At 47.4% G+C, this 57,671-nt stretch carries 48 protein-coding genes (1 of these 48 running past the window's edge); 21 read left to right on the top strand and 27 right to left on the bottom strand.

What is annotated here, in order from left to right:
* From gmd to AC23NW_RS03665, 6 genes are all read left to right on the top strand, one after another.
* A protein-coding gene (gmd, locus tag AC23NW_RS03690; RefSeq protein WP_487447795.1) for a GDP-mannose 4,6-dehydratase crosses the window boundary here: on the top strand, window positions 1–19 show its final stretch. 1,094 nt of this gene lie to the left of the window's left edge; 19 of the gene's 1,113 nt are visible here — the last part of the coding sequence; its start codon lies off the left edge, out of view; it ends in the stop codon at window positions 17–19.
* 377 nt (window positions 20–396) lie between these two features.
* On the top strand, window positions 397–1,491 hold the full coding sequence (locus AC23NW_RS03685) for an acyloxyacyl hydrolase (protein WP_487447794.1): 1,095 nt from the start codon (window positions 397–399) through the stop codon (window positions 1,489–1,491).
* Between the two features lie 36 nt (window positions 1,492–1,527).
* Entirely contained in the window at window positions 1,528–2,301 is a 774-nt protein-coding gene (locus tag AC23NW_RS03680) for a WecB/TagA/CpsF family glycosyltransferase (protein WP_487447792.1), read from the top strand.
* Window positions 2,298–3,233: a glycosyltransferase family protein gene (locus AC23NW_RS03675; RefSeq protein WP_487447791.1), complete on the top strand. Its 936-nt coding sequence runs from the start codon at window positions 2,298–2,300 to the stop codon at window positions 3,231–3,233. The genes AC23NW_RS03680 and AC23NW_RS03675 overlap by 4 nt, the downstream gene beginning before the upstream one ends.
* 35 nt (window positions 3,234–3,268) lie before the next feature.
* A complete protein-coding gene (locus AC23NW_RS03670) occupies window positions 3,269–4,168 on the top strand; it encodes a glycosyltransferase family protein (protein WP_487447790.1) in 900 nt (299 codons plus the stop codon).
* Window positions 4,152–5,657, top strand: a complete 1,506-nt coding sequence (locus AC23NW_RS03665) for a capsule assembly Wzi family protein (RefSeq protein ID WP_487447789.1) — start codon at window positions 4,152–4,154, stop codon at window positions 5,655–5,657. Before AC23NW_RS03670 ends, AC23NW_RS03665 begins: the two co-directional genes overlap by 17 nt.
* Here AC23NW_RS03665 and AC23NW_RS03660 read toward each other — a convergent pair.
* From AC23NW_RS03660 to AC23NW_RS03590, 15 genes are all read right to left on the bottom strand, one after another.
* Window positions 5,647–6,813, bottom strand: coding sequence for a glycosyltransferase (locus tag AC23NW_RS03660; RefSeq protein ID WP_487447788.1), 1,167 nt, complete (start codon window positions 6,811–6,813; stop codon window positions 5,647–5,649). The two genes, AC23NW_RS03665 and AC23NW_RS03660, sit on opposite strands and share 11 nt — an antisense overlap.
* Window positions 6,814–6,991: 178 nt before the next feature.
* Window positions 6,992–8,356: an SDR family NAD(P)-dependent oxidoreductase gene (locus AC23NW_RS03655; protein ID WP_487447786.1), complete on the bottom strand. Its 1,365-nt coding sequence runs from the start codon at window positions 8,354–8,356 to the stop codon at window positions 6,992–6,994.
* Window positions 8,353–9,180: a LicD family protein gene (locus tag AC23NW_RS03650; protein WP_487447784.1), complete on the bottom strand. Its 828-nt coding sequence runs from the start codon at window positions 9,178–9,180 to the stop codon at window positions 8,353–8,355. The genes AC23NW_RS03655 and AC23NW_RS03650 overlap by 4 nt, the downstream gene beginning before the upstream one ends.
* 287 nt (window positions 9,181–9,467) lie before the next feature.
* On the bottom strand, window positions 9,468–10,583 hold the full coding sequence (locus AC23NW_RS03645) for a glycosyltransferase (RefSeq protein WP_487447783.1): 1,116 nt from the start codon (window positions 10,581–10,583) through the stop codon (window positions 9,468–9,470).
* Complete coding sequence (locus AC23NW_RS03640; protein WP_487447782.1) at window positions 10,580–11,413, bottom strand: glycosyltransferase family 2 protein; 834 nt, start codon at window positions 11,411–11,413, stop codon at window positions 10,580–10,582. The genes AC23NW_RS03645 and AC23NW_RS03640 overlap by 4 nt, the downstream gene beginning before the upstream one ends.
* Window positions 11,410–12,084, bottom strand: coding sequence for an acyltransferase (locus tag AC23NW_RS03635; protein ID WP_487447781.1), 675 nt, complete (start codon window positions 12,082–12,084; stop codon window positions 11,410–11,412). Before AC23NW_RS03635 ends, AC23NW_RS03640 begins: the two co-directional genes overlap by 4 nt.
* Before the next feature lie 51 nt (window positions 12,085–12,135).
* Window positions 12,136–13,386, bottom strand: a complete 1,251-nt coding sequence (locus AC23NW_RS03630; RefSeq protein WP_487447780.1) for a glycosyltransferase family 4 protein — start codon at window positions 13,384–13,386, stop codon at window positions 12,136–12,138.
* Complete coding sequence (locus tag AC23NW_RS03625; protein WP_487447779.1) at window positions 13,364–14,533, bottom strand: hypothetical protein; 1,170 nt, start codon at window positions 14,531–14,533, stop codon at window positions 13,364–13,366. The genes AC23NW_RS03630 and AC23NW_RS03625 overlap by 23 nt, the downstream gene beginning before the upstream one ends.
* Window positions 14,534–14,616: 83 nt before the next feature.
* Window positions 14,617–15,585, bottom strand: a complete 969-nt coding sequence (locus tag AC23NW_RS03620) for a hypothetical protein (RefSeq protein ID WP_487447778.1) — start codon at window positions 15,583–15,585, stop codon at window positions 14,617–14,619.
* Window positions 15,582–16,415 (bottom strand): hypothetical protein, encoded by an 834-nt coding sequence (locus tag AC23NW_RS03615; RefSeq protein WP_487447777.1) that lies wholly within the window; start codon window positions 16,413–16,415, stop codon window positions 15,582–15,584. Before AC23NW_RS03615 ends, AC23NW_RS03620 begins: the two co-directional genes overlap by 4 nt.
* Window positions 16,412–17,290 (bottom strand): hypothetical protein, encoded by an 879-nt coding sequence (locus tag AC23NW_RS03610; protein ID WP_487447776.1) that lies wholly within the window; start codon window positions 17,288–17,290, stop codon window positions 16,412–16,414. The genes AC23NW_RS03615 and AC23NW_RS03610 overlap by 4 nt, the downstream gene beginning before the upstream one ends.
* Window positions 17,287–18,828, bottom strand: coding sequence for an MATE family efflux transporter (locus tag AC23NW_RS03605; protein ID WP_487447774.1), 1,542 nt, complete (start codon window positions 18,826–18,828; stop codon window positions 17,287–17,289). Before AC23NW_RS03605 ends, AC23NW_RS03610 begins: the two co-directional genes overlap by 4 nt.
* Before the next feature lie 51 nt (window positions 18,829–18,879).
* Window positions 18,880–19,551 carry a sugar transferase gene (locus AC23NW_RS03600; RefSeq protein WP_487447772.1) on the bottom strand — a complete coding sequence of 224 codons (672 nt, stop codon included), beginning with the start codon at window positions 19,549–19,551 and terminating at the stop codon, window positions 18,880–18,882.
* Window positions 19,552–20,193: 642 nt separating this feature from the next.
* On the bottom strand, window positions 20,194–22,518 hold the full coding sequence (locus AC23NW_RS03595) for a GumC family protein (protein ID WP_487447770.1): 2,325 nt from the start codon (window positions 22,516–22,518) through the stop codon (window positions 20,194–20,196).
* Between the two features lie 12 nt (window positions 22,519–22,530).
* Window positions 22,531–23,331: a polysaccharide biosynthesis/export family protein gene (locus AC23NW_RS03590; protein ID WP_487447769.1), complete on the bottom strand. Its 801-nt coding sequence runs from the start codon at window positions 23,329–23,331 to the stop codon at window positions 22,531–22,533.
* A 902-nt stretch (window positions 23,332–24,233) separates the two neighbouring features.
* On the opposite strand from AC23NW_RS03590, the gene AC23NW_RS03585 reads away from it, so the two are divergent.
* The 3 genes from AC23NW_RS03585 to AC23NW_RS03575 all read left to right on the top strand — a co-directional run bounded on the left by AC23NW_RS03585 (window position 24,234) and on the right by AC23NW_RS03575 (window position 28,873).
* Window positions 24,234–25,910, top strand: a complete 1,677-nt coding sequence (locus AC23NW_RS03585) for a glycosyl transferase (RefSeq protein ID WP_487447767.1) — start codon at window positions 24,234–24,236, stop codon at window positions 25,908–25,910.
* Between the two features lie 121 nt (window positions 25,911–26,031).
* Window positions 26,032–26,982, top strand: coding sequence for a glycosyltransferase family 2 protein (locus tag AC23NW_RS03580; RefSeq protein WP_487447766.1), 951 nt, complete (start codon window positions 26,032–26,034; stop codon window positions 26,980–26,982).
* Between the two features lie 229 nt (window positions 26,983–27,211).
* On the top strand, window positions 27,212–28,873 hold the full coding sequence (locus tag AC23NW_RS03575; protein ID WP_487447765.1) for a right-handed parallel beta-helix repeat-containing protein: 1,662 nt from the start codon (window positions 27,212–27,214) through the stop codon (window positions 28,871–28,873).
* 86 nt (window positions 28,874–28,959) lie between these two features.
* Here the strand turns inward: AC23NW_RS03575 and AC23NW_RS03570 are convergent, their stop codons facing one another.
* Both AC23NW_RS03570 and AC23NW_RS03565 read right to left on the bottom strand, forming a co-directional pair.
* The gene (locus AC23NW_RS03570; protein ID WP_487447763.1) at window positions 28,960–29,199 is read right to left on the bottom strand and encodes a CBU_0592 family membrane protein; all 240 of its coding nucleotides are present in this window, start codon (window positions 29,197–29,199) and stop codon (window positions 28,960–28,962) included.
* Between the two features lie 6 nt (window positions 29,200–29,205).
* On the bottom strand, window positions 29,206–30,414 hold the full coding sequence (locus AC23NW_RS03565) for an AGE family epimerase/isomerase (protein WP_487447762.1): 1,209 nt from the start codon (window positions 30,412–30,414) through the stop codon (window positions 29,206–29,208).
* A 99-nt stretch (window positions 30,415–30,513) separates the two neighbouring features.
* Between AC23NW_RS03565 and AC23NW_RS03560 the strand changes: the two genes are divergently transcribed.
* The 4 genes from AC23NW_RS03560 to AC23NW_RS03545 all read left to right on the top strand — a co-directional run bounded on the left by AC23NW_RS03560 (window position 30,514) and on the right by AC23NW_RS03545 (window position 35,759).
* Complete coding sequence (locus AC23NW_RS03560) at window positions 30,514–31,848, top strand: T9SS type A sorting domain-containing protein (protein WP_487447760.1); 1,335 nt, start codon at window positions 30,514–30,516, stop codon at window positions 31,846–31,848.
* Window positions 31,849–31,883: 35 nt separating this feature from the next.
* Entirely contained in the window at window positions 31,884–32,975 is a 1,092-nt protein-coding gene (gcvT, locus tag AC23NW_RS03555; RefSeq protein WP_487447758.1) for a glycine cleavage system aminomethyltransferase GcvT, read from the top strand.
* A gap of 127 nt (window positions 32,976–33,102) precedes the next feature.
* Window positions 33,103–34,212 (top strand): hypothetical protein, encoded by a 1,110-nt coding sequence (locus tag AC23NW_RS03550; protein WP_487447757.1) that lies wholly within the window; start codon window positions 33,103–33,105, stop codon window positions 34,210–34,212.
* Between the two features lie 152 nt (window positions 34,213–34,364).
* Window positions 34,365–35,759, top strand: coding sequence for an OmpA family protein (locus tag AC23NW_RS03545; protein ID WP_487447756.1), 1,395 nt, complete (start codon window positions 34,365–34,367; stop codon window positions 35,757–35,759).
* Between the two features lie 88 nt (window positions 35,760–35,847).
* On the opposite strand, the gene AC23NW_RS03540 is transcribed toward AC23NW_RS03545, so the two are convergent.
* The 3 genes from AC23NW_RS03540 to yidD all read right to left on the bottom strand — a co-directional run bounded on the left by AC23NW_RS03540 (window position 35,848) and on the right by yidD (window position 37,023).
* Window positions 35,848–36,231 (bottom strand): DUF4174 domain-containing protein, encoded by a 384-nt coding sequence (locus tag AC23NW_RS03540; protein ID WP_487447755.1) that lies wholly within the window; start codon window positions 36,229–36,231, stop codon window positions 35,848–35,850.
* 105 nt (window positions 36,232–36,336) lie between these two features.
* On the bottom strand, window positions 36,337–36,714 hold the full coding sequence (locus AC23NW_RS03535; RefSeq protein ID WP_293834748.1) for a co-chaperone GroES: 378 nt from the start codon (window positions 36,712–36,714) through the stop codon (window positions 36,337–36,339).
* Between the two features lie 99 nt (window positions 36,715–36,813).
* The gene (gene yidD, locus AC23NW_RS03530) at window positions 36,814–37,023 is read right to left on the bottom strand and encodes a membrane protein insertion efficiency factor YidD (protein ID WP_293834750.1); all 210 of its coding nucleotides are present in this window, start codon (window positions 37,021–37,023) and stop codon (window positions 36,814–36,816) included.
* Window positions 37,024–37,102: 79 nt separating this feature from the next.
* Here yidD and lgt point away from each other — a divergent pair, with 79 nt between their 5' ends.
* Window positions 37,103–37,921: a prolipoprotein diacylglyceryl transferase gene (lgt, locus tag AC23NW_RS03525; protein WP_487447753.1), complete on the top strand. Its 819-nt coding sequence runs from the start codon at window positions 37,103–37,105 to the stop codon at window positions 37,919–37,921.
* 101 nt (window positions 37,922–38,022) lie between these two features.
* Here the strand turns inward: lgt and AC23NW_RS03520 are convergent, their stop codons facing one another.
* On the bottom strand, window positions 38,023–39,417 hold the full coding sequence (locus AC23NW_RS03520; RefSeq protein ID WP_487447752.1) for a vanadium-dependent haloperoxidase: 1,395 nt from the start codon (window positions 39,415–39,417) through the stop codon (window positions 38,023–38,025).
* Window positions 39,418–39,676: 259 nt separating this feature from the next.
* On the opposite strand from AC23NW_RS03520, the gene dnaG reads away from it, so the two are divergent.
* Window positions 39,677–41,785: a DNA primase gene (dnaG, locus tag AC23NW_RS03515; protein WP_487447751.1), complete on the top strand. Its 2,109-nt coding sequence runs from the start codon at window positions 39,677–39,679 to the stop codon at window positions 41,783–41,785.
* A gap of 1 nt (window position 41,786) precedes the next feature.
* On the opposite strand, the gene AC23NW_RS03510 is transcribed toward dnaG, so the two are convergent.
* Together AC23NW_RS03510 and AC23NW_RS03505 are read right to left on the bottom strand one after the other, a co-directional pair.
* Entirely contained in the window at window positions 41,787–42,554 is a 768-nt protein-coding gene (locus AC23NW_RS03510; RefSeq protein WP_487447750.1) for a LytR/AlgR family response regulator transcription factor, read from the bottom strand.
* Complete coding sequence (locus AC23NW_RS03505) at window positions 42,547–44,622, bottom strand: histidine kinase (protein WP_487447749.1); 2,076 nt, start codon at window positions 44,620–44,622, stop codon at window positions 42,547–42,549. The genes AC23NW_RS03510 and AC23NW_RS03505 overlap by 8 nt, the downstream gene beginning before the upstream one ends.
* Before the next feature lie 251 nt (window positions 44,623–44,873).
* Between AC23NW_RS03505 and AC23NW_RS03500 the strand changes: the two genes are divergently transcribed.
* Window positions 44,874–46,217 carry an OmpA family protein gene (locus tag AC23NW_RS03500; protein WP_487447748.1) on the top strand — a complete coding sequence of 448 codons (1,344 nt, stop codon included), beginning with the start codon at window positions 44,874–44,876 and terminating at the stop codon, window positions 46,215–46,217.
* 74 nt (window positions 46,218–46,291) lie between these two features.
* Complete coding sequence (locus AC23NW_RS03495; RefSeq protein ID WP_487447745.1) at window positions 46,292–47,017, top strand: hypothetical protein; 726 nt, start codon at window positions 46,292–46,294, stop codon at window positions 47,015–47,017.
* Between the two features lie 139 nt (window positions 47,018–47,156).
* On the opposite strand, the gene AC23NW_RS03490 is transcribed toward AC23NW_RS03495, so the two are convergent.
* The 3 genes from AC23NW_RS03490 to AC23NW_RS03480 all read right to left on the bottom strand — a co-directional run bounded on the left by AC23NW_RS03490 (window position 47,157) and on the right by AC23NW_RS03480 (window position 50,360).
* Entirely contained in the window at window positions 47,157–48,725 is a 1,569-nt protein-coding gene (locus tag AC23NW_RS03490) for an Rne/Rng family ribonuclease (RefSeq protein WP_293843337.1), read from the bottom strand.
* Between the two features lie 400 nt (window positions 48,726–49,125).
* Window positions 49,126–49,971, bottom strand: coding sequence for a tetratricopeptide repeat protein (locus AC23NW_RS03485; protein ID WP_293843339.1), 846 nt, complete (start codon window positions 49,969–49,971; stop codon window positions 49,126–49,128).
* Window positions 49,972–50,057: 86 nt separating this feature from the next.
* On the bottom strand, window positions 50,058–50,360 hold the full coding sequence (locus AC23NW_RS03480) for an HU family DNA-binding protein (RefSeq protein ID WP_071503273.1): 303 nt from the start codon (window positions 50,358–50,360) through the stop codon (window positions 50,058–50,060).
* Between the two features lie 141 nt (window positions 50,361–50,501).
* On the opposite strand from AC23NW_RS03480, the gene mutY reads away from it, so the two are divergent.
* From mutY to AC23NW_RS03460, 4 genes are all read left to right on the top strand, one after another.
* Window positions 50,502–51,617 (top strand): A/G-specific adenine glycosylase, encoded by a 1,116-nt coding sequence (mutY, locus tag AC23NW_RS03475; protein WP_487447742.1) that lies wholly within the window; start codon window positions 50,502–50,504, stop codon window positions 51,615–51,617.
* Between the two features lie 74 nt (window positions 51,618–51,691).
* Window positions 51,692–52,204, top strand: a complete 513-nt coding sequence (locus AC23NW_RS03470) for a single-stranded DNA-binding protein (protein WP_293843344.1) — start codon at window positions 51,692–51,694, stop codon at window positions 52,202–52,204.
* A gap of 104 nt (window positions 52,205–52,308) precedes the next feature.
* Window positions 52,309–53,676, top strand: a complete 1,368-nt coding sequence (gene gldE / locus AC23NW_RS03465; RefSeq protein ID WP_487447740.1) for a gliding motility-associated protein GldE — start codon at window positions 52,309–52,311, stop codon at window positions 53,674–53,676.
* Between the two features lie 112 nt (window positions 53,677–53,788).
* Window positions 53,789–54,814, top strand: coding sequence for a phytanoyl-CoA dioxygenase family protein (locus AC23NW_RS03460; RefSeq protein WP_487447738.1), 1,026 nt, complete (start codon window positions 53,789–53,791; stop codon window positions 54,812–54,814).
* 76 nt (window positions 54,815–54,890) lie between these two features.
* Here the strand turns inward: AC23NW_RS03460 and AC23NW_RS03455 are convergent.
* On the bottom strand, window positions 54,891–57,671 hold a 2,781-nt coding region (locus AC23NW_RS03455), incomplete at its 5' end, for a DUF7507 domain-containing protein (RefSeq protein ID WP_487447736.1).

Genomic DNA, 57,671 nt, shown 5'->3' with positions numbered 1-57,671 from the left:
GCTGAATTATTTTGAGTAAAACCCCACCCCAACCCCTCCCCTTGAAGTAAGGGGAGGGGCTATAAAGCCCGAAAATACCCCCTCTCCTGTTTTTCAGGCCGGGCCGACGATTCGGGAGGGGGGAATAAAGAACGCTTAAGCACTCTTTGCGAAAGAGTCCTCCCCCAACCCCCTCCAGAGGGGGAGAGCTGCCCGTTCTCCCCCTCTGGAGGGGGTTGGGGGGAGGAAAATCAACATATCACCTACCACACAAAGTAAACCTTTGCATTATGTGGCTATGTGGTAAAAGAATAAACGGCTCCCAACCCGAAAGGGTAAAGGAGGTTACGAAACAGTACGAATATGCCGCCGCGACTCGTTAGTTTACTTTGTCTTATTCTGTTAAGTCATTGGCTCATGGGCCAAAGCCCCTCCGATACCGCTGTGGCCAACACACGGCTGATCGGGGCAAAGGTGTTTATGGGCGTATCGGTACCGGACCGGGTAACCCCCGCCTCTACCACCCCGCCCGCCGGTGTTGAAATGAGTTACAGCTGGGTAGGCACCTCCCGCAACTCCTGGGAAACCTGCAACTGCTTTGCCAAAACCGGAGTTTACGCCAACTATTACACCTTCCATAACCCCGTGGCCCTCGGCCGCACCGCCGGAGCCGGTCTGTTTTTTGAACCCCTGATCCGCTACCGCCACCGGACCTATTTCTCCGTACGGACCTCGGCTGGGCTAACCTACCTGACACGGGTATACAACGCCGAAACCAACCCGACCAACGAATATTTCAGCCTGCCGCTCAGCGCCATGATTGGCGTAGCGGCCAACGCTCATTATAAACTAACAAACCAATGGCACGCCAATCTGGCGTTTCACTACAACCACATTTCCAACGCCGGGACAAAAAAACCAAACGTAGGGCTTAATGTACCAGTCGTAGGTTTGGGCGTTAGCTATGCGCCGCAGCCCACGACTGTACCCGCCACCCGCGACTGGGAACATCCGGCCTTAACACGGCGGTGGTTTGCCCGGGTCGATTTAATGGGTTCTGTACGAGTATTATCGCCTACAGACCCATACGTAAACCCAAAGACATTTAAACAACTGCACGACGGGAAAGACTATGTAGTTTGTCCTATGTGGGGGGCCGACATTATGGGTGGGTACAGAGTAACGACACAACATGCCTTTTCTATTGGTGCGCAGTATATCGATGATAGATACATTAAAAATCAGGCAATAGGAGCTAAAAATTTCCAGTATAAACAGTTTGGCCTATTGGCGGGCTATGAATTCTGGTATGGTCAGTTTGCCTTTACGGCGCATTGGGTCTGGAACCTGATTCAGCCGAGCTATGGTGTTTATATCCGGCATTACACCTCCTTTCAGCGCTACTCTTTACGCTATCAACTGCGTAACGGCCTTACCGTTGGCGTTGGCGTTAAAGCGGACCAGGATGTGACCAAAGGATTTCACGCCCTGATCGGCTATACCTTATACTAATGATTGTACAGACAACCTTCCTTAAATAGTACTACCATGATCGCAGAACTTCCTCCACGTGCCAAAGTCATTGAGCTGGATATTTCCCTGGACAGCTACCAGCGGTTTATGCAGTGTATCATGGCCCTGGCCCACAAACGGACTTCCTGCACGGTTTGCTTTGCCAATGTACACATGGCGATTGAAGTAAAACAGGATCAGCAGATTGCCCGTGCGGTAAACGGCGCCGACTACGTGCTGCCCGATGGGATGCCGCTTGTCTGGGGCTTGCGGAGCCTGTATGGGCTGAAACAACAACGCACCACCGGCATGGATATGTTGCCCGACCTGATCCGGAAAGCAGAAGAGCAAAACGTACCGGTGTTTTTTTACGGCTCAACCCCGGAGGTACTGAAACGGGTAGCGCAAAACTGCGCCATCCACTATCCGGGACTGATCATTGCGGGGGCTATCTCGCCGCCGTTCCGGCCGCTGAGCGCCGCCGAAGAAGCCCAAACCATCGACACCATCAACCGCTCCGGTGCCGGGCTGGTGTTTGTAGCCCTCGGTTGCCCGAAACAGGAACTCTGGATGAACCGCATGCGCGGACAGATCAATGCCGTGATGCTGGGGATTGGCGGTGCCCTGCCCGTCCTGGCCGGTGAAGTAAACCGTGCACCCGAATGGATGCAAAACGCCGGGATGGAGTGGTTTTTTCGCCTTGTTCAAGAACCCCGCCGGTTATTCCGACGCTATGCCATAACAAATAGTCTGTATGTTTGGTATCTTGCCAAACAATGGATGACCCAAAAATTGACGCAACGTTTATGAAGCAATCCACGCAGTCAGTAGCACCCATTGTTCTCTTTGCGTATAAACGACCCAACGAGTTTGCGAAGACCGTTCGGTGTTTACAGCAAAACGAGCTGGCCCCCGAAAGTGAGCTATACATTTTCGTGGATGGCCCTAAACGGCCGGACGATGTACGCAAAGTTGAGGAGACGAAAGCCATTGCCGAAGCCGTTACCGGCTTCAAACAGATAAATCGCATGTATGCCACCCGGAATCAGGGCTTAGCGAACTCCGTCATCAGCGGGGTAACGCAGGTGATCCGGCAACATGGCTCTGTTATCGTACTGGAAGATGATCTGCTGACCAGCCGCAATTTTCTTTCCTTTATGAATCAGTGCCTGACGGCCTATGCGCAGCAGAAACAGATTTTTTCGGTTACCGGCTTCAGCTTTCCGTTTGACAAACCGGACGGCTATACCGATGATATTTATCTCTTTCCCCGGACAGGCTCCTGGGGATGGGCAACCTGGCAGGACCGCTGGGATACGGCCGACTGGAGCATCAGCGACTACGATGCCTTTATGCAGGATAAAGACCGCAAAGCGCAGTTCAGCAGCGGGGGCAGCGACCGCGTACGCATGCTGCGCCGGTGGAAACAGCAGGAAATTGATTCCTGGGCCATCCGGTGGTGTTATGCCCAGGCACGGGTAAATGGCCTGACTGTGTATCCGACACAGTCAAAAATTCAGAATATCGGCTTTTCAGCCGACTCCACCCACACGAATGTCTACAACCGCTTCCGGACAATTCTGGATACGGGTGATCAACAGGTTTTCCGTTTACCTGAGCACCCTGTCGTATCCGACTATTACCTGGAGCAGTTGAAATGGCAGTTTAGTATCCCCGTACGTGTGCTGAATAGTCTCAGGACGCAGGCTGTGAACCTCGAAACGGCTATAAGGTACGGGTAACCGCGTGTTAACCACTCTAATCATATCTTATCTTAATGAACGCGCCTATAGCACTTTTTGCCTACAAACGTCCGTATGAGCTTGAACAAACCTTAAACGCACTTAAAAACAATTACCTGGCCGCCGAAAGCGACTTATACGTGTTTGTGGATGGTCCCAAACGACCCGAAGACCGGCCCAAGGTGGCTCAGGTATGCGACCTGGTCAGGGACATTACCGGCTTCAGACGGGTTAGTTTACACGTTCAGGAAGAAAACCAGGGATGCGCCAATTCGGTCATCCGTGGGGTCACCTATGTGCTTAGCCGGCACCCTTCGGTGATTGTTGTGGAGGATGATATTGTGACAGCACCCAACTTCCTCGATTACATGAATCAGTGCCTGGCGACTTATGCCGACCAACAGGACGTGTTTTCAATTGGCGGCTACAGCTTTCCGTTTGACAAACCGGCCGGTTATCCGGACGACGTGTATTTCATTGGCCGCACCTGTGCGTGGGGCTGGGCCATCTGGGCCGACCGCTGGCAACAGGCCGACTGGAACGTGACGGATTTTGCGGCCTTCATGCATGATCCGGCACAACGGACTGCCTTTAACGTGAACGGCAGTGACCGCGTACGCATGTTACGGCGGACGATGCAGGGCGAACTGGATGCCTGGGACATCCGCTTGTGTTACACGCAGTTTAAACTCGGTAGCCTGACAACATACCCGACCACCTCAAAAGTGCAGAACATCGGCTTTTATGGCAACGACGGGGTCAATACAAACGTCTATAACCGCTACCGGACGATTCTGGATGAGGGTAAGCGGCGTACGTTTTGCTTACCCGACAAGGCACGGGAACACCCCTATTACACCAAACGCTTCCGGCAAAAATACAGCCTGGGTGTACGGCTCTTAAATCGATTGAAAACCTATGCAGGATTACGCTAAGACTATTATACTCGTTTGCGGACTATTTACTGTACAAAGCATCACCCCCCGTAATTGCTATGGACAAGGGTATGGGCTGACGGACACTCTGAGCGCAAAAGCAATAGGGTATGCCGAGCTCGGGGCGCTGGCCTCTACGGCTGACCGTACGCCCTTCTGGCTGCGGGCTAATCAGTACGGGACAGTGCCGTTAAGCGGGCCGGCGGGTCTGATCAGGCTGGGCGGTCACCTGCGGATGGGCGATTGGCAAAACCCGGAGAAAGTACACCTGCAGGTTGCCGCCGAAGGAGTCGCTAATCTTGGGAGAAACACGAAGCTGCTGTTACCGGTCGCCAACATCACGGCACGCTATCGGTTTGCAGAGCTTTATCTGGGTCGCCGCCGCGAAGTGTTCGGGCTTGTCGATACCCTGCTATCGTCAGGTTCCTATGCCTGGTCGGGTAACGCCTTGCCCATTCCTAAAATTCAGCTGGGGACGCCGGGATTTGTTCCGCTGCGGTTTACGCGCAATGCCGTGGCCATAAATGCCCTGTACGCACACGGATGGTTTGCCAACACAGATTCCATCCAGAATTCATTTCTGCACCAGAAAGCCCTGTTTCTGCGTTTCGGGAAACCGGAAAGCAGGCTTCAGTTTTTGATGGGCGTTACGCACTATGTACAATGGGGAGGCTACTCAGCAACACTATCTAAAACACTGGCCCCGACCGGACATTTGCCCTCTTCGTTTAATGATTATCTCTATGTCATCACTGCCCGTCAGTATCCGGACGATGGAACCGGAGTCTACAGTCACTTTGATTTAATGAACCGACTGGGCAATCATTTGGGTAGCATGGATATCGCTGTCAACTGGACCGGAAAAGCTTCGAATCTGTTTGCATATATCCAGCACCCTTATGAGGATAAATCAGGTGTCGCCATGCGAAACCTGCCGGATGGTCTATATGGCATCCGGTGGCGGAACAACAGGAGTAGTGCATCAGCAAAAGTACTCCAAATTACCGCTGAATTTCTGACAACCCTGAATCAGGGGGGCTTCAATATTAAGAACGGGAGTCGGTTGTACGACGGAGCCGATGATTATTTCGTGAACTACCAATACCGCGATGGCTGGACGCATCGGCAGCGGGTAATTGGTACGCCTTTTATTACCCGATGGAATGATACAAAACCTGAATTATATAACTTGAAAGGAGGCTATGGAAAAACCATGGTGAGCAATAACCGGGTACAGGTTATTCACCTGGCAATTCTGGCAAATCTTAATCAAAACTTGTTTATAACAGGCAAACTATCAGGTAGTAGAAACTACGGAAGGCCAATAACAGGAGACCCCCGCTTGCCAGTAAATCAGCTATCAGCATATATACAGGTATTGAAAAAAATAAGGAAAGGGACTTTACAAGTAGCAATTGCCTGGGATAAAGGTAAACTAATAACAAATAGTCTGGGAGGACAACTCAGCTATCATTATATTATTTTTTAGCCTTATTAATAACATCAGTAAAAATATCAGTAAGCATCTGTAAATTTTTTTCGGGAGTATAGTTAGCCTCATAGGTAGTAAGGGCATTCTCATTATATTGCAACTTCAGGACAACTGGCAATTCAAACCAGTTATTTATTATTCTCCTTAAGTCTTCAGCATTATTTGGCTCAAAATGCATTCCATTATAGCCATCTGTAATCATTGTACTCATAGCACCAAGTTTACTTGCAATAACAGGAGTTCCTACCGAGAAGGCTTCAATAATTGTCATCGGCATGCCTTCATACCAAATTGATGGAAATACTAACGCTGAAGCATGGGCCATCAGGTCTTTTACATAGTTAGAAGACTGTTGTCCTAGAAAAGAAATGTTTTTATTAAAAGAAGCTCTTTCTGTTACATAATCACATAGAGGACCTGAACCAATAATTTTTAGTGGATAGTTACACTTTTCGAAAGTGTTTAATAAGACTTTAATACCTTTATCTTCTGTTAAGCGTCCTACAAAAAGGAAATAATTATTTTTAGTTTTAAAGTCTATTTCAACTGGACGATCAGTAGAATTAGGCTTAATACTGTAATTAGTGAAAAAAGGCTTAAAAGATGAGTTCAAAAATAAATTTGCGGCAAACTCCGTTAAAACAATGAAGCGATCTACTGTAGACCAAGTACCTATTTGCTTATGAAACCATCCAATAAATACCAACCAAAAAGTTTGAAAAAATGAGTTTCGATAAACTTTATTTATAATTGCTTTAAAAGGAAAAGTACTATTTAAACTATCAGTATAAATTTTGCTATTATAAAACATGTTAGCAGATGGGCATAATATTCTATAATTGTGAAGGGTAATTACAATAGGTACAGATATTATTTTAGAGATCCAAAAAATAATTGGGCCTAAAGCATAATGATAGTTGTGTACATGGATTATATCAGGAGGATAACGTTTAATAGCTCTATAAATTTTGTAAAAAGAAACTATATTAAATATTGAAAATATAAATTGCAAAGCACCATAAATACCATGTTTATTATAAAATGATATCTTCTGAACAGTATATTTTGATGCAAGTAAAGTGGATTCCATTTCAAAAACAGCATCTTCGCCGCCACGTTGCTGATAATAAGTATGAATAAGTAAAATCCTCATAAGGCAATAATAATAATATATATTTATTAGGACTCAATAGCACAAATATTAATTTAAATGATAAAACCATGTAAATGAAAATACAAGGAGTGAATATAATTGTGGGTCAAATAATATTCGAATAATAATATAGTAAAATAAGTCAAATAAAAATAGATAAATCAACTGTCAAATAAGCTTATTTTCGAACGTCAATAATCTCACCAGTTAATTTAGTCACAAGTGAATTGATAGATGCAATTGCCACACATTTAGAAGACAATAATGATGATTCATCTTCTATACCAAAGTTTTTAATTCGCATTGGGGTTTTTGTACGTTCTGGATTAATACAGTTAACTCTAATGCCTGTATCTAGCCACTCTTCACTTAAGGCTTGGGAAAGATTAACAATGGCGGCTTTAGTTGAAGAATATATACTATATAACATCCGTCCTTTAGTGTAACTACTACTAGTAAAAAATAATAATGAACCTTTAGTTTGTTTTAAGAATGGAAAAGCCTCTTTTGCTACATTAATAGCACCGAAATAATTAATATGAATACTTTCATTTATTTGTTTGTAATTAAGATTAAATAAGGGTTCTTTAATGAGTATGCCAGCAGTACAAATAACAAAATCAATTCGTCCATTTTTATTAAATATAGAATTTAAAACAGCACTGACAGATTCACTATTAGCAATATCAATATTATTCTGACTTCTGCTAAAAGAATAAACAATAGCGCCTAAATCACGACCAATATCAACAATTTCTTTTCCAATACCATAACTTCCGCCAAAAACAACAATTACTTTATTTGGTAAGTTTTTAATAGCCTCATCGGATAAATTGGAATGATTACCTTGAATTGATTTAAGCTGAAACAATTTATCTAAAAGGAACATATCTTCCTGATAGGTAAGCTTCATATTAAATTGCTCACCTTTTACAACAAATATTGATGTATCAGGTAAATATTTATGAACTACACCACAATCATCAGTAGTCTTGAAGCTGGGGTCGTTCAATGCTAGTTCATAAGCTTTATTTATTAATCCGCGCTTAAAGCATTGTGGTGTTTGTCCGTTTCTCAAAGATGGACGATTAGGTATTTGTTCAATATGATTATAGTTATCGACCTGAATCACAGTATCAGTTGTAGCAACAGCCACATCAACAGCATCATGTAACTTAAGAGCGTCAATACAATCATTAATAATTCTGTCATTAACTAAAGGACGAACAGCATCGTGAAAAATAAGATTGTCATCATCATTTACATATGCCTTAATAGCAGATAAACTGGACTGGTATCTTTCAGAGCCGCCGTTTAGAATTTTTTTAACCTTTTTATACTGATTATCAATAAGTATCTTTTCAACAAGACTGATATAGTCAGAGTGAGTAACTATTGCTATTTCATCGATGAATTCATTATTTTCAAAAACATTAATAGTATGTTCAATAACTCTTTTTCCAGCTACTTTTAAAAATTGTTTAGGCATGCCTCCACCTAAACGGATACCGGAACCCCCTGCAAGAATAACAGCTATGTTCATAACCAGTAACAATTAGATGTGTGATGTGAGACTTGTAAAGTAATTGGTGGTAATTTCATGTAATCACCATATAGATTAGATAAGTAACTATGATAAGAAACAGGCGCACGATATAGCTTATTCTCGAACTCTACAAGAACAAAAGATTCATAACCACCTTTATCATTCATTTCCTTCATACCATAATGAGAAATTGCAGTTATACCAACCTTGTTAGCACGGTAATAATCATATTTTTTTGAAAATGCATCGAAAGAATTTATAAGCCTCGAAAGTGAAGTAACATTAATTAACATTAAAAATCTAAAAATAAAAATCCCAAAATTTTTTAAAATAGACGTTAAAAATGATTTACCAACACCAAAACGATATGTGGCAGATTGTAATAAAAACCCAAAAAATTGAATCTTCTTATAATACAACTTCACATCATTATCTTCATGAGGAAGGCCATCAATAGGAAAGATATCAATATTTACACCTAAAGAAGAACTAAATCTAGAAATAAGTTTTTTCTCATTCTTTTGAGTCCTAATATCATTCAATGTTGCAAAAACAAAAGGATAATCTGATTCTAACTTATTAGTCTTTAGTTTATAGTATTCATGCTCCGGAATACAAGATATTAAACGATCATAGTCAGGGCGAGGTAACATAATATCAATATCATCATCCCAAGGAATAAAACCTTTGTGACGTATAGCACCCAATAAGGTTCCACCACACAAAAAATAGCTTATAGATTCTTTTTCACAATAATCTACAATAAAGTCAAGTATTTCTAGTTGCAATGATTTAAGCTCATTTGCAGTTATTGGCTTCATGAAATATAGTAATTAAGACAACCACATGTCAAGGTTACCAAAATGTTAAATAACTAACCTAAAATTAATAAAAATATATTAAACTTTAAACACATTTTAAAATGAAAGTCATTATTTTTATAAAAAAGTTCTTTACATTAACTCTAACACATAAAATGTATGACTATATAGAGCATGTTCAGAAAAAAAATTAAAGCAGTTTATATTTTATTCACAAAAATATAAACTGTTAATAAACTTAACTATCAACAACAAGTATACATTAAATAAATATCAACATTTACACATTATGAATTTAAACTTTGAATAAAATCATTAAAAATTAAATTATAAGAAGTTGGCATTTTATTATCCCGCAATTCTGTAGATGCAGTAAAATGAGTTAACAATAGAGCTTTATCTAATTTCAGAATTAAGTCATTTATATCATAGGCATCAAACAAAAAACCATTAATATTTTCACTAATTAAAGTAGCAGCCCCAGCATACTTAGAACAGAGGGTAAAATTACCTGCAATTAAGGCTTCATTGATAACAGCGCCAAAAGGTTCAAAAAGGCTCGGCAGAACAAAAATATTAGCAATGAAATACCAAGCTAGTAAATCCTCCTTTTCTTTTCTACCAGTAAAAATTATAAATTCTTCCAGTGAATGTTTATTAACTAACGCTCTTAAATTAGGGCCTTCAGGGCCTTCACCAACAATTATTAATCTTATATCGCAATGTTTTTTTGAAATTGTTGAGATAGCGTCAATAAGCATTGAAATATTTTTAACAGTTACCAAGCGGCCGACAAAAAGTAGTACTCGTTTTTGCTGTAAATTATATGATTCAATTAACGATTCAGCAACCGGCAAAGCATTTTGAAGTTGCAATCTAAACTTCACGTCATCGTATACAATTGGAAAAAGAATAGCATTGGTATCCAATCCTAAGTTATTAATATACCACTCAGCTGTTTCAGCATTTGTAAAAATTACCCCATCTATTCTTTTTATAATAAAATTACGAGCAAATTTACGAAGTCCACTACATTTCTTCGCTATATATATATTATCATCACAAATAGTATACAACTTATATTTAGAATCAAAAATTAATTTAAAAAAACATACAAGCATAGTTATCGGATTATACTCACTTGTAAATACATAATCTGGCTTATGTTTAATCAGGGCTGATACTATGCCAAAGCGAATAATTTTATTAAATACAGTAAAGCCTCTGGTCAAAAAATAGAAATGAAATACAGCTTTTGATTGTAAATATTCTTGATCAAACTTTTGAGATTTCAAATTAAGATTTGAAAAATAAATATGCGTTTCAAAACAATTTGATAAAGAATTAAAAAAGTCTAATCGATAAGGTGGAAGTGCTGGATGAAAAATAAGAAGCTTTTTCACGTGGATTTGTTTATCCATATTTGCGGAATAAATACCCGAAGGTGGTTGGTAAAATAATGAAATATTGCAATTAGTAAACCATTATGTCTTCGTTCAAAGATAAAGTATTCTTCAGGATTATGACCTAAAGGCTTACGAAAGGCTTTCCAACGAGTAAGAATGTTTATTTTGGGATTACACCAAGTAGGTAGACTGTCATGTTCGTCGCATATACCTAGTACTCTTGGTGCAATATATGATTCAATTCCCATTTTTTTCGCACGTAATCCATAATCAAAATCACCTAATGCATGACGGAAAATATAATCATTTGGTCCTAAACAATTAAATACAAACCGAGGAATTAATACAATATTTCCATTAAAGTAGTCACAGCGCAAGATCTCACCAGTTGGTATTAAGAGGCCGTTTTGAAAATTACGTCCACCATATGTAATTTTACTATTATGCTTTGAACTACAAGTTGTACCAACAATGATAGCACAATTGAACTTATTAATTGAACAAGTAATTAGCTCTTGCAGCGCAAAGTTAAATAAAGTAGTATCATCATTTAGCCAAAGGAAATAATCATATTTATTACATTTATTTGCAAACATCCAAGCCTCATATACTCCTCGGTTCCAGTATAATTGACCATCACCATGAATAAAGTTTACATGAGGATATAATGTTGAAACCGCTAAAACAGTACCGTCAGTGCAACCATCATTTGTAATATATATATCAAAAGCATAACTAGAAGAAATATCCTGTTTGTGCAATTCATATAAACATTCTAAAGTCTTGTCTTTTCGATTATGTACAGTTAAAATTATAGCTATTTTCATAGAAGCTTCTTTCGGTCCCAATCAATACTATCTTTAACCTTTTTACAAGGTATCCCTGAATATAATCCATATTCCTCCTCAAATGCACTATTAACAACACTACTATTGCCAATTATAGAATTTGAAGGAATTTTAGAACCTTTTAATATTCTAACATGCGCTGCTATCCAAACACGATTTCCTATAGTAACATTTTTGGCATAATTAGTTCTAATAGATGTTTTTCTATCTATAATACTATGGCTATCACCATTTCTAATCTCAATATCATTTGAAAACATACAGTCATTACCTATTACAATTTTCATTCCTTCAGTTGATGCAATATGTCCACTTTCAATAGTAAAATTATTACCAATAACTATTTGGCTATTATCATCTTGACACCAAAAATGTGTATCAGAAACGATTGTATTACCTGCTCCAATTATTATTTTACAATTATTGCCAATTATCGTAAATCTACAATTTTTAAATCTAGACATACTACCTAAATAAATTTCATTATTCTTACCCTTTATTCTAAATACATTTTTTTTTAAGAAAGCCCCATTCTTATTTACTTTGTTATAAAAATAAAAAATAAAATTCCCGTACATTAATGAATAAATAAAAGCTACAATATTCATCAATGAAGGATATTTTTTTAATATTACTTTTATATTTTTCATTGAATTAAATAAACTTAAAAAACAAATTTCAAATATACAATCCTATCATTATCAATCTCCATTTTGAACTTCGTTATATATTTGAATCTGTCTTTCAATCACATCTTGCCTATTATTTTCTTTAATTTTCCTATTTCTAGAATTGTTAGAAATTCTAATTGCTAACTCTTTATTTTCTATTAATTCATCAATATTTGATGAACACTGTATAAAATCAAGAGAATTATAAAATAAGGCCTCTTCCCTATGAACAGCTAATTCAGGCATAGCGCCTGCATATGAAACAACTGAGGGAACTCCAATAATCATTGCTTCAGCAAAAGCCAAACAATATGTCTCAACGAATGAAGGTACAACAAAAACATTAGCATTAAGTAACTCATCAACTATACCATTTTCATCTAAAGAGCCTACTAGTACTGTATTATTTTTAAGATCATATTTATTAAGTAAATCATTTATATAAACTGAATATCCATCTTGCAATAATTTTCCTACGTTAATATTTCCTGCGATTCGCAACTGAACATCACAATATTTTTGTTTTAATAAGCCAACTGCTCTTACTAATACATGAATACCTTTATAGGAAACTGCAGCAGAACATGATGCAAATATTATTGGTCTTCTCCCAGATGATTTGTATTCCCATTGTTTTGATCCATAAAATGATTCCCGTAAAATAATCTTTGTTTTGAATAAATTTACTTTAGAATTCACTACTGTATTTAAATTATTTTTTACCCAATCGGATTGATAAGAAATATTAGTAAAACATTTAATATGATGCTTTTCAATCTCCCCGCGCTTGTAAAACACAATTTTCTTATTAAAAAGAGTTCGCCAAGGCATTATTATTTCTTTAAGCCTGATACATTTAAATATTTCACTTAGTGAAAGTCCTCCATAGTAATAATCGGTATAAGCAAATAAAAGCCCTTGTATATCGATCAAAGTTTTTGCTTTAATATAGCCCATAGCATGGATTGATGCCCATATATTTTCTGTTCCCCATATATGTACTATATCAGGAGATTCTTTTTCAATAATTTCAGCAATTAGCTTACATAATTTTTTCGAAGCAACCTGTCCAAATTTTCTTTTTTTCATTGTGGGTACAATCCACTGCTTAATGTCATCATGGTCTTTCCTAATTATGTCTTTAACTTCTCCTTGCGAAATATTTATTATCTGTGCATCTCCATTTCGTTGAATTCCTTCAGCCAAGGGTTGTAGCCAACTAGAAGTTCCAGTTATTTTATCATTTGAAAAAATCGCATTACAAAGCCAAAGTACTTTCATTTTCAAATAATTTTCTATTATTTATAAATAATTTGCTTGATAATCTATTATTACGAAACGCATAATAACCGAAAATAAAAATTACCCATTGAACGGCAGAGCTCAAATTAGGGTTTATAGTACCAATAATTAAAAATACTCCAAATATTAAAAACTGTTTAAACTTAGGATATACTTTCAATTTTTGCCATTGAAAATAAAACAATAGGCATAACATTGGAAATGTTATAATAATTCCATATTGTAGAATTAATACAATGATTCCATTTTCAACCCCACCCGCTCCAAGTTTTCTTGTTATGTACAAATAACTTTCAGGATTACCCCACAATAAATCTTGTTCACTTAAAAATAAATAAAATTTGAATGCATCAATCCTTGTCATTGCACTTCCATCTAATAATTTTTCTGAATTTGAAATTCTGCCACCAAGATTCGTACTAAAAATTAAATACTGCGCAACAATAATCAGTGATAATATCAAAAATATATAGATGATTCTATATTTTTTTTTTACAGAAATAACTATTTGAAAAAAAAGTGTAGGAATAATTAGAAATGTGCTAACCAAAATTGAGCCCCGCGCATTAAAACAAAATAGCGCAATATAACCCAATGATATTAGTAATATTTTGTAAAATAACTTTATATTATCATTACATACTATAAATGCCATTAAGACTGCCACCACCATAGCATTAGCAAGAGGATGTCCCATTAAGGCTTGACTTCTAAATTCCCAAGATTCAATCTCAGAAATATCATCATTAATTTGTATTATATTAAAAATTTGTTTATACGATAATCTTTCATATATTGCAATTAAGCATTCAGATACAAAAAAAAATATAACTGTAATCCTTAGTATTTTTATTTTATTATCTGAACAATTATTAAAGTAAATGGACATTAGCGGTGGTATAATTAATAATGTTAGTATTAATTTGAAGTAATCTTGTCCTAAACTATATTTTATAAAATACACAATAATGCCGAAAATAATTACACAAATGTCAGGCCAATTTGTCTTTAATTTATAATTCACATTGCCCAATATTGTTTCTTTAAAAATGTAAAACATTATGGGTAGAAAGGCTGTAGTGACAATTGCATCAAAGCCTAATACGGGAGCTAATGATGTATTCATAAATAAAACAAATACAATACAAAAAACATATATCATGAGATCTTAGTTTAAATATAATTCTATTATACAAAAATAATTTTATTTCACCAATAACATGCATCTTCTACCATATCTGCATTTTTCGGCTTCATATCAGCGTCTGGACGTACCCAATATTCATTCATCAATTCAGCATAATTGTATATTGGGTTATAATTTGAATTTTCCCAACGTTTTCCTTTAATGCCAAATAATAATTGGAGAGATCCACCTAAATGAATTGATTTTTTCCCACTCCTTTTAACATGAGCTGCTAATGGGAATCCATATGCTCCACAACCGATTAAACAAATATCATAATCTCTTTTATCAATTTCATCTTTCATCCACTGCAAAGCTTCAAACCAGTCATTATGACTTATGTTTTCGCCTCCCAAGCTTTGCACTGCTTTTATTGTGAGCAGTTGAAAATCTGGTAGTATATCTTGGTTCTTAAATAAGAATTTTCGTTTTTGATACTGTTGTTCAATCCGCTCTGAAAATGGATGAACAACAAGAATCTTTTTACCCTTTAATGCTGCTGTCCAAGGATTTTTTGAAAAGAACGGATTTAGTAATTCAAATTCCACAAAAATTGCTTTTTCTAATCTTGTTAAAAAATAATTTTCTTCTGAAAGCCAGCTTCCTAATACGTCTACTTGTAGCATATCTTTTAACATCAGTTCACAGAAAGCTTCAATTTTTGGTTCTGTTGCTGGAAAAAAACCGCTCCACTCCTTCATTTGTCTGATGATATTTTCATTCCACCACCATTGGTGTATTTCTCCCTTTATGTATTTCCAAAAATCTCGTTTACCTGTTTTAACATTTAAATAGTTTAATGTTGTTAATAGCTCTGTACTTCCGAATCTTGAGATCATACAGGGTTTATCATCAATTAATTTTTTATATATTATCTCCGAAACTTTATCTGCATTTCCTTCACATGGTTGCTTCGAAAGTAATGGTATTGGCATTATTTTAGTATATATTTTTTTAAGAACTCTCAAAATATTTATATATATGTTTTTCATTTTTCACTTCCTTTTATTGAATATAAATCAATTTTATGTCGAATAATTTTTAATGTTTTTTTTAATCGATATTTTATTCTTTCCTTGAGAGATTTTGGTGGTGTATCTTTTGAAAATCCTCTAATTGAATAGTCAATTTTTATATCATGCTTTACAAATAATGGAATGACATTTATATTCCATTTATTTTGAATAATACCAGTAAAAATATAAGGTACAATTTCAAATTCATTTATTCTCACAAAATCTCTATTAACCACATAATAATCATTACCTAACCTCGTCGATCTAATTGATCCAAATTCTTCGAATTCCCAAGCATCTTCATAATCGCGAATTAAATTTAAAAGCTCTGATTTTCTCCACAAAGCAGTCTGACAAGAAACTCTATATCTTTGCTTTATTAACACGCTATCTAATCTTTCGTATTTTGAGTTTCCAGACGCTATTACTGCTTGATCTGTTAAATGGATACATTTTATTGTATCATCATTCATCATTACAGATACATAATTTTCTACTAAATCATTTTTTACTTCGTTATTTATAAAATAATCTTCTTGCATGTATAGAATTATTTCTGTTTCTATATGTTCTAGCGCCCATTTTAAACATTCACTCCAAGTAGGTATTCTCTTATGATTAATTTTTTTTTGCCTACATACTTGTATTGGTGTTATATGCAATCCGGGATAGCTATATTTTTTATATTCTGTGTTTAAATATATTTTACCTCTACACGAATTCCAATAAATACCCCACAGTTTAAAAAAAGGATCCCAACAATCCTCAAATTTATCACATGTATTCACTAAAATTGAATATCTCATTTAGTTCTTTTTTTAAAATATTTTTTTAATTTCAAAAATATTGTTTGCCCAATCATTATTTCAAAAAGCACTTTTGCAATCCGATCTATTTGTTTTTCTACCTTAAATACTCTTATTATCTTCGGATATGTAAAAATCTCCATCCATTTCTCTCCATCAGTTTTATCCCTTAATGCCAATATTGGATAATCACCATAGTATTTTGTATTTTCATTACCGTGATCTAAACACAAAACTTTATTTTTTTTTGCTAATATCGAAAAAATACTTTGATCATGTCTATTCTCCCTAAATCCGGAAAAGTTTTGTGATTTTGAATAAGAATCATCAACTAAATTGTAATTATTTTCAATTATGTAAAGCCATTCTTTGATAAAATTAATTGATGACGGATTCTTTTTTACAATAAAACTCCCTGCCCAAATTTGATTTGTTTCAGTAATGTTTTTATCCTCACGTGCTTTAAAATAATCAAAAAGGTCCCCTTTTGTCCATTCTTTTTCTAAAAAACCTTTCATTTGAAATACCAAAAAGTTATAATCTGATTTATACAGCATTTCAAAATAATTTTCTAATCTATTACTCCCCTCTTTAATTAAATGACAACCTATATCTGAATATTGTAATATATCCCCTTCATTCATCTGCAATAGTGATTGTAATACTATTTGTGGTTTCCATATCCAATATCCAAATCCTCGTAAGTCAAATTTATCTTTATGCTTTAACTGAAAACTCTGCTCTAACATTTTTTCATTATAAACTACACAACTGTCATAATAATTTAAATCATCAACCTGCTTTATAAATCTCTTTGCTGTAATATACATATTTGAATCTGCAAACGAACAAATATTTTTCTTATATTGATTCATAGCTTTCTAATTTTCTTTGATACAAGTAATTCTGAGAATAATATATTCATTATTATTTTTTTTTCCATTTCTTCTAAAGAAAACTTCCATATTAATAACAAAAGTATTAGTGATGATAATGCGAATATTATAATCATCCTAACTCCTCCTTCTTCCAAGAAATTTATTATCATAATACATACACTTGCTTGTATTATTAACACACCTAATGCCTTAAAAATAACATTCTTTATAAAGTATACTGATGGAAAATTATAATTCGCTTGTGCATAGTATAAAATAATTAATCCTGATAATAATGTATACCCTCCTAATAATATATATGAAATATAACAAGGGTATCCAAATTTAAATAAAATGTACATTACTAATAACGGCAAGTAGTATAATGTCGACAAAAGTATTTGAACTTTTTTTATATTTCCATGTGCTTGCAATGATGATAATATTGGTAATACCGAATATCCTATAAAAGTATTTATTATTAATAACCTACAAAATAGTATTGCATAATCTGGAATTTTTATTAACCATACATGCAATATATATGGCATCTCTATCCATGCTGGAACAAATAATATTAACATTAGGTAGATTGAACTTTTACAACTTATAAATGTTGCATTTATCATACCTGCTCTATTTCCTGAACCTTCTTTTTTAGCAATTATTGGATTCATTACCTTCATCATAACCATAGTTAGCGAGTTTAATTGTGAATTAACTTGACTTGCTACTGCTTGAGAAGTATTTATGGTTACCCCAAAAAATTTATTTATTATTATTCCTTGTCCATAATTTACTATCATACTACTTGAGTTGCCTAATAGATTCCAACCCGCGAAATACATCATATCTTTCATAAGTTTATGTGACCAGTATTTTTTGGGCTCAAGTATACATTCTTCATATCTTTTATGGCAGTATACCCTCATTATTATCATATTCATTATTGCGACTATTGACATCAGTATTCCATATATCATTAATTTATCTCCACTATAATTTATGAGTATTAAAGCTACAATTAGTTTTAACATTGATTCAACTATACCAATTATTGAATAGTACAACATATTCTCTCTAGCATTTAGTATAGCGTCATATGGTACTGTCATTACTGTAAATACTGTAGATATAATTAAACTTCCATATACTACTTTCGCTGCTAGGATTCTATTATTTGGAATATTTAGTATTCCATTAAAAAAAAACCAACCTGTTACTAATAAAATAAGCGCTAATATCACTCCTATTCCGAAATGCAAAATAAAGCTTATGTTAAATATTTCAATTTGTTTTAATTTATCTGATTCTCCTTCTGAATATGACATGAATCTTTGTGTTGAACTTGCCATTGCAGCGTTCAAGAAACCTAGCATCGCGATCGCTCCGCCTACAATATTAAATATACCGAAATCTGATGATCCTAATGCGTTTAATATAAGCCGAGTCGTGTATAACGCAACAAACATCGTTATTGCCATTTTTGCATATAAAAAACTCGTATTTTTTACAACTCTTTTTGCAGTTGACATTATAGTTAACCTCCTTAACTATTTCAAAAAAAAATTATGTATCAGTTTATTCTACCATGCATTAATATTCCCCTTCATCATACTTTTTACTGTCCACCAGCAAATTCGCACATCCAGCCATAAGGACTGCCGGTCTCGGTAGTATAAATCATACCGAACCCGGTGTTGCATTTTTACCAGCGTTTCTGTTTCACCCCGTGCGCCGCGTACCTGGGCTAATCCGGTAATGCCTGGTTTTACTAGATAGCGCAGTTTATACTCGGGAAAGCTGTTCCAGAATTGTGCGTCATGGGCTACCGCATGAGGACGGGGACCAACAACACTCATGTGTCCCAATAATACGTTGATGAACTGCGGCATTTCGTCCAGGTTCGTTTTCCGCAACACTTTTCCCACCCGTGTCACGCGATCATCGTACTGCGTAGTTTGCCGGAATTCACTCGGTTGTTCGTGCCGCATGGTCCGTATTTTCAGGCACTTAAACTTGCGTCCGTTTTTACCGGTTCGTGGCTGCACGAAGAATACAGGCCCCGGCGAACAAAACAGGATGCAGACCGCCGCAATCGGCAACAGCCATGAGAGGATAAAGACGGTAACTAATAGGGCAAACACGACATCAAACACACGCTTTCCATAGCGTACGTACAGCGATGATTCCGTCTCCGCGCTTCGGTCCTCCGGCCGGAACAGTCCAGGTGTAGGAAGTGAATCTAATGAGATCATGGCGTTGGCGTGAGCGTTTTAGGTTGTTTACGATTGTATCAATTGCATGTATTTATTAATACCCACAGATTCATATAAGTAACAGGTAATCCGTGATTTTTTTGTTTTTACCACTAAGGCGGGAAGGCACGAAGGGGCACTAAGTTTTTTCTTTAACCACAAAGATGAGAAGACGTGAAGGGGCACTAAGTTTTTCTTATTCTTCTTCTTACTTTGTGCTGCTTCGGTTCTTAGCGTCTTCGTGGCTACCATTAACCACTAAGACGGGAAGTCGCAAAGCGGCACTAAGTTCTTCTTGTCCTTCTTCTTCCTTTGTGCTGCTTCGGTTCTTAGCGTCTTCGTGGCTACATTAACCACAAAGACGGGAAGGCGCAAAGCGGCACTAAGTTCTTCTTGTCCTTCTTCTTCCTTTGTGCTGCTTCGGTTCTTAGCGTCTTCGTGGCTACCATTAACCACAAAGACGGGAAGTCGCAAAGCGGCACTACGTTCTTTTGGCACTTCGTGCCTTTTCGATTCTTACATGTTTTCGTAGTTCCTTTTCCCTTCGTGCGTCTCCGGTTCTTAGCGTCTTCGTGGCTGCTCTTCCTGCATACGATCCCCTACCCTGCGCGGGGCAGGCTGAGGGTGTATGTGCGTATTGGGTTAGTCAGGGCGTGTGAGTCGTTTGTCTTTGCCCTCTCCGTAGTAGTTGCCGTAGCTGTAGCTGTAGTAGTAGGCTTCGCCTTCGCCGACAGCGTTCAGGATCACATTCAGTTTATTAAACCGGTGTTCGCGGTTCCAGGTATCGAGCTGCTTAATAAAGTTCTTCGGTGTATGGTCGTGCCGGACTACGTACAGGGTCGCATCGGCCAATGGGGCAATCACCTGCGCATCGGTCACGAGGCCGATGGGTGGTGAGTCGATCAGCACGTAGTCAAAGCGTTTCTTCAGTTCATCGATCAGTTCCGGCAGTTTCGGGCTGCTCAGTAATTCGGCCGGGTTCGGCGGAATCGGTCCGCTCGTGATGATAAAGTAATTCTCGTTGCCCGGCACCGGCTGCAGAATCTCATCCACCGTCGCCTCGCCGATCAGGTAGTTACTCAGGCCCTGCCCCGGAAAAATATTCAGGTTTTTGTGGAGCTTTGGTTTCCGCAGGTCCATTTCCAAAATCACCGTCGGGCGGTTCACCAGGGCAAGGCTCGCGCCCAGGTTCAGCGAAATAAACGATTTGCCTTCGCCGCTGATACTGGACGTAAACAGGAGTACCTGACTGCCCTTCGGATCGCTCCGTAAGAACTGCAGGTTGGTCCGCAGCGTCCGGATTTGTTCGGCAATGATCGATTGCTTTCGTCCCGAAATCACAATCGGCTCAAGCTTTTTGCTCTTGACAATTTCGCCCAGAATCGGTACCTGCGTACCTTCTTCCACGTCCGTCCGCCGCATCACGCGGTTGCTCAGCATATCTTTACCGGCAATTACGCCTACGGGAATAAAGAGTCCTACCAGCGCAAAAAGCAAAAAGATGGTCCGTTTAACTGGTTTAACCGGTTTATCGTCCGTCCGTGCTTTATCCACCGTCCGGCTATCCGAAATGGTCGAAGCAAACGATACCGCCGTTTCTTCCCGCTTCTGCAACAGGTAGGTATACAGGTTGCTTTTAATTGCCTGTTGCCGCGAAATTTCCAGCAGGTTGCGTTCCTTGCCCGGAATGGTCCGGATCTGCCCTTCCAGCGTTACGTTGTTGGCCTGCAGCTGTTTCTGCGTGGTCGTCAGCATCGCCTTCATGTTCTGTACATTGGCCTGGATGCTGGTTTTGGTCGATTTAATCTGGCTCTCCAGGGTTTGCAGCATCGGGTTCTGCTCGGAGGTGGTCCGCGCCAGCTGTTCCCGCTGCAGTTCCAGTTCCGACAGTTTACTCACCAGGCCCAGCAATACCGGATCATTCAGCCCGAGCGTAGCCGGTGCCATGCCTTTCTGATCGGACTGCTGCTGCACGTAGCGCTCCACATCTTTCAGCGCCCCGAGTTGCAGGGTTGTTTCGTTCAGCTGGGCATCGTTGGTTTGTAGCGTCTGCAAAAAGCTTTGCGCCTGCGTGCTCAGGTCGGTAATCCCCTGCGAGGATTTGTAATGCTCTACGTCTTTTTCCACCACGGCCAGATCACCCGAAATAAGGGCGAGGCGGTCTTCGATGAACTTTAGTGTATTGCCGGCGATCTGGTTTTTATCGGCAATGGCGGCTTGGTTATACTCCTCAATCAGGCCGTTCAGAATCGCTTCGCCGCGCTCCGGTACCGCATCTTCCATGGAGAGGACAATCACCGTCGAGGCTTTACTGGTTGGCTCAGCCTTCAGCGCGTTTACATACCCATTCACGGCATCCGTCCGCGTTGCTACCTGAACAATCACCGGTTCGGTCGTTGGTTTCAGTCCTTTCAGCCCGTCTACCCGAATCCGGCCGTAAGGTGTATTCAGCGGCTGGTTAATCGGGTATATTTTGCCGTTGATCTGTACCGTCTGTGTCGTCGGGAACGTAAGCTGTAGCTCTTCCTTGTACAGGGACGGGCTACCGGCCTCCACTACAAACCGGAACGGCCGTGCGGTATAGAGGTCGCGTTTTCCGAAATTCGTTTCGGTATAATACCGGATATCCAGATCCAGTTTGTTCACCACTTTTTCCATCAGGGTAAACGACTTCAGAATCTCGATTTCGTTTTCCACCGTTTTCTTCGGCCCCGATATCTCCAGCTCCTTCAGAATGCTTTCCTGATCAATCCCTTTTTTTTCATCCTTGATCAGCAGACTCGCCTGCGAACGGTACACGGGTTGCTGATAGAGCAAGTACACATAAGCGCCCGCCAGAGCTACCACGAGCGAGGCTACAAACCACGGCCAATTCCGCAGGTAGCGGAACAGCGTAGCCCGTAAATTTTGCGCATCCGTGTCAACTTCCTGAAACGGGATGTAAGAGTAATTACCTGGGTTTGACATTGGATGGATATCTTATAAGATTCTGGTAAGAATGATAGCGACTACCGAGAGTGCACTGAGCGCAATCGGCAGGATCTGATAGGTACGATCAATGGCGACAGTCCGTGTTTTCGCAGGCTCTACGTAAACGATGTCATTCGGATGCAGGTAGTAAAAAGGCGACTTAAACAAATCCCGTTGGCGGAGGTCGATGCGGGCAAAGATTTTCTGCCCGTTTTCCTCGCGGATCACTAACACATTATCCCGGCGGCCGTAAACCGTCAGGTCACCCGCGAGCCCGATGGCCTGCGGCAACGTTATCTGCTCATTCGGTATCAAGTACATGGATGGCCGCGTTACCTCGCCCAATACGCTTACCTGAAAACTGGTATTGCGGACATTTACGGTCGGGTCTTTCAAATAGGTTTTTACCTTTTCGCGGATGATATCGGCCACCTGTGAGGTTGTCGAACCGGCTACTTTTACTTTCCCCATCAGGGGCATTTCAATATTACCCTCGTTATCTACGCGGTAACCAGGAATATACGGCAATGAGGCATTAATCGATGAAGAAGCCGTTTGATTCTGACTTATCTGGTTGATAATTGCGTAGGGATTAAAAAACGATGTCGCTTCGGGGTTGAGGCTGCTGATCTGGATAGAGAGCACATCGCCCGTCTGAATGGTCGGCGTATAGCGGCTTGCCACCGCCAGCGTATCGGCGTTTGTTTTCTGGAAAAGCACCAGCTCTTTGCTGGAGATGCAACCCGTCAGACAAAGGCAGAGACAAGCCAGCCAGAATCCGGTGCGGGTAATATATGCGTGTGGAGTCATAGGCTGCTTTCGTTAATTTCCTGACGTACCTGCCCGGCAACCGGGCGTTTATTACACTTGAACATACAATCACTAGTGTTAAGCTAAGATAGTCAGAGGAGTTACCTCTTGTTTTCTATCACTAACCAGTAGTATCTTTTTTGCTAAGGCTTGTTACGGAAATCGAGTACTAAGTAAATAGAAAATCCATTTACCACAATGGGGACATATGCATAATTCGTCTTATTTATTGATAAGTAATATTACTTATCCAAATTGTACAAAAGCGTTATTTCTGCTTACGTAATCCCCGTTACAGTCACAAAGTTGTTTATAATTATCAATAACTCGTATACGTAGTTTTACGCTATTTTCAACTGGTTTACATGGCTAATTCACCCTTTCTATTTGGTTATCAATGCATTCAGCCATATAATAAATTTAAAAAAAGCCCTTACAGTAAAAATTGTACGGATTTGTGAGGATTATATGTTATCTTTTTCTTGTAACCGTATTAGTTACAAGTGGCACACACCGGAAATCATCCGGTTTTTATTGCGCAAAACCGATGCATTGCCTCTTAATTTGTTACCACATTTGGCAAATATCTAAAAAATATGTTTTTATGTGCGTATCTCCGGTATGCATTTGTTCATATTGTTTACTAAGCGTTGTCATATGCTTGTCAACGGTAGGGGTATAGGGTATAGAAACATAGTTTTCCTGCCCCCTGCTTCGGCAGTCCGATCCAAAGGGGGAAACCGGCGAAGCTCTCCCCCTTTGGAGGGAGCAAGGGGGAGGAATTTATAGCGCTAGCACGCCATAGTCTAAATACATGTACCACATAGTCACATAGAAAACATAGGTTTTAGCTTACTCTTTGTACGCTATGTGGCTCATGTGGTGAAACAATAAATTTTACAGTGAATCAACGTTTCGTTACGGGTTGGGTGCCTCTGGCATTTCTTTTGCTCGCAGTGGTGGCCGTGTTCAGTCATCTGGGGTATCTGCCGGTCGATGTCCGGACGGATGAGCCGCGGCGGGCGGTGGTGGCGCTGGAAATGCTGCTGTCGGGGCATTACCTCACGCCTACCCTCAACGGGGCGTTGTATTTCAACAAACCCCCGCTCTACAACTGGCTAATTGCCAGCTCATTCCGGCTTTCCGGCGGTTACTCATCCCTGGCGCTGCGGTTCCCGATGGCTCTTTCCGCCATTGCTTTTTCCCTCACGATTTTCTGGTTTGTCCGCCGCGAACTGGGGTCTTACCGCGCCTTTCTAATCGCCGGCATGCAGCTGGTCAACGGACGGGTACTTTTTTTTGAGACCCTGTTCGGGCTCATGGACATTACGCTGGCCTGGATTACCTACACGGGCTGGCTGCTGCTCTACCGGCTGTCGGAGCGGCAACGGTGGTGGCTCTTGTTTCCGGCCACCTACCTGCTGACGGCGGTCGGGTTTATGATGAAGGGCTGGCCGTCGGTTATTTTTCAGGGATTGACGCTGGTCAGCTGGCTGGTTTACCGGCGCGAGTGGCGGCGGCTCTGGCATCCGGCCCACGCGGCGGGGCTGCTGGTGTTTGCCGGCCTTGTCGGCGGGTATTACGTCGCGGCGGCGCTGGAAGCGGGCTTTCCGGTGGCCAAAGCGCTGGATGTGCTGTGGTTTGAAAGCACCCGCCGCACCGCGCTCACCTTCGGCATCGGCGCGGCCCTGCTCCACCTGCTGACGTTTCCGTTTGAGTTTATCTACCACTTTGCGCCGTTTACGCTTCTGCTACCCTTGCTGGCGGTCCGGGGAGCGATTGACCGGCTGCGGGCGCATCCGTTTCTGGCCTTCAATGCCCTGGTGTTTCTGGTGAATATTCCCGTTTACTGGGCCTCGCCGCAAGTCTACGCCCGGTACCTGCTGATGTTTCTGCCGCTGCTGTTTACGTGTCTGGTGTACCTGTATGGGGGCGGAGAGCGGAGAGCAGAGAGCGGGGAGCAAGGGGCAAAGGGCGGAGAGTTGGGGGTAGCGGGCGGGGTTATTCGCCGGTGGGTGGAGCGGATCTGGGGCGCGCTGATGGGGTTGATTGCCGTCGGGGCGCTGTTTCTGCCCCTGCTGCCCGATATGCAGGCCATTCCGTACCGGTTTGTGTGGGCGGCGGGGGCGGCCGTGGTGCTGGGCGGCTGTTGGTACGCCTATACGCGTTTGCCCGCCCACCGGCTGTTGATCCTGCTGTTTTACCTGCTGTTCGGCCGGATTGCCTTCAATGCACTCGTGTTGCCGCCCCGGCTGGCCAAGCGGGCGTTTTACCAGGCCACGTCCGAACAGGCCGCGCGGCTGACGCTGGATGCCCATGGCCGGCCGCTCCTCCTCTACGTCTACCGGCAGACAATCACCCCCGAACTGGGCGCCACCGACGTGAATACGTTTCATATCGAAGTAGCCCGGCAGCGGATTCTGCCCATTACCGACCAAAAATACCCGAATGCCCTGTATCTTGCCGACTCCGTCAGCCTCCTCAACGAACACTACCAAACCCTCGGCACCCTCATGCTCTACGACAACCACCCGGCGAAGATTGTAAAATTTGTGAATGAGCGGGGCATTTGTGAATGAGTGATTGAGCGATTGAGTGGCCAAACGCCCAACGAAAGCGCCTTCATCAATAATTCAATCATTCAATCACTCAATCACTCAATCACTCAACCACTCAATCACTCAATCACTCAATCACTCAATGACTCAATCACTCAATCACTCAATCATCGTCTCCATTGTCGTCTGTGTCTATAACGAAGCGGGGAATATCGGGCCGCTGGTAGCGGAGCTGCGGGGGGCGCTGCGGGACTATGCCTATGAGCTGATTTATGTCAATGACGGGTCGACGGACGGGACGCTGGCGGAGCTGGACGCCCTCGAGGCGCCGGAGCTGGTGATTGTGGACCTGGCCCGGAACTACGGGCAGAGCCAGGCCCTGGCGGCGGGGTTTGCGGTGGCGCAGGGGACGTACATTGTAACGCTCGACGGCGACCTCCAGCACGACCCTGCCGACATTCCGCGCCTGCTGGCAATGGCTGAAACGGACGGCTATGATCTGGTCGGCAGCATCCGCGCCCGGCGGCAGGACGGTTTCTGGCTCCGGAAACTGCCGAGCCGTATCGCCAACGCGCTTATCCGTAAAGCGACCGGTGTTTACCAGCAGGATTATGGCAGTTCGCTCCGCGTGTTCCGGGCCGATCTGGCGAAGCGGTTGCCGTTGTATGGCGAGCTGCACCGGTTTATGCCGGTCCTGGCCCACCTCGAAGGCGCGCGCATGACCGAAGTCCCCGTGAACCACCGGGCGCGGCTCCACGGGACGTCGAAGTACGGGCTGGGCCGCACCCTGAAGGTGATCAGCGACCTCATGCTGCTCCTGTTTCTGAAGCGTTACCGGCTGCGGCCCATGCACTTTTTCGGGCACGGCAGTCTGGCCATGTGGGCCGGCAGTGTGCTGCTTTACGCCTGGGACGGCTGGCACTATATGCGCACCGGCAACTGGCCCGCCGCTTCATTTCTCGCCCCTGCACTCCTCGTGGGCGGTTTTCAGTTTCTGGGCATGGGCCTGATCGCTGAATTACTCGTCCGCATCTATTACAACGCCCCTTCCCGAACGACCTACCATATACGTAAAACAATAAAAAAATCATAAATCTGAACAATCATATCCATCTGTGATAATATTACTTTTCCAATAATTTGTTATACTTCATCTTGCACAAGGCTTGCTTATTTATAATTTTGCAGATACGAATTGGTGTTATTACGATTTAAGTAGTCATTAAAGTTACTATTATAGACCATTCACTCATATTTGAATATTACTATTTTAGTAACTAATCATCCGTTCATTTTTATCCTTCTTATTCTGTAAGCAAGTTATGTTAAACTTTACGAAGACACGTTTCCGGTCTATGACCGCGGGCAACCTTTTTGCCCTCCTCGCCGCATGTTGCCTTGCCGCACCAGCTTTCAGTCAGACCTATTATGTAGCCACCACGGGTAGCAACGGGGCGAATGGCAGTCAGGGATCGCCTTTCCTGACGATTACACACGCACTGACTACGGTTCCGGCCAATACAACGATTATTGTACAGGACGGAAATTACACGGAGAACATTGTCATCAACAAAAACGTGTGCCTGATGTCGCAGAACGGCCGTGCGGCAACGACCATTACGGGTACAGCTAACGGCTCTTCCGCAGGTACCGTTTATTTTCAGAGCTCATCAACCAATGCCTGCCTGAAAGGCTTTACCGTACTCGGGATTGATAACGGCAGTCCGGGTATCGAAAACGCTGCGGTTTACGTTGCCGGCAACCACACGAACCTGCAGATTACCGATAACGAGATTGTGGCTAACGGTGACCTGGGCCTGCTCACAGAGACGACGGCTATTTTGCCAAACCTGACCGTTTCGGGAAATATTTTCTCAGGTAAAACCTACATAGGTAATTCTCCGGCTACCGGCAATCAATTTTCGGTTCCTAACGTACCGCGTCAGCTGATTGCACTTAACCGCAACTATAGCCCGGACGGATTCGGAATCAGTAACCTGATCTTTATCAACAATCAGATTACCGGACAGGCCGGTGAAGCATCGAGCGGTAACTATCCGGCCACACTGGAAGCCAGCAACGCCCTGATCCAGGGGAATACGTTTGCAGGCACGACAGCCGACAATTCGGGCAGGGCTGGCTTACGGGTACGGGGTACAGGATTCACCGTCCTGGCAAATACATTTCAAGCTGCTCCCTGTCAGGGCTGTACTCATATTGAATCTGCGTCAGTAGCGGTGGTTGGCGTTAATCCACTCGCAGCAGCAAGCAACTCAGCAGTGAATTCCATTAGTGGTGTCGCCGGCAATAACGTATTCCCGGCCGGTGCTACCTACCTGAATCCGCCGGGTTCATTTTCAGCCGTTTATACCTCCGTATCTCAGGCAACAACCGCAGCCGGTGTGGTTGGTGGCGGCAGTCCGGTAGCGGCCGGTGTGCCATCTATCGCCGGTTCGCTGACAATCACGCCGAATGTTATTTTTGAGGGGACCCCGCTGTCAACCACAATTACGGCAATGATCACCAATAATGCCGGTTACAACTACACCATCACGAACGGTACCAACAGCACCATGGGCATGGGCGCCTCCGGAAACCTGCAGGCAGTTATTGCCACAACGGCACCCGGCGCCTTTACCGTGACCGTTGCCGCCACATCGGGCCTGTACCGCAGCAGTGCGGTGACCAATGCCGTTACACCGGGTACGCCGCCATCGGCCACCGGCCTGACCTCAACGGGCGATGTGGCCTGCGGTACTAATGTGGCCCTGACGGCCTCGGCCATCGGTGATGTGTTTACCTTCACCGGTCCGAAAGGTTATGTCTTCAGCAGCGTTTTCCGGAATGTGGGTACCTATGCAGTCGCAGCACCAAACGTACTGGAGCCAGGCACGTATACCCTGACTGTTAAAAATTCGGCGGGTGGCCCGACGGCTACCTATACGACAACAGTAGGCGGTGCAGCCTGCCCTTCAGGTAACTAATCAAACCTTCTGATACACAGAACAGCCCGTCAGGCAGCAGAACGCCTGACGGGCTGTTTTTTTTACGCTCACTGCCGGAGCAGCCCTTACCGTTTTTTCTTAAATACCGCATTCAGGGCGATCAGTACCCAGACGACATTGACAAGGGCCGAGGGGTATGCCTGGTGGTGAACGGTATTCACGATAAAGAAAATGCCGCCTATCATGTTCATCCAGATGTAGGCAGCATCCTCCGCTTTGAGGCGGCCGTAGATATTCGCGGCGTAGGCGCCGACAATGAGAATGGAGCCAATCCAGCCCATTGTTTCGATTAGTATGTGCATCATGTCCGATTAGATCCGGTCCATCGTCTCCATGCAGGCGCGGCCGTTGTGGTACGGGCATTTCCACATGCTGATTTTGGTATTGCCCATGACCTTGTGGTGTTCATCGACACCGCCGAACCACTCGCCCTGCTTATGGTCGATGAGGTATTTTTTGATAAAGGTCCAGCTTTCTACCGACTTTTCCAGAAACTGCGGCTCTTTTGTCAGCTGCCAGGCATTCATGAACCCTACCATGGCTTCGGCCATCACCCACCACGACCGCTCCTGATTGAGGTGGCCGGTTACCGGATCAAACTCGTAATTCATCCCCCCGTCGGCCGCCAGTCCTGTTGCCGCCGCCCGCGCCATCGCCACCGATTCTTTTTTGATCGCCCGGATCAGCTCATGGTCGCCCAGCACCTCGGCTGATTCGAGCAGCAGCCAGGATGCCTCAATGTCGTGGCCATAGGAGATGGCCGTCCGGCGGGTTTCCCAGTTGTCGCCCTGAAACAGGATCATCCGGTGTGTTGCCGGGTCGATAATGTGTTGCCGGAAGACATCAATCAGGCCCCGCACCTGCGTACGGAGGTCGTAGATACCTGCGCCGCCCTCCGGCCATACCCGTAGCAGGCAGGTGAAAGCCTCGAGGATGTGCAGGTGGGTATTCATCGTTTTTGACTCACCGTTGTTTTTCCGGCTGATAGCATACTGCGCCGTTGGCGACCAGTCACGGGCAAAGCCTTCGAAAAAACCGCCGCTTCGGTTGGCGTCATAGGCGTGTTTCACCATGGCCGTATAGACTTCTTTCGCAAAGGCCAGCGCCGGTGCATGTTTGGTGACGCGGAAGTACTCACTAAGCCCATACACGGCAAATGCCTGCCCGTAGAGCTGTTTGCTGGTGTCCAGCGGCTTGCCGTCTGCATCGACCGACCAGTAGACACCACCGTAGTCGCGGTCGCGGAAAAAGGTATCGAGGTAATCATACGCACGTTTGGCCAGCGGCAGATAGTCATCGGTGCGGCGGGTATGCCGGGCCGCCGCCGCAAACGTCCAGAGGATACGGCTGTTGAGCACAATCCCTTTGGCGGCATAGGTTTTCGGTACATTATCGAGGCCAACCTCCCCGAAGAACCCACCTTTTACCGTGTCAACCGCGTATTTCTGCCAGTAGGTCAGGATGTTGCTTAACTCGGTTTGCAGCTCGCGGTGGAGGGTATGCAAATCAGGGGATAACATACGGTTTTCGTTTGGTGAGGTAAGGCCGGGGAGCACGAAATCTACTATAGGTTTTCCTACAGATTTTGTCTACCTTTCCTCTTCATAATCACAGCCTTTATGCAAAGAAACCTTTACATCCTCACCCTTTTGGTCATTGCTGCTATACAATGTGCGATAGGTCAGCGCACCCCTGCCGACACGCTGCGGCCGGCCATGCGGTCAGATACGGTATACCTGCCCCCTGCCTGGCAGAAGACCGGTATACTGCAACCGCCGGTAAGTTTTTCGGTATCAGCGACCTCCTTAACAACCTGCATCAGCCAGCCGGCGACCATTTCTCTGACCGTTCCGGAGCGGGGACTGGGTTCGATGCTTATTTTTTCGGTTCCGCAAAACGACAGCATTCGTACCAGCCTCCGGCAAATGCCTGATAACAATGGTCATTTTCTACTGACAACGGAGGCCGACAAGCCTGGCCGGTATTCATTTTCGTTTATTCTGCTAACGGCAACGGTTACCCTTACCCAATCGGTCACGGTCGAAGCAACGCCCTGTTCGCTGAGCCTGACAGCCCCCGAATATAACTGCAGCACAGGTACTTTTGCATTCCGGCACATGGGTGGCGATACCAGTGCGGTAAGCTACATGGCTGTTGGTATTACGTCATGGACCACCAGACCGGACGCCCATACGGTGACGCCTGCCTGTGATGCAGAACCCTTTACACTCATGGCCCGCAGTCACAGCAATCCGACAGCGATTACGACCTTTACCTGGAACTATACACAAACCTGTCCGGCAAACTGCCTGCCCCCGCCCGTACCACCATCATCAACCACGGTAGCACCGCCCGCAAACCCATGCGCCGGCGCGGACAGTACCCTGGGGCAACCGCTTCAATTGCTACCCCCTGACTATGACTGCCAGAGCGGCATTCTCCGGTTCAGAACAAGCGGCGGCTCCGGTGGCCAGCTATCGTTTATGAGCCCCGGCATCACGGGCTGGATCGACAACTGCGTGACCAATATTCAGAGCTTTGCCCTCATTGCCGATATCCGGAATCCCGACCTTCCGGTTGATCCGTTTATGTTATTTGTCAGAGAGATGAACGAAGATGGTACGGTTACCATGGCCCAATTGCGCTGGGACCCGAAAGAAAGTTGCCGGAACGCGGCAGCACGCAAGGCCGTTTCCGACCAGCCGCTGGTAGTTGAGGCAGCCGGGAATCCGGTTTACGGGAATGTTGCGGATGTGCTGCTGGATGGATTGCAGCACGAGCCGGTCCGGCTGCGGGTCGTATCGTTACAGGGGCAAACCATTAGCGAACAGTCATTTCCGGCAGCATCCGGTCCGGTCCGGACACAAATCAGAACGGGGCAGCAGGCAGGCGTTTACCTGATTGAGGCCTCTACCCCGACCCGGCGAAAAAGCATCAGAATCGTTAAGCAATAAAAAAACGGTACTTTTGCGCAACAATCGTCAACGCAATGACCCTCAAACAACTTCCGCTTCACCACGTTCATCAGCAGCTCGGGGCTAAAATCATGCCCTTCGCCGGGTACGAAATGCCCGTTCGCTATACATCTGACCTCGACGAGCACAATACCGTCCGGAATACCGTCGGTATGTTTGACGTCTCGCACATGGGTGAGTTCATGGTGCAGGGCCCCGATGCCTGTGCCCTGATCCAGCGCGTATCGGCCAATGATGCCTCTCTCCTGTACGACGGCAAAGTCCAGTACAGCTACCTGCCGAATACGCAGGGCGGCGTAGTCGATGACCTGCTGGTCTATCAGATCAGTCCGGTTGAGTTTATGCTGGTCGTCAACGCTTCCAACATTGACAAAGACTGGAACTGGATCAATCAATATACCGACGGGCTGGATGTGCAGCTGACTAATATTTCCGACGGCACCTGTCTGTTTGCGGTGCAGGGTCCGCTGGCGGCGCAGGCGCTCCAGCCCCTGACGAATGCACAGCTGGATGCGATGTCGTACTATACCTTCGAAAAAACGGATTTTGCCGGTTTCGCCAACGTAATTGTCTCGGCAACGGGCTACACGGGTGCCGGTGGCTTTGAAATCTACGTGGCCAACGAGCAGGCCGAAGCGGTGTGGCAGGCGATTATGCAGGCCGGAGAGCCGTTTGGTATCAAGCCGATTGGCCTGGGTGCCCGCGACACGCTGCGCCTCGAAATGGGCTACTGCCTCTACGGCAACGACATTACCGACACCACCTCACCGATTGAAGCCGGGCTGGGCTGGGTTACTAAATTCACCCACGACTTTGTAAACGCTGACGCCCTGAAAGCACAGAAGGATGCCGGTGTGACACGTAAGCTGGTCGGTTTCGAACTCATTGACCGGGGCATTCCGCGCGGCCACTATGCGTTGTGTGATGCCGACGGACAGGCTATCGGCGAAGTAACGTCGGGTACGCAATCACCGACCCTGGGCAAGGGCATCGGGATGGGCTATGTACCGGCGGCATTCAGCAAGCCGGGCACGGAGATTTTCGTCAAGGTACGGGATCGTCTGCTGAAAGCGCAGGTAGCGAAGCTGCCGTTTGTGAAGAAGTGATTCAGAAGAGTACATGATTCAAAGGGCTCAAAATGGTATAATTTTGAGCCCTTTACTATGTTTAATTCCCTGATCTGCCGTTATTAAAGCGTCGATTATAAACAAATATAGCGAAGAAAATAAAACGATGCTTTTCCGATCCTCCCTCCTTCACCGGCTGGCGGCGCTGCAGACGGACAGCGATCCGGTGTTTGGGTCGGGGTTGTTTCCGTCGTACCGGATACAGCCGGATTGGGGCGGCTACCGGCGGGCCGATGTTAATGTGTTTTTTACGGCCAGTATTGTGTTTGTCTTACAGCAACTGCGGGAGCAACTGCCACCGGACGACCAGGTGCTTGTTGATCAGATCCGGCAACGGGCACAGGCGGCGTATCCGGCCTTCCGAAACAAGGATGATCTGCCCACCTATAATTTCTGGCCGACTACCCCCTCCCGCCACTTCCCGAACGGCCGGTTGTTCCGCCGCTTCGACCACTTCCGGATTCCGGACGATATCGACGACACGGCAATGGTTTACCTCACCAGTACTCCTGCACCCGCCGATGCCCGCTGGCTGACCGGCAAGCTGGCCCAACATGCCAATCTGGCGCAAGCCCATGGCCCCATCCGCAACACCTTCCCCGCTTACCGGAACCTGCCTGCCTTTTCAACGTGGTTCGGCAAACACATGCCGGTTGATTTCGATGCCTGCGCCATGAGCAACATGCTCTTTTGCCTTTACGAGGCGAAAGCACCGGAAACCACTGTCATGGCTGCCAGCGTAACCTATCTCCGCGATATTGTCCTGTCGGGCCAGTACAAGACGCATCCTTTCCGGTGTTCACCGCACTACGCCCGCACCCCGCTGATCCTGTATCATCTGGCACGGCTGCTGGCCGCCTTTCCGCTGCCACGGCTGGAGGTACTCCGCCCCCGGCTTATTGCCGATATACTGGCAGAACTCCCTTATGCCACCAACCGTATTGACCGGATCATGCTCCGGACATCGCTTTACCGGCTGGCTCCCGACATTGCCCGCCACCAGACCGCGCCGGTTGACCTGACCGGCATCGAAGCAGACTTCTCCTCCTTCCATTTTTTTATTGCCGGCCTGCTGACGGCCTATGAACACCCGCTGCTGAGCCGCTTTGCTGACCGGTCATTTGTACAACTCCGCTGGCAATGCGACGCCCACTGCCTGGCCCTGATCCTGGAATATCTTTTGACAGGATTACAGGATGATCAGAATAAAAATTAATACGCATTGCCGGGACTGAAGGATGATCTGGATAAACTACATCGTGGTAATCCTGTAATCCTGTCTATGTAATTCAATCCTGTCTATTTACGCTTTGCCGTACAGAAAAAGCTGTAATTTCGTTAGTAGTAGTATCTGACTCTTTCCCCAACATGACACGACTTGTATATATCCTGCTTTGCACCCTGATGACAGTGCCGGGATTCGCCCAGAACTGCCTTAAACTGTCAGGCACGATTCAGGATCTTACAACCCGCCAACCCATTTCGGCCAGCCTCTATGTACTGGTCCCCGGTGGCAGCATCCACGCCGGCAAAAGCGACGAAAAAGGTCATTTCACCGTGGATGTTAATTGCTACGCCACGGCCCTGATGATCGAGCATCCCGATTACAAGGCGCAGCGGCTGCTGGTAAAACCCAACATGACAATGCCTGCCAATGAGGCGGTTGCCATTACGGTGCCGATGATCCCGAATACGTTTCAGCAGGTCAGCGTCCGGGCACTCAACTCTGCGGAGTTTAAACTGCTGTCGCCCAAGGTGAACCCGAAGTCGAAGCAGCGGAGTTTGTTTTTTATGTCGGATGTGTACACGACCGCACCGGTCCGGGCCCGTACCTGTTTCCACTACATGACCGCCGACTGGACCAACTGCCTTGACCCGGACGTGGAAGGCCGCTTCGAACTGGCGTTTGCTGAAAAGGATGAACTGACGGTGGAGGTGAAATCGCCGGGCTTTGATTTTTATCAGGGAATGCTGGCGATTGAGGCGGCAAACGGCCGGCTCCGGCACGATTACCGGCTGTTCCGCGATCTGGTGAGCTTTTCGGTACGGGTACAGAACGCCAATGGCACGCCGGTTAGCGAAACGTTCCGCTGTGACATCCGGCCGGTTGCTGCCGGTGCGCCGCCGGTCACGCTCAACGCCGGCCGGAACTGGCAAAGCAGTTATCTGTTTTTCCCGCAGGCTTATCGCCTGACGCTGGTAGATGCGCAGAAACAAATCCGGCACCAGCAGGAGGTCGTGCTGCGTGAGGGTTTCAACTTACTGGAAATCAAACTGCCGCCAACCGCTGAAACGCCGAAACCCGCTGCTCCGGCTCCGACCGTGACAGCAACCGTTACGCCTGCTACCGGAGCCGCAGCCCCGCCTGTCGCCGACGAACCGGCTGTTACCTTTGAGATTCCGGGGGTTGCCGCCCTGAACCTGCCCGACTCGATTCCGCCGATTTATTTCCGCCAGAGCAGTTATGAGCTCATGCCTCAATCAGAACAGGTATTGCGGGCCGTAGCAGCTTATCTGAAGAAAAATCCGAAGTATCAGGTGAAGGTAATGGGCCATACGGACAACGTAGGCGATCCGGCTAAAAACCAGACCCTGTCGCAGTACCGCGCCATGGTGACGGCCACGTTTCTACGCCGCCTTGATGTGGCCGACGAGCGCCTGACGACCACCGGATTCGGCAGCCGCTACCCGATGGCTCCCAATGATAACGAAGAAAACAAAGCCAAAAACCGGCGGGTAACCCTGAAGCTGACGGGTAAGTAATTCGTATAGCCACGAAGGCACGAAGTACCTGTGTTACACAAAGATTTCTTCGTGCTTCTTTGGTTCTTCGTGCCTTTGTGGTATACTTCTATTGTTTCGTTTCCTGCTGCCGCATCGGCATACTGTCGATGATCTTAAAAAGCTCATCCGGAGTGACCGGGCCGGAAAAACGCTGTTTTACCGTACCATCCTTGCCAATGAGCCAGCCCGCAAAATCATCCGCAGGATTGAGTTTAAAATCGCCGCCCATCAGAAACTGCCGGTCGGGTTCCATCACCAGCGAATTGATCAGGACAATCACATCCAGATCCCGTTCGGCAACCTGCTGATCGGTCTGCCGGAGGGCTTCCTGCTGTTCAATGAGGTAGTGTTGTGCATCTTCGCGGCCGTACAGCAGCAGCACGCGGCGATGATCTTTTTTGTCGGCCAGAATCGCCTTCAGCGATTTCGTCTGGTTTGCAATGCTTTCCATAACGATGAGAATAAGAATACTGAATTGTATCACTAACAACCATCGCAGGCGGCTTTGTGTTTTCATAACCTCATCCGGTTAAGGTTCCGACGGCGTATTTCCGGGTTAGTACAGATCTTCCGAGCGTTCCAGCATCAGAATCGACGCCTGCGGGATGATGATGTACTTTTGTCCGTCGTATTCCAGATCAATGGCATTGCGTTGCAGGTAAATGGCCAGATCGCCTTCCTGCGCCTGCAACGGCATGTATTTCACTTTTTCTTCGGTTTCTTTCCAGGGCTCATCGTCAACCGCAGCCGGAATCGGATAGCCGGGCCCTACCTTAATAACGTATCCCGACTGCACCTGCTCCTTTTCGTGAACCGTTGGCGGCAAATACAGTCCGCTGGCCGTGCGGTCGCCCGGATCTTTCGGTTTAATCAGTACACGGTCGCCCACAATAATAAGGCGTTTCAGTTTGTTATCGGCCGTAATCTCCATCATAATGGCATTTCAAAGGATGTCTGACAATATCGTGCTGCGACCTTACCGGCAAAAATCAGGCAATTTTTAACGAATTGTCAAATTGTCAGAATTTACCGGTTACGGCACCGGATCGTAGCCGTGTCCGCCCCACGGATGGCAGCGGCTGATGCGTTTGATGCCCAGCCAGCCCCCCTTCAGCGGCCCGTGTTTCTGTACGGCTTCGATCATGTATTGCGAGCATGTCGGCGTATACCGGCAGGCATTCGGGAAGAACGGCGATATGGCTGCCTGATAAAATCGTACGAACCAAATAACTATCTGTTTCATCTTTTCTCACTTAAACCGACTTACCTTATCTTTGCCCGGTTTATTACGTGAACACCAAGGGTTCTGAAAACAATCCAATATGCTGCAATACATTATCTGGGATGTTAATCCCGAAATTTTTCACATTGGCTCATTCTCCATTCGCTGGTACGGCTTGTTATTCGCACTTGGCTTCCTGATCGGTATGCAGATTATGACCCACATCTTCAAAAAAGAAGGTAAGCCCGTTGAAGACACCGACACCCTGCTGCTGTTTATGGTGATTTCTACCGTCCTGGGCGCCCGCCTGGGTCATTTCCTCTTTTACGAACCCGAACTGCTGCTTCAGAAACCGCTTCAGGTGATTCTGCCGCCTTTTGCCGGGCTGGCCAGCCATGGCGCCGGGATCGGTATTTTACTGGCGTTGTGGTTTTATTCGCGCCGGAAACGAAGCATTGAAACCGGACAAACGTTTTTGTGGGTTACTGACCGCATTGCGATTGTGGTTGCGCTGGCCGGGGCGTTTATTCGTCTGGGTAACCTGATGAACTCCGAGATCGTCGGCCGGACAACGGAAGTGCCCTGGGCCTTTGTGTTCATCAACAACGATGAGTTCTCCAAACTGCCGCGGCATCCGGCCCAGCTCTATGAATCCCTGTCGTGCTTTGTCTTGTTTTTTATTCTGTTTGGCATCTGGAACCGTAAAAAAGGCGCGACACCCCACGGAAGCCTGCTGGGTATTTTCCTGATTGTTGTCTTCACGCTTCGCTTCCTGTACGAGTACCTGAAAGAAAACCAGGTTTCGTTTGAAAGCAGCCTGTTCCTGAATATGGGCCAGATTCTGAGTATTCCGGCGGTATTGCTGGGCATTTTCTTCCTGGTGCGCTCTGCCTCCAGCCATCCGGCTCCGAGGCACTAAACGCAGCCCTGATGTAGCCAATAGCAAAAGTGGTGGCACGACTTAGACAGGTTCGCCTGCCGGTCGTGCCACCACTTTTGATATCAACTATCCAGCCTCTCCTACTTCATCCAGTTCAGCGCGTTGATATTCCGGCCCAGCGTCCGGCCTTCACGCAGACCGGTTTCGTTGTCCTGCCGTGTATGAATACCGCCCAGGAACCGTGAAAACGCCGACTCTTCGGCCGACTCCCAGAATGACTTAAATGAACGGGCTTTGAAATCCGTATTCCGCTTTGCGTCGCGGACACGACTCACGTGCGAATCATCCGTAAAGGCGAAATCATCTCCAAACAAGCCGGTCAGTACCGTAGCCGCAGCCGCTGACTGCGTTGCGTGACCTGAGGTGTAGCCGGGAAACGGCGGCGCAGGCCAGAACGGAACCCATGACGGGTCAATGGCACGACGTACAAATGTATACGGCCGCTCATTCATGAACGCATATTTACACTTCCAGCAGTGCACAAAGGCATCGGCAACTGCCATGCCAACGCGGGCAAATGCTTCAACCGACCGGCCCAGGTTCGCATTGCTGGTTTTAACCGCAATCCGGGCAAGGTTATAGGAGTGGCCCGGCGGCGTAAAGGTTTCGCTCGGATCATCGGCCCACCAGATTGAGATTTCTTTCTCGGCCTGTGTGAGCGTCATGTTTTTGGTATATACCTCCAGATACTGTGCATAATACTGCGACGTCGGGCTGGTTGAGATCGGCAGTGGCTCCGGCACGGGCATCGTACTCGATGACGCCACAAACAGCCGGTTACGTCCCCAGAACGGCTGCATCGGAATTTTCTGTCCGTTCTCCGTTGGCCGCCAGAAGCCCGTTCCTACCGGCACCGAATAGTCTGCCGGAAAATTGCGGGTATAGCCCTCGTGTCCACCATCAGTTTTCGACCACGTAAAAATGGCATCAGCTACGCTTTTGCCAAAGGCCGTCGAGCGGTCATTTTCATCCTGTGAAGCGGATTTAAACTGCGTAAACAGCGCTGATTCCAGTGAATCGACCGCTGCTTTTGCCGCCGCCGAGGCATTGGCATGCAGACTGCGGAGAATAGCTGCCTGACCAGCATTAACGCTCAGGTTCCAGTTATAACTTTTACCCGACTCAATTTGCGGCAGACTGCTTAAGCCCTGTAACTGACCCGCCAGCGAGCGGCGGTCAGAAATACCCGGCACCGCTGTTTCATACATGGTAATGCCGGCGAAACCCAGCGCACGGGAAGCAACAGGCGGCGAGAAACCGGCACTTTGCCGTACCAGCCGAAGCTGCATGCTTGCCCATTTCACGGCCACTTCATTCGTTAGTTTATCAGCAGACTGACCGCCGGGATTTACAGATTCACTTTCCGGATTTTGCCGGCACGACTGCAGGAAGCTCAACAAAAGTAACAGCAACGCAATGCCGGTAGCCGAAGCCTGACGGCGCGTTTTACTGTGCACATGTAATTGTTGTTTCATAAGAATACGTCGGTAATAAGAGGATTTTACGCATAAACGGTAATGTCTTTCACCAGAGCAAATATGTTGCCAAACAGACCTTTCAGACTACTAATTTTGGTCATACCACTGTTAAGTTAGACGAACCAACCCCTCTATGGTATCAGTCTGTTATCGATATTGTGTACCTTTGATTACTATTTCAATCTGTATGCGGGCATTTTAGTGCTGTTTGTTAGTTATCGCCTTATAAAGACAGTATAGTATTCGTTACTAATTCATGCGTATTCCAGAAGAAACCGTTGAGCGAATCCGCCAGGCGGCAGACATTGTTGAGGTGGTGGGCGATTTTGTTTCGCTCAAGAAGAGGGGGAGTAATTACATTGCCTGCTGTCCGTTTCATAACGAAAAAACGCCTTCGTTCAATGTCAACCCGACCCGGCAGATTTACAAATGCTTTGGCTGTGGCAAGGCAGGTGATCCGGTGCGGTTTGTGATGGATGTCGAAAATATCGGCTATGGCGAAGCCCTGCGGTATCTGGCTAAAAAATACAGCATTGAAATTGAAGAACAGGAACAGACCCCGGAAGAGATCCTGCGCCAGAATGAGCGGGAAAGCCTCTTTATCGTTCTCAATTTTGCCAAAACCTTTTTTCAGAATACACTTCTCCAATCCGATGAAGGCCAGAGTATCGGCCTGAGCTATTTCCGTGAGCGGGGCTTTACCAACCCGACCATCGAGGCCTTTGAACTCGGCTATAGTTTCGATCAGTGGGACGCGCTGATGCAGGAAGCCGAAAAACGGGGCTATAACCGTGCCCTGCTCGAAAAAGCCGGTCTGATTCTGACCCGCGAAGGCAACGCACCGGGGCAGGTGAAACAATACGACCGCTTCCGGGGGCGGGTCATGTTCCCGATCCACAACGTGTCGGGGCGGGTGATCGCCTTCGGGGCGCGTATCCTGAAAACCGACAAAAACCAGCCGAAATACCTTAACTCGCCCGAAACCGAGGTTTACCATAAAAGCCAGGTCCTGTACGGCATTTCGCAGGCCAAACAAACCATCCGGCAGGAGGACAACTGCTTCCTGACCGAGGGCTATACCGATGTAATCTCCCTGTATCAGGCGGGCATCAAAAACGTCGTTGCCTCTTCGGGTACGTCGCTAACCATCGAGCAAATCCGGCTGATCAGCCGGTTCACGCAGAATGTCACGATGCTGTACGACGGCGACGCCGCCGGTATCAAGGCTGCCCTGCGGGGTGTAGACATGGTGCTGGAAGAAGGCCTGAACGTCAGTATCGTTACATTCCCGGACAACGAAGACCCGGACAGTTACGTCCGGCGGGTCGGCGGCGAGGCGTTCAAAACCTACATCAAAAACCACGCCCTCGACTTTATCCGGTTCAAGACCGATACCCTGCTGCGCGATGCCGGTGAAAATCCCTTCCGGAAAGCCGAAGTGATTGCCGAAGTGGTCGAAAGCATTATTAAAATTCCGGACCCGCTGAAACGTCAGATCTTTTTCCGGAATACGGCGCAGCAGATGAAGGTTGATGAGCAGACGCTCATTTCCGAAGGCAACCGCCTGATCCGGAAGCAGCACGAGAAGAAAGCGCAGGACGCTGAACGGCAGGAAGCGACCAGCCGGCGGCAGGCACAGAACCGGCCGGCCAATGGTCCGGGACCCGGTTTCCCGCCACCAATGGAGCCTTCGGAAGACGAGTGGAACGCACTGTTTGCCGAAGCCGGCATCAGCGGGGCGGAGCCGTCGGATATGCCTGCTCCGGCAACCGGCAACCGGTCAGGTGCGCCGGCCACGCCAACGCTCCAGCCGGCCAAACCTGTTACACGGACGTCGTTATCCTATCAGGAAGAAGAGTGTATCCGGCTGCTGATCAACTATGGGCACCGGGAGCTGGAACCAGGCATTTCGCTGTGCCAGTATATGCTCAGTGAACTCGACGAAATTGATTTCCAGACACCGCCCTACAACCTGATGCTGGCCATTTTCCGTGAGGCCTTTGTGCGGGGCGAGATCCTGACCGCCGACGATTTTCTGAACCGGCCGCCGGAAGCCGGTGATTATAACCTCCAGCACGAAGCCATTCACATGACCACGCCTAAGCACGAAATCAGCGATGGCTGGCAAAAGCACGAAATCCACGTACCGACGGAGGATGAGCTGAAGATTCTGTCGGATCTGGCGTATACCAACATCCTGCGCATCAAGAAAATGATGGCCGAAGAACGGATGTATGCCCTCAAGCGCCGCCTGTCCGAAACCAGCATTCCCGAGGAGCAGGACCACATTATGATTGAGTATATGCACTACAAACGCGTGGACGTGGAAATTGCCAAACTGCTGGGAACAGTGATTTCCGGATAAATCAACCGCGTTCGATGGTATTAAACTGTTCAATGAGCCAGTCGCGCTTTGGTTTCGTGACCGGAACCTGAGCATTATCCGTCATCTGCACATAGCCCCCGTCCTGCCGGACGATTTTGCGGATATAGGCCGGATTGATCAGGTGCGAATGGTGCACCCGCACAAATCCGTTGGGTTCCAGCGCCTGTTCAACGTCTTTCAGTGTCCGGCAGATCAGCAGCGACTGCCCGTTACTCAGGTAAAAATGGGTATAACTGGCATCAGCCATACACCGGACAATTTCAGCGACCTCAATAATTTCATGGCCTTCCTGAGTAGGCAGGGCCATGCGCGTTTTCGGGGGCGAAGGGACCTGAAACTGTTCCTGAAAAAGCGAGTAGTGTGCCCGCTGCAAATGCCGGATTTTCTGCTGCTGCCATTGTATCAGACACTGCCTCAGTTCTTCTTCCTGAACCGGTTTCAGCAGGTAACTGAGCGCACTGAACCGGAACGCCCGGATGGCATACTGATCATAGGCCGTCGTAAAAATCACATCAAAGTGAAAGTCACTGAATGACTCCAGCAGATCAAACCCGCTCATACGCGGCATTTCGATGTCCAGAAACAGCAGATCAAAGGTGGCCGACCGGATAAATTCCACGGCAGCTTCGGGCTGGTTGAACTTGGCCACGATCTGAACATGCATGTTCAGTTTCTGTAGCTTCAGCGCCAGCAGTTCCGTGGCATGTTTTTCATCATCGACCAGAATGGCGCGTATCGGATTAGGCATGTAAGTACTGTTCGTCGGTTTTATAAATGATCTGAACAAGGGTTCCCGTCCCGCCCGGCGTCGACCGGTCAATCAGCCGCATCTGAATAGTGGACGGGTAATTCCGGTTAAAGAGCTCAATACGCTGACCGGTAATTTCCATACCGTAGGATTTCCGCTTCACTGACGACCGGCGTTTTAGTTTTTCGGCTTGCTGCCGGCCGATACCGTTATCTTCTACCTCAAACACGACCGTTTGTTCATCGGGCGCCAGCACCCTGACATACAATCGTTTATCGGTCTGCCGGCTCTGCATGAGTCCGTGCCAGATCGCATTTTCAGCAAAAGGCTGTAAGAGCAGGGGCGGAATGATGATGCGTTGCTGATCAATTGCTTCGTCAATATCAATACGATACTGAAAATCATCGCCGAACCGGGTGGCTTCGATATCCAGATAAAGCCGCAGGGCCGTCAGCTCGTCACTCAGTGCAATGACCTCTTCACGGCTGTGGTTCAGGATCATACGTAATAACCGCGAGAAGGTAGACAGGTATTCCGAAGCCTTGCGTTCCTCTCCGGTCAGGATAAAATATTCCAGTGTATTGAGGCTGTTGAACAGAAAGTGCGGATTCATCTGACTCCGCAGGGCCAGCATCTCAATCTCGGCAATCCGCTTTTCATAGTCGGTCCGCAACTGGTTCACCCGCTGCGTTTCCAGCAACCGGTTAGCTTCTACGATTTCGGTTGTTTTTTCACGGACTTTAGCTTCCAGTTCTTCATTGACCCCGGCGATCAGCCGCCGGTTTTCTTCCAGTTGCAGGATATAGGCCCGCTGGTTCGCATCCCGCTCCTGATCCATCAATTGAATGCGCCGCGCTACGGCCAGAGCAAACACCAGAATTTCAAGAAGTACCGCAAACGAAACCGTCATCAGGTCATCGACAGAGCCGGGCAGTTTAACCCCTTTGAGGATTACCTCACCCGCCCGCAGCCAGGCGAGTATGCCAACCAGTGCCATCAGCGCATTCCCCAGCAGTACATAGCCCGTCAGCGGTGATTTTACCACACGCTGTATCCAGATCAAAACGCCCAGATACACCGGAATCAGCAACAGGCGCGTCAACCAGAAAGTAGCCTGATGAAAACCGGAGTCGTTGGTCAGCAGCATTATGGCGGCATAGAGCAGGCCGTAACTGATACTGATCCAGGCCATGCGGCGGAGCCAGCGGGCTATTTTCGGATGATGCTGCGGCAAATCCAGCAGTTCGGTTAGAAAAAAGAAATAAGCTCCCAGACCAAACCACATGACAGATTCCAGCAGATGCGTGCGGAGCATCGGGAAGTAACTCAGCCAGTGTCCGACCGGTGTGTAGTTGCGCGTTTTCAGCATAGCGAAGCTGCAACCTGCCAGTACGTAAAGCATATAGTACCGGTAGATCCGCTGGCGGTAGAGGCTGTAGAGTAAGCCTACAAAAATGAGAAAAAACAGCAAAGCCCCCTGTAACCAGGACCGGTACTGAAACTCGGGCATATTGTTCCGGTAGGCCGCCATCGTACGCCGGTAATGAGATAATTCCGTTTCGACCGACAGACTCAGGCGGACCGGCGGGCGGTTGGCATTGGTCCAGAACGGCAGCAGACTGGTAGCATTGGCAACGCGGATCAGCAACTGAACCGTCTCGCGGGGATGCAGGGCAACCGGCACATACTGATCGCTTTCATCCGTTGCCCATTGGCTGGTCGGTATCATACTGCCCATCCGCAGCCGCTCAGTACGGGTACCCCGCAACACCGCAACATCGATCACCTGATTATCAGACCCGTATAGAAAACCATGCTGCGCACTATCGGTATCATTCTGCAGGTATACCCGCAGCCAGTACGCTCTATGGGCATGGGATTTGATGTCCCGTGTCAGCCGCACAACCACCCCGTCCGGACCCATAGCGGCCAGACCTGTCTGCCCGATTGTAGCCAGGTCGTACAGGTATTGCCGCTCAGCAATCCGGCTCAGCCGGATTGTATCCGGCGACACAGCCATAACCACCAACGGCAACCACCCTAAAACGAGACCTAACCACTTCCCCATTGCAGCCTTTTTGCCAATGTTACAAAAAAGGCCATTCCTTCAAAAACGTCAGTTAATCATACCTTCCTATGACTAAGCCAGATCAGGTTCTGAGTGAATATCCCTTACCGTTCGTTCAACCATATACTGAAAAAGTCTCCCGGTATACTCAAAGTACACACCGGTAAACTACAGGTGGTATATCCGCAACGGAAACCGAATCTTTGGTACAAACATAGATTATCAATCCGGCTGATTAACTGCGCAATATCATGAATTATCGCATATCCATAAGCCTCGTTTTCGTTTGTCTGGCCACCGCGCCTGCCGAAGCCCAGATCCGGGTAAACAGCCCTAAAGAAACTGCCGAACGCAGTGTGGAGGGCCGGGTAAACGGCAAAATTGACCAGGGCATCAACCGTGGTCTGGATAAGGTTGAACAAGGGATCGGTAACATTTTTAAGAAGAAAGATAAAAAACCGGACAAAAAAGGCCAGAAAACCGATGATGCCTACGGCAATGAAGACCAGCCGCAAGAGTCTGATGGTACCGCAGCCGGCAAAAACAGCCAGGGCAAAGCAGCGGGTGCCGGCAATACGGGACCCGCGCCGTTGAAAGCCTACAGTAAATTCGATTTTGTGCCGGGCGAAAAGGTGATTGCCTATGAAGATTTCGCGCAGGATGCCGTTGGTGATTTTCCGGCCAAATGGAATACCAATGCCAGCGGGGAAATTGTAACCATTGAGGGCAGTGAGGCCAAATGGCTTCAGTTTGCCACCAAAGGCATTTATTTCCCTGAATTCGTCAATGCCTTACCCGAAAACTTCACGATGGAGTTCGATATGGCCGTTACCGACGACATCAGCGAACATCAATCCGGCCTTAAAATTTATTTCCCCGTTCAGAAAGAGCGTACGCTCCAGTTCGATCAGATGTTCAGCAGCCAGATACAGGCGGGGATCGACATTCACCCTACCCAAAACATCAGTACCAGTTCTGTCTGGGTATTTGGCAAAGCAGAAGAAAAGATCATGGAAAACACCATGCCTTTCTCCTGGAAAGTCGGTGCAAGCAACCACGTCTCGATCTGGAAGCAAAAAACCCGGTTACGCATCTACGTCAATGAAGCTAAACTGTGGGACATTCCGAAAGCATTTCTGCCGGATCAGACCTATTCTATGCTCTTCGCTACGTATATGTTCGATGGCTCGGCATTCTTATCCAATCTGCGCGTTGCCGTCGGTGCGCCTGACACCCGCAGCAAACTCCTGACGGAGGGCAAGCTGGTCACGCGCGGCATCCTGTTCGACGTCAATAAGGCAGTCATCAAACCGGAATCGTATGGCACTCTGAAAGAGATCGCAACGGTACTGAAAGAAAATCCGGCGGTCCGGGTTAAAATCGTCGGTCATACCGACGCTGACGGTGATGATGCCAGCAACCTGACCTTATCGAAAAAGCGGTCTGAGGCCGTAAAAGCAGCCCTGACCGGCGAGTTTGGTATCGACGCGGCCCGCATGGAGACTGATGGCAAAGGCGAATCGCAGCCATCGGAGCCAAACACCACTGCATCAGGTAAGGCTAATAACCGGCGTGTAGAGTTCATTAAACTATAACGTATTATGCCAGCCAAATCCCCCGTTTGCCGGCACCGGACAGACTGGGACCTCGTTATCCCCTTTTTACGACCATGAAAACCTTCTTCCTGCTTTGGATTGCCGCTCTGGCCAGCGGTGCCTGCGGATCAGCCACAGAGGCGACGGACGCTGCCGCTACAACCGCCGGAAATGCCGATAAAAGCAGCTGCATTCTGGCTCATCAGACTAAGCTTGATCAGCTACTGCCCTTAGCCAGCATCCAGAAGCATTATACGGGTGACCTGTCGAAAGCCGAAAAAAAATATGCTGTCCGGCCTGGTGCCAAACGTCATGATATGGATACATACGAATACATCTGGCCCGGCAACCGAAAACGGAAAATGAAAATGATGGGCCGCGAAATTGAGTACGATGTCTCAAACCGCATCGGCCTGACGTGGGTGGGTAACGATATGTTTATGATGGCGCGTAAGGGAACCCCGGTTGAAAACTTCCGGTTTTTCTACCGGAATATGTCCGCACAGGAAAAAAACGAGGCATTCCGCAAAGCAGGCGAACGCATGGAACAGCAGGGTTACGACAAAAAGCAAACCGAAACAGCCGTCAATATGGGCAAAGAGCTGTCGAAAGAGGAGCTTATGTATAAATCAGTTGAGGGTATCGGGGATGCGGCAGCGTGGCGGATTAAAGAAAAAAGCCTTATCGTGCTGACCGGAAAAACTACCTTTCAGGTCATTGCCGACATCAGTGAAAATGACGACCAAAACATTGCCCTGGCTAAAAAACTGGCCGCAGAAGTCCTGAATACGTGTAAATAACCTTTTCCTGTAAGCATGATCCGGCATTGCTCTCCGCGAAACTGTCCGGAAAAAGCAGCCGTTTGCCGAATCTCGTTTACCAACAAAGCGGCCGCCCCGATAATCATCCGGGCGGCCGCTTTTATTTTCTTCGGAGAGACTAGATAACCTGAGCACTTAGTTCAATTTCCTCGCCTGTTTTGTGCAGGAACCGGAAATCCATCAGCCCCAGTGAGCTATCCTGAATCAGTTTAACCCAGGTTTTGTATTTCCAGTACCACTGCCATTGCTTCGAACGAATCCAGCCCTTGGTAAAGTAAGCGTGCAGGAACGGATGTAAAATCACCGTAATGCCGCGCTCATTTTGTCTGGTCAGGATATAATCGAGGTTGTTCTCGATTACGTCGGTAACAAGCACACTGGCCTGAATACTGCCGGTTCCGCCGCAGGTCGGACAAACCTCGCGGGTGGTGACGTTCATTTCGGGGCGAACGCGCTGGCGCGTTATCTGCATAAGCCCGAACTTGGTCAGCGGCAGGATGGTGAACTTTGAGCGGTCGAATTTCATTTCGTCCCGCATCAGGTCATAAATCAATTTCTTGTTTTCGGCCTTCTTCATGTCGATGAAGTCCACCACAATAATTCCCCCCATATCGCGCAGGCGCAGCTGTCGGGCAATTTCTTTGGCGGCTTCGCGGTTCACGCTGATGGCCGTGGCCTCCTGGTCTTCCTCGGAGTTCGATTTGTTGCCACTGTTTACGTCGATGACGTGCAGGGCTTCTGTGTGTTCAATGATCAGATATCCACCGCCGGGTAAGCTCACCGACCGACCGAACAGGGATTTGATCTGTTTTTCGAGCCCGAGGGCTTCGAAGACTTTACTCTTGCCGGAATAGAGTTTTACGATTTTCTCTTTTTCCGGCGCAATCGTGTGAATGTAGTGCTTGATTTCGTCAAAGGCCTCGCGTGTGTCGACGGTAATACTGTCAAACGACTCGTTCAGCATATCGCGCAGGATTGACGAAGCGCGGTTCATTTCACCCAGTACCCGGTCGCGGGGTTTCGCCTCGCGGAGGGCTTGCATGGCCGTTTCCCACTTTTCGAGTGAGTTCTGGAGATCGCGGTCCAGCTCTTCCACCTCCCGCCCCTGTGCGACTGTCCGTACGATCACCCCGAAATTCTGGGGTTTCAGCGACGACATCAGTCTGAGCAACCGGGTTCGTTCGGCGCGGTCAGTAATCTTTTTAGAGATATTGACCGAGCTGGCAAACGGTACGAGTACCAGGTAACGACCAGCAATCGAAATATCGCAGGAAAGGCGCGGGCCCTTCGTGGATATGGGTTCCTTAACTACTTGCACCAGGATCGGCGCTCCCTTTGCTAATACCTTATCGATTTTGCCGATTTTTTCGATTTCCGGCTCCAGTTTAAAATTATTGAGCCGGCCGGTATTGGCGCGCTTGGCGATAATATCCTTAGTAAACTTATTGAGCGAATTAATATTCGGCCCTAAGTCCTGATAATGGAGAAATCCGTCTTTTTCGTGGCCGACGTCGACAAACGCAGCATTCAGGCCAGAAGACAGTTTCTTGATTGTTCCTAAGTACAGATCACCAACCGTAAAGCTGCTGTCCAACTCTTCGACGTGATACTCCTGCAGGCGTTTATCCTGCAAAAGAGCAATCCGGTCGCCTTTCTGAGTTGAACTAATAACTAATTCATTGCTCACAAGTTGAAGACGCGATTAAGGATGGCATGTCTTAATAAAAAAGAAGAAGCCGCGCGTTGAATACGGGGCTTCTTAAAGGGGTAGCAGTTTGCCGTTGCAGTGAGCCGTCTCAACCTGCTCCTGTCACTGCTACCGCTAATTATTTTTTCTTATGCCGATTCTTCCGAAGCCGCTTCTTCCGCTTGTGGGTAGCGATCTTATGACGCTTTCTTTTTTTACCGCAAGGCATACGTGTCTTAAGGTTAAATATGTAACAAATTGTCGGCTAATCACCCGATTAGCCCGTTATCGTTCAACAGGACTACGGCATGTATAATGCTTAATGCAGGCTGTATAATGTGGTACTCACCGACCATTGTTCAGTATACATTATTCATTTACGCTGACGGCGTACTGCTGGTCATTTCAGGCGCTCTTCATATTCACGAACAGCGGCCAGAACCTGTGGATCTTTTTCCCGGGTCTTTACCTGAGCAAGGACCTTGCGGGCTTCGTCTTTCTGCCCTGCCTCTGCCAGGCTGATACCCAAATAAAACTGAGCTTTCCGGCTCGCCGGGTTGTGGGTCAGAATCTGCCGGAAGCGATCAATTGCGCGCTGATACTGCCCCGACTTCATCGACAACAGACCCAGATTAAACAGGGCCAGCTCGTTTGTTGGATCCTGCTGTAACACTTCACGCAGGAGCATAATACCCTGCATCGGTGTTTGCGTACTGACATAGGTCATGGCCATGTTAGCCTTGGCCGTCAGCAGATTCGGATTATTGTCAAGTGCTTTCTGATAGAAGGCACGTGTCTGTTCACCCAGATATGCAGACTTCTGATCATCAACCGCAAAGCCGAATGCTTCAAAATAAGCGTCTCCTGCCAGCAGAAAGGTACGTTCGTTCGGCATAGTTTCAGCCAGTTTCCCGGCATAATACGCAGCACTGTCGTACCGGCTCGCTTCTTTAAAGGTGGCCATCAGCTGACCGGTCACGGCTTCTTTCTGATCCGCACCGGCGGTTGCCAGTTTTTGTTTCAGCTCATCAACGCGCTTTTTCTGCTCAGGAGCAAGCGGCGCATTGTGGGCAGTGGAAGGCATTCCCGAAGCCTTAGAGTCTGAGGGCGTCTGTGATGAAACCGGATCCGTCACACGACCACCCAGCTTTTTGTCTTCATTACGGACAGCCACTTTCGGCAGGCTGTATAACCCAACCGTGAGTGCTGAAGCTACTACGACAACAAGAAGAATGGATTTGTTCATTGATCACTATTTAATTCACAAACGCCTTCAGCCCCGTCAGCAGTTCCCGATCAGAGAACCAGGTTCTGCGTAAAACGCGGCGGTGCCTATTCAGCAGCTACGCCTGATTTTACACTTGATTTCACTTGCTCTACGAAAACCTTAGCCGGCTTGAAGCTCGGGATAAAGTGCTCGTCGATAACCATAGCCGTATTTTTTGAGATATTCCGGGCTACCTTCTTAGCTCTCTTCTTGTTAATGAAGCTGCCAAACCCTCTCACATAAATCGGCTCCTCTTTGGCCAGCGACTCTTTTACTACCGTAAAAAACGACTCTAAAGTATGTGCTACTTCAGCTTTGTCAATTCCGGTTTTTTCGGCAATTTCTGCGATTACGTCTGCTTTCGTCACGACTTTCTAAAACTTTAACGTTTACTGAGTTGTTGAAAAATCAGGTGTCAAAAATGGGAGTACAAAGGTATGGCTTTCCATTAGAAATTAAAAGTAAGGCTTTCGTGTTTTTCCGTCTTAAATCACATTTTTTATTTTATTTTGGATTGGCAATCAGACAATAAACCCAACGCGGTAACCGTTCAAGACACTTTTGCGCCCATCCTGGAGGCATGGTACGAACGGCATAAACGAAATCTTCCCTGGCGGCATACCCGTGACCCCTATGCGATCTGGCTTTCGGAGGTAATTCTGCAACAAACCCGTGTTGCTCAGGGACTTCCGTATTACGAACGTTTTCTGAACGCCTATCCGCACGTGCAGGCAATGGCCGATGCCGATGAACGGGATATTTTACGGCTCTGGCAGGGTCTGGGCTATTACTCCCGGGCCCGCAACATGCACCGGACTGTCCGGCAGATTACTAGCGAACGGGCCGGTAAGTTCCCGGAGACCTATCACGAACTCCTGCAGCTGAAGGGTATCGGTACCTATACAGCAGCCGCTATTGCTTCCTTTGCTTTTGGTGAGCGCGTAGCCGTTGTTGACGGGAACGTATACCGCGTACTGGCCCGTGTTTTCGGCCTTGAAGACGACATTACCACCACTACGGCCAAAAAGACCTTTGCCGGTCTGGCGCAGCAGCTGATCCGGACCGCAACTGATCCGGCAACCTACAATCAGGCCATTATGGAGTTCGGGGCCATTCAGTGCACGCCGGTTGCACCCGACTGCCTGCTGTGTCCGGTCCATGCGCATTGTGTGGCTTTCCAGACGGGCCGGCAGCACCTGTTACCCGTCAAAAGCAAGAAAGCACCCGTCCGCGAGCGCTATTTTAACTATATCGTACTGACAAGACAGCATCCGGATCATGGTCTGCAACTGGCGATGCGGGAACGTACCGGCCGTGATGTCTGGCAGAATCTGTATGACTTCTACCTGATTGAGACCGATGAACCGAAAGAAAGCTGGCAAGCGCTCAGCCTGCCTGAAAATTTGTCATTAATACTGCCAATTTCTGCGCCGAAAGCCGGTCCGGTAAAGCTGGTACAACTTTTGTCGCATCAACGCATCAAAGGAACGTTCTATCAGGTGATGGTACCCTATGCAGGCTCAGATACGCTTCCTGACGGTTTTTCTTGGCTTACAGCAGCCGGCGCCGAACAGGTTCCGAAACCGGTTCTGATCACGAATTATCTTCAGAATCAGCTTGGATAAGTCGTTTTTCCGGCGTATCTTTAATCTCTCTGTGCCACACAGTTTTTTCATATATTAACGACAAGACAACAGATATGGCTGGTGTTAACAAAGTAATTTTAATCGGTAACCTGGGAAGTGATCCGGAGATCCGCTATCTTGACGGAGGCTCAACGGTTGCCCGTTTCAACATCGCAACCACTGAAGCGTATACCAACCGTAACGGTGAGCGCGTGGAGCAAACCGAATGGCACCGTGTTGAATTATGGGATAATCTGGCGAAAATCGCCGAACAGTACCTGCGGAAAGGCCACCAGGTATATATCGAGGGAAAACTGCGCAGCGAAACCTGGCAGGATAAGGATGGCGTACAGCGTACCGGCGTACGGGTACGGGGAACGGGTATGACCCTGCTCCGGAACCCGGCCGAAGGCGGCGATTCAGCAGGACCTGCGTATTCGGCGCAACCTGCGGCAGCCAGCCAGAGCCAGCCGGCAGCACCGGCTAACCGCCCCGCTCCGGCACCATCACCGGCTCCGGCCCCCAGAAGACAGCCGGAACCCGTACCGTTTGAAAGCAACGGAGGAGACGATGATCTCCCCTTCTAAACCAGTACCTGCCCCGGTCCAGACCGTCTGATCCTTTCGGATATCCTGATCAGTCTGCCTGTACCGGGGCGACCCGAACATAGTGTGAACCAAATACAACCTGAATGGATCCGGGAGACCCGTCGATACGACAGGTGTTGCCAGCGGCTGACGCCGGCTGGAGCACCTATATAAATGATTATGGCCCCTTTGCGGCCCTGCTGCTATTGCTATTGGTGCTGGCCAGTTTAGCCTCAGCCACCGAAGCTGCCTTTTTTACCCTCACGCCCGAACACCGTACCAGTTGTCGGGAAAGCAATGACCCCGCTGATAAACGGATTGCCTCCCTGCTCGAACGCCCGCGACGACTACTGGCTTCTCTGGTCATTCTCAATAATGTCTTCAATATTGCGATTGTCGTCATCGTTACCTACCTCACCTGGAATACCGCCCAGCACCTGAATGCATCAGGCTGGTGGCTTATCAGCGGCACCCTGCTGACTACACTGGCTATTGTTCTCTTCGGCGAGATTATCCCGAAGCTCTATGCCAGCCAGAACAATATCACCGTTGCCCGCCGGACAGCCCCCCTTGCACGACTGGCACTCTTTCTCTTCAAACCGTTTTCGATCATGCTGGTGAACCTGAGTAACCAGATTGATAAACGCATCCAGCGTCGTGGTTACCGGGTCTCGGTCGAAGAACTGAATCAGGCCGTTGATCTGGCCGGTAGCGACTCCACCGCCGAGGAGCGCGAGATCATTAAAGGTATTGTTAACTTCAGCAACCTGACCGCACGGCAGGTTATGCGCTCACGGGTTGATATTTCGGCGGTCGACATGGAATCGTCCTTTATGGAACTGATGGAGCGGATTAACCTGTCGGGCTACTCACGCATTCCCGTTTTTAAGGAAAGCATTGACCAGGTAGAAGGTATTCTTTACATAAAAGACCTGCTTCCGCACCTGAATGCCAGCGCCGATTTTGCATGGCAACTGCTGATCCGCCCTGCCTTTTTTATTCCCGAACAAAAGAAAGTCGATGACCTGCTGCAGGATTTCCAGAAGAAACGGATACATCTGGCCATCGTGGTCGATGAATATGGCGGAACACGGGGACTGGTAACGCTGGAAGATATTATTGAGGAAATCCTGGGCGATATCAACGACGAGTTCGACGACGAAGAACTGGCAACGTTCCGGCGGATCGATCCTGATACGTTTATCTTTGAAGGCAAAACGGCCCTGCCGGATGTTTGCCGGGTGCTTGACATTGACCTCTCGCTTTTCGATGATATCCGTGAAGGCAGTGAATCACTGGGCGGTTTATTGCTGGCCCTGTTCAACCATCTGCCCGGTGCAGGCGAAGAAATAAGCACACAGGGACTTACGTTCCACGTACTGTCTGCGGATCACAAACGTATCGGTGAGGTCCGGATTACGCGCCATGCTGAGCAGGAAAAGCCGGAATCTGTCAGCGCAAGAGAAGAATAAGGAGCGAAAGCGAAACCGTTGGCTAGATAATCCATCTGGTCAATACATTTCGCATAGACAGCTTTTCATCTTTTTGATAATTTGGGGGCAGTAACCTTTATACATCAAGAAGATGAGTCTGACAGCTACTCTGAAAACGGCGATCAAGAGCGTGCTTCGCCCTGAGCCTAAGCCAATTACTGATTTTGAATACCGCACCCTGCCCTGGATTGACAAAAAGGATGCCGATATAAACGCCTTCCTGAAGCAGTATAGCCGCACGGATGATTTTCCGTACGACTTGCGGGAGAAGCTGGAATTCTGGCAGAAAAACGGCTATGTTATTCTTGAAAAAGCCATTCCGGAAGCCTGGCTGGATATGCTCTGGAGCGAGGTTGACGAAGTCTTTACCAACAATGACAAATACTCCCTCAAAATCCAGGTTGATTTACCGGAGTACTCAGGACGTGCCGTACAGCTTGCCAAAGACCTACCTCAGCAAGTGATTAACGGCCAGTACATAAAAGTTATCGACTTCCATAACAGCTCGGTTGCGGCCAAGAAAATTATGCTTCACAAAAGCATTGCTTCGTTTCTGGAAGCCGTTTTCGGAGATCGGGTTATTGCGATGCAAAGTCTGTTTTTCAAGTATGGCAGTCAGCAGGCAACCCATCAGGATTTTGCCTACGTTGTTTCTGAAAATCCAAGCCATCTGGCAGCTGCCTGGATTGCGATGGAAGACATTCATATCGATTCCGGACCGCTTTTCTACTATCCGGGGTCGCATACCAACCAGAAATTTAATTTCGGAAACGGCATCTTCTTCAACGGCCAGTCGACACATGACCCCAACGACTTTGCCCGGTTTATCGAAGCAAACTGTGCAGCACACGGGCAGCAGCGGAAAACACTGCTCATCAAAAAAGGCGATGTATTGCTCTGGCATGCGGCGCTCGCACATGGCGGAGATGCTATTAATAACCCGGAACTGACCCGTAAGTCATTTGTGTGTCATTATTCCTCACAGAATGCATACCGGCATCACCGTCAGAAACCAGACGAAGAACCGGTACGGCATACATACAACGGAGGCGATGTTTTTGCACATCCGTTTCTGAAAGATCACGAAGACATTTTCAAAGGCGGCGAATCGCTGTAAACGGTCCCGACTATCCCCATAACCAAAAAGCGCAGGTGATGAACCTGCGCTTTTTGGTGGTATCACTACTGATTGTTTAGCGAACAATACGTTTCACCGTAATCGGTACACATGCCGCCGGCGGACACTGGCACGTATCAGGCAACAGCACTGTCTGGTCGCGATAGCAACCCAGCCCGTCGTAAATCCGTACCGTATACGACTTGTTGCCTGAAAGTCCCGTCGCCACGACCCCGCTGGCCGGTACCGACACCAGCGTCGGGCTGCTTACCGTGATGCTGGTTCCTTCCGAGATTGCATACTGATACGCACCCGCATTCGTGCCAAGACCCGTCACCCGCAGCGCACCATCCGTATTGGCCTGTGACGCCACGCACGTCGGCGAGGTCGCTACCACCGTAAACGATGGTACCTCCTGCTCTTCGATGATGATCGGGCAGCACGACTGATCCGGACAAACCGCCTGCGCATTGACCACTACGCGGTACTCACCCGCCTGCGTAGCGGTATAGCTGCTCACGGCTCCTTCATATACTTTGGTCTCTACTCCCGAAACCGGCTTGAAATACCACTGGTAGGCACTGTAGCCGGCCGGCGCGTTGAGCCGGATCTGATAGCCCGAACCTTTACAGACTTTTATCGGTACACTTGTACACACTTTGGCCGTATCACCCGGAATCGTCGCCGTATTGTAAAGCACACCATCCGCCGTGATGCTCACCGAATAGGTTAGCGTCGCCACCGCACCCGCGTTGAGCTGACCCACACTCCACTGATTCGAGAAGACCGAATAGGAGCCGGCCGTGCTGCTCACCGAGGCCGGCAGAATCGTCAGCCCCCCCGACAGCACATCGTTCACCACAATGCTGTACCCTGCCGCGTTACCCGTGTTGCTCACCGTAACCGTGTAGGAAATCACATCCCCTACCTGCGCCCGTGACGCACTGACCGTCTTATCCAGATTGAGGATCGGCGAGGTAGCCAGTCCCGTTATCGTTATGCTCTTCACATCACTACAGGTCGGCGTAACCACGCAGCTCACCGAATACACATTCGCCCCCTGACCGGCAGTAGCCGAAACCACTGTACCACTGGCGCCCGCCAGGCTCCACTGCAGCTGGCCATTGGCACAGCCACCGGCCGTCAGGCTTACCACGCTGCCACTGACAACGGTCAGGTTGCCGGTCGTCAGGGTTACAACCGGAACGGCCATTACCGTTACCTGCGCGGCAACCTCTACACTGTTGGTCCCATTGGTACAGATGGCGGTATAGCCTTGTGTCTGCGTTGGTGTTACCACGACGCTGGCCGTGGTCTGACCGCTGACACCGGTACCCAGCCAGCTCAGCGTGCCGGCGCAGCCGATGGCGGTAAGCGTAACACTCTGCCCCTGACAGATCATGGTGTCAGCGACAATAAAGTCATTGGTATTGGCACTACCCACCGACACCTGCGCCGTAGAACGGCAACCAAAACCGGTTGTGCAGGTAACACTGTACTGGCTGCTGACAGCGGCCGGTACAACGATGCTGGTTTTGCCGTTATCGGCGGCACCGGTTGACCAGGCAAGGGTACCGTTGCTACAGCCACGCACCGACACGGTAATGGCCGTTGAGCTGGCTGCCGATGTACGGCTGATGGTCAGGCTGGCCGGCAGAACGACCGTGGCCGCGCCGACTGCCGTAGTGGCTGATCCCGCCGAGGTGGTGCACGTCGCCGTGTAATTCGTTGTTGCTGTCAGATTGGGCGTGATCAGGCTGATACCTGTCGTATTGTTGGACCACGTTACCGTCCCGTTATTGCAACCCGAGGCCGTCAGCGTCGCGCTGCTGCCGTAGCATACCGTCGCCGAAATCACCACTAAACTCGCCGCCGGTTGCGTATTTACCGTCACCGACGCAGTGGTCAGACAGCCCGGACCCGTTGTACACGTCGCCGAGTAGGTATTTGATGCATTCGCCGGTGTCACGCTGATCGTACTGCCGTTCTGGCCCGTTGACCACGTCACACTGCCCACACAGCCAATGGCTGAGATGCTCACTGGTGTGCCCACCGTCACATTCGTTGAACTCGCCGCAAGGCTCAGCACCGGCTGCGGCATCACCGTGGCCGTGCCTACCGCAGTAGTGGTTGAGCCTGTCTGCGTGGTGCAGGTTGCCGTATAGTTTGTTGTTGCCGTCAGATTCGGCGTGATCAGGCTGGTACCCGTCGTATTGTTGGACCACGTCACCGTACCGTTGGTACAGCCTGAGGCCGTCAGCGTCGCGCTGCTGCCGTAGCATACCGTCGCCGAAATCACCACTAAACTCGCCGCCGGTTGCGTATTTACCGTCACCGACGCCGTAGTCAGACAGCCCGGACCCGTCAGACATGTCGCCGAATACGTCTGTGTCGTCTGGGATGGTGTCACACTGATACTTGCTCCGTTCTGGCCCGTTGACCACGTCACACTGCCCACGCAGCCAACTGCTGACAGGCTTACCGGGGTATTGACCGTCACATTCGTTGATGAAGCCTGTAGGCTCAGCATTGGCTGCGGCATCACCGTTACCAGACCCGCCGACGAGGTGGTTGAACCGGTCGACGTCGTACAGGTTGCCGTATAACCAGTATTCTGGGTAAGCACCGGTGTTGTCAGGCTAGTGCCTGTTGTCCCGTTTGACCACGTCACTGTTCCATTCGTACAACCTGTCGTTGTCAGCGTCGCCACGGAACTATAGCAAATCATGGCCGAGATGACTCCGATCGACGCTGCCGGCTGGGTATTCACCGTAATTGAGGCAGTGGTCAGACAGCCCGGACCCGTTGTACACGTCGCCGAGTAGGTATTTGATGCATTCGCCGGTGTCACGCTGAT

The sequence above is a fragment of the Arsenicibacter sp. R0_47 genome (assembly GCF_057652235.1).
This window is presented reverse-complemented; position numbering and strand designations above follow the sequence as displayed.

Bases quoted from the DNA above. Each gene is read 5' to 3' on its own strand.
- AC23NW_RS03635 (WP_487447781.1), bottom strand. From the start codon at position 12,084: ATGAAAAATATAAAAGTAATATTAAAAAAATATCCTTCATTGATGAAT.
- lgt (WP_487447753.1), top strand. From the start codon at position 37,103: ATGCTGCAATACATTATCTGGGATGTTAATCCCGAAATTTTTCACATT.
- AC23NW_RS03630 (WP_487447780.1), bottom strand. From the start codon at position 13,386: ATGAAAGTACTTTGGCTTTGTAATGCGATTTTTTCAAATGATAAAATA.
- AC23NW_RS03590 (WP_487447769.1), bottom strand. From the start codon at position 23,331: ATGACTCCACACGCATATATTACCCGCACCGGATTCTGGCTGGCTTGT.
- dnaG (WP_487447751.1), top strand. From the start codon at position 39,677: ATGCGTATTCCAGAAGAAACCGTTGAGCGAATCCGCCAGGCGGCAGAC.
- yidD (WP_293834750.1), bottom strand. From the start codon at position 37,023: ATGAAACAGATAGTTATTTGGTTCGTACGATTTTATCAGGCAGCCATA.
- AC23NW_RS03540 (WP_487447755.1), bottom strand. From the start codon at position 36,231: ATGGAAAGCATTGCAAACCAGACGAAATCGCTGAAGGCGATTCTGGCC.
- AC23NW_RS03650 (WP_487447784.1), bottom strand. From the start codon at position 9,180: ATGAAGCCAATAACTGCAAATGAGCTTAAATCATTGCAACTAGAAATA.
- AC23NW_RS03685 (WP_487447794.1), top strand. From the start codon at position 397: ATGGGCCAAAGCCCCTCCGATACCGCTGTGGCCAACACACGGCTGATC.
- AC23NW_RS03580 (WP_487447766.1), top strand. From the start codon at position 26,032: ATGACTCAATCACTCAATCACTCAATCATCGTCTCCATTGTCGTCTGT.
- AC23NW_RS03495 (WP_487447745.1), top strand. From the start codon at position 46,292: ATGAAAACCTTCTTCCTGCTTTGGATTGCCGCTCTGGCCAGCGGTGCC.
- AC23NW_RS03570 (WP_487447763.1), bottom strand. From the start codon at position 29,199: ATGATGCACATACTAATCGAAACAATGGGCTGGATTGGCTCCATTCTC.
- AC23NW_RS03655 (WP_487447786.1), bottom strand. From the start codon at position 8,356: ATGAACATAGCTGTTATTCTTGCAGGGGGTTCCGGTATCCGTTTAGGT.
- AC23NW_RS03505 (WP_487447749.1), bottom strand. From the start codon at position 44,622: ATGGGGAAGTGGTTAGGTCTCGTTTTAGGGTGGTTGCCGTTGGTGGTT.
- AC23NW_RS03535 (WP_293834748.1), bottom strand. From the start codon at position 36,714: ATGATGGAGATTACGGCCGATAACAAACTGAAACGCCTTATTATTGTG.
- AC23NW_RS03665 (WP_487447789.1), top strand. From the start codon at position 4,152: ATGCAGGATTACGCTAAGACTATTATACTCGTTTGCGGACTATTTACT.
- AC23NW_RS03470 (WP_293843344.1), top strand. From the start codon at position 51,692: ATGGCTGGTGTTAACAAAGTAATTTTAATCGGTAACCTGGGAAGTGAT.
- AC23NW_RS03680 (WP_487447792.1), top strand. From the start codon at position 1,528: ATGATCGCAGAACTTCCTCCACGTGCCAAAGTCATTGAGCTGGATATT.
- gldE (WP_487447740.1), top strand. From the start codon at position 52,309: ATGGATCCGGGAGACCCGTCGATACGACAGGTGTTGCCAGCGGCTGAC.
- AC23NW_RS03660 (WP_487447788.1), bottom strand. From the start codon at position 6,813: ATGAGGATTTTACTTATTCATACTTATTATCAGCAACGTGGCGGCGAA.
- AC23NW_RS03575 (WP_487447765.1), top strand. From the start codon at position 27,212: ATGTTAAACTTTACGAAGACACGTTTCCGGTCTATGACCGCGGGCAAC.
- AC23NW_RS03670 (WP_487447790.1), top strand. From the start codon at position 3,269: ATGAACGCGCCTATAGCACTTTTTGCCTACAAACGTCCGTATGAGCTT.
- AC23NW_RS03520 (WP_487447752.1), bottom strand. From the start codon at position 39,417: ATGAAACAACAATTACATGTGCACAGTAAAACGCGCCGTCAGGCTTCG.
- gcvT (WP_487447758.1), top strand. From the start codon at position 31,884: ATGACCCTCAAACAACTTCCGCTTCACCACGTTCATCAGCAGCTCGGG.
- AC23NW_RS03560 (WP_487447760.1), top strand. From the start codon at position 30,514: ATGCAAAGAAACCTTTACATCCTCACCCTTTTGGTCATTGCTGCTATA.
- AC23NW_RS03620 (WP_487447778.1), bottom strand. From the start codon at position 15,585: ATGAAAAACATATATATAAATATTTTGAGAGTTCTTAAAAAAATATAT.
- AC23NW_RS03550 (WP_487447757.1), top strand. From the start codon at position 33,103: ATGCTTTTCCGATCCTCCCTCCTTCACCGGCTGGCGGCGCTGCAGACG.
- AC23NW_RS03615 (WP_487447777.1), bottom strand. From the start codon at position 16,415: ATGAGATATTCAATTTTAGTGAATACATGTGATAAATTTGAGGATTGT.
- AC23NW_RS03625 (WP_487447779.1), bottom strand. From the start codon at position 14,533: ATGAATACATCATTAGCTCCCGTATTAGGCTTTGATGCAATTGTCACT.
- AC23NW_RS03460 (WP_487447738.1), top strand. From the start codon at position 53,789: ATGAGTCTGACAGCTACTCTGAAAACGGCGATCAAGAGCGTGCTTCGC.
- AC23NW_RS03595 (WP_487447770.1), bottom strand. From the start codon at position 22,518: ATGTCAAACCCAGGTAATTACTCTTACATCCCGTTTCAGGAAGTTGAC.
- AC23NW_RS03600 (WP_487447772.1), bottom strand. From the start codon at position 19,551: ATGATCTCATTAGATTCACTTCCTACACCTGGACTGTTCCGGCCGGAG.
- AC23NW_RS03605 (WP_487447774.1), bottom strand. From the start codon at position 18,828: ATGTCAACTGCAAAAAGAGTTGTAAAAAATACGAGTTTTTTATATGCA.
- AC23NW_RS03675 (WP_487447791.1), top strand. From the start codon at position 2,298: ATGAAGCAATCCACGCAGTCAGTAGCACCCATTGTTCTCTTTGCGTAT.
- AC23NW_RS03500 (WP_487447748.1), top strand. From the start codon at position 44,874: ATGAATTATCGCATATCCATAAGCCTCGTTTTCGTTTGTCTGGCCACC.
- AC23NW_RS03510 (WP_487447750.1), bottom strand. From the start codon at position 42,554: ATGCCTAATCCGATACGCGCCATTCTGGTCGATGATGAAAAACATGCC.
- AC23NW_RS03545 (WP_487447756.1), top strand. From the start codon at position 34,365: ATGACACGACTTGTATATATCCTGCTTTGCACCCTGATGACAGTGCCG.
- AC23NW_RS03565 (WP_487447762.1), bottom strand. From the start codon at position 30,414: ATGTTATCCCCTGATTTGCATACCCTCCACCGCGAGCTGCAAACCGAG.
- AC23NW_RS03485 (WP_293843339.1), bottom strand. From the start codon at position 49,971: ATGAACAAATCCATTCTTCTTGTTGTCGTAGTAGCTTCAGCACTCACG.
- AC23NW_RS03610 (WP_487447776.1), bottom strand. From the start codon at position 17,290: ATGAATCAATATAAGAAAAATATTTGTTCGTTTGCAGATTCAAATATG.
- AC23NW_RS03640 (WP_487447782.1), bottom strand. From the start codon at position 11,413: ATGAAAATAGCTATAATTTTAACTGTACATAATCGAAAAGACAAGACT.